The following is a 57065-nucleotide window of genomic DNA, read 5'->3' on the forward strand; positions in this document are numbered from 1 at the left end:
GACCCGTTTATTTTATAACCTGCATTGTAATAGTGCTGCACTGGCGGGTAAATCACTGTAAATTCAGTACTGATAAACAAAAAGCAGTATATTTACATATACTTACATTGGATAACTACAATTGACGCATAAGTGGGTATACTGCTGGACTATCTAGAAGAACCCGATAACTGCAGGAAATTACAATGAGCCGAATTTTGTTGATAGATGACGATTTGGCACTGGCAGAACTGCTGGGGCAACTGCTGGAGCTGGAAGGGTTTGAACTGACCATGGCCTACGATGGCCAAAGTGGGCTGAATCTGGCACTGGCAGAGGATTTCGACATCATCCTGCTGGATGTGATGCTGCCAAAACTCAGCGGATTTGCCGTACTGCAGCAACTTCGTACCCAAAAACAGACGCCGGTACTGATGCTGACCGCCAAAGGTGACGAGATTGATCGGGTCATTGGCCTGGAGCGCGGCGCCGACGACTACCTGCCAAAACCCTTTAATGACCGGGAACTGGTGGCCAGAATCCGCGCCATTATCCGCCGCGCCAACACGCCCCCGCAGGATAGGCAACACGGCGAGCTGCTGTTGGGAGACATCCGGCTCGACCCCACCCGTCAGGAAGCATACTGCAACGAGCAGCTGTTAATCCTCACCGGCACCGAATTCGGCTTACTGCTGGCGCTGGTGCAACAGGCAGGCGACTTAATCAGTAAGGATGAACTCAGCGAGAAAGTGCTGGGCAAGAAGCTCATGCCCTTTGATCGCAGCATTGACATGCACCTGTCCAATTTGCGCAAAAAACTGCCCGCGCGACCGGATGGCCGCCCCCGGGTGAAAACCATTCGTGGCAAAGGTTATATCTGGATTGCCTGATGTCAGCCTTTTTCATTCCTAACCGGCTTTTCATCAAACTGTTACTGGGCTTTTGGCTGTGCAGCAGTTTAATCATTCTGGCCGTGGGCAGCCTGCCCTTACTGCAACAAAACCGTGAAGCGGGCGCCATACCGCCCCACATCATGGGCACATTGCAGCGGACCATAAAAAGACTGCAGCGCCATCCGCAACGGCTGCAACAGCTGCTGGCCACACCGGAGGCTGAACTGAGCACCGCCCCCGCATCAGGGGCAGCGCTCCAGCCACTGCCGCCGGTTAATGCCCCCATGTCTCCCAATGGCGGTAATGGCTGGCTAAACAACAAACACCGCCGCAGCATGGACGGGCAGCCTTTCCACCTGTTTTTGTTTGATGACCACGGCAGGTTGCTTCACAGCCCGCAAATTCCGCCCATTGTGCGTAAAAACCTGTTGCTTATCTCTACGAGTGATCATGAACAGCCCCGCACGTTTATCTTTCGGGATGAGATGTTTTTCGGCCCCTTGTCTTTTAACGTGGCCGAGCAGCATTACCGGTTATATGGCGGCATTCCCGGACCGCACCGGGTGCCCTGGTTCTTCTTTTTCATTGAGCACAAGCTGCTCACGCTGTCGCTGGCCATTTTACTGTCTGGCATTTTGTGTGCCCTGCTGGCATGGCATTTGGGCAAACCGCTGCGCTCCCTTAAATACAGTGCCCACGCCCTGGCCCATGGCGACTTGAGTAACCGGGTGGATAATGCCACCGCCAAACGCCATGATGAAATCGGCGAGCTGGCCATTGCGTTCAACAGCATGGCCGACGCCATTGAAAATACCGTCAATAGCCAGCAACGGCTGATAAGCGACATCTCCCATGAATTACGCACCCCCCTGACCCGGCTGCAATTGGCACTGGCGCTGGCCCGTAAAAAAGGGCTGGCTGGGGAAGAAGCCGAACGTATTGCCTACGAAGCCGATCAGCTGGAAAAAATGATTGCGGAGTTACTGGCGCTGTCACGGGCCAAACTCAAAATCCAGGAAGACAAGGTCTGTATGGGACTGGCCGAATCCTTAAGCCAAGTACTGGATGATGCGGAATTTGAAGCGGCCCAGCGCCATAAAAACATCCTGATTGAGATCCCCGAAGAGCTGGAGCTATGCCATTACCCGCGTTCACTTTCCCGGGCCATTGAAAACCTGCTGCGCAATGCCATCCGCTACAGCCACATGGACATTACGATAAGTGCCCGTCAGGTCAAACAGCAGGTATTAATCACCATTACCGATGATGGCCCAGGCATTGAGGAGCAAGAGCTGCAGGCGATTTTCAAACCCTTTTACCGTCCACAGTCCGCCCGTGACCGGGAAAGCGGCGGCTGGGGACTGGGGCTGGCCATCACCCAGGCGGCCATCAACGCTCATCACGGCACCATTAACGCCTCCAACCGCAAGGCAGGCGGGCTGGAAATTATGATCACCTTGCCCATCGCATAAACGCCCGCTTATGGCTGGATGCGGGATTTGTTCTTATAATGGCAGGCATTTTTCTGCTGTTTTTAAGCGAACATCATGTTTCATATTGCCCTTTACGAACCGGAAATTGCCCCCAATACCGGAAACATCATCCGTCTTTGCGCCAACAACGGCAGCCAACTGCACCTGATTGAACCGCTGGGCTTTGATCTGGAAGAGAAAAAATTGCGCCGTGCCGGCCTCGATTACCGGGACTTGACCTCAGTGCAACGTTATCCCGATGTCACGGCCTTTTTGCAAGCCATGGCCGGCAAACGCATTTTTGCCTGCACCACCAAAGGCAGCCGCCCCCACTCCGATGCCCGTTACCAGCCAGGAGACGTGCTGTTATTCGGCCCGGAAACTCGGGGGCTGCCCATGTCAATCATTGAGTCATTGCCTGCTGAGCAACGCATCCGCATTCCGATGATGAGCAGTTGCCGCAGCCTGAACCTGTCCAATGCGGTGGCCATCATCAGTTATGAAGCCTGGCGCCAACAAGATTACGGCGGCATGCGTTAAGTGACTTCTTTCGCCAGACGGATTTTGATAGGGTAGAAATCACCGGGCTACCTGTTCAGGAACTGGCCGCATGAACAAACTGAAAAGCCGTATTCATACCCGACACAAACTCAATTTTTCCGGTGATTACAGCTGCGAAACCGTGGCATTTTTCAGCGAAGAGATTCTGGTGCTGCGGTTGTGGGATCAACAGACCCGCCAGCCACTGTTGCAATTTCGCCGGGTTGCCGACCTGCAACTGTTATTGTCTCTGCCACTGGCCGAATATGACGGCAGCCAGCTATTCTGCCGCTGGAGTGGCGGGCTGGCACTGCTGGGGAAATCCGGCTTGTGGTTCTGGCCGGAAATAAGCACGCAAGAAGCCGATTTTTACCCCCTGCATAACAGCGAAGTATGGCAACAACAGCTGCAGGGACAGCAGTATCAGTTCACGCCCCTGCAGATGGTGGCGCTGGATGATCAACAACTGTTGCTGCGCATGAGCGGCGCCAATAATCGTCATGGCAGGGCCATTTCCTGGTTGTTCATCAATGAAGATGGCGATTGCCATATCGTCAATCGTTTCAAGGAACTGGATGATGCCGCCATTGCCGCCTTGCCATCTTTCACCCCCCCGCCCGTGTTGACCGCGCTGGCAGTGAATGATGGCACCATCTGGGGCTTGTGCAGCCCTGCAACAGACGGGACTGCCAGCACCGATGGCCAACTGCTGGTGCCTTACCGTTATCAACTGCCCGACAATTTGCTCAGCTCCCTGTCGCAGCTTTTGGGCGCCGGCCAAAAACGGGAACTGCTACTGCAATCCAACCTACGGCAATTAGCCACCGGCAACGCCGTTTTCAGTGAAAACAACGCCTGTGTGTGGCTGCGCCCCAAAGGCAAAAAAAGCCTGGAGTGCCACCATCTCAACAGCGGTGAATGCCTGCATCGAATCAGCCTGACCCCGGCGCAGAATCTTGGCGACATCAATCTGCGCCAGGCACACCTTCACTTCTGGGATCAGCGCTGGTTTCTGGTACACAACAGCACCCAGCTTCATTTGTGTGAGGTCTTGCCAGCCACCAACTAACGGCAGGGCATGCACATGAAAAAACCGCCATGATGACATGACGGTTTTTTCAGCGAGGGCTTATCAGGTTACAGATGCATCAATGGCCAAAACCGACGGCGTTAATCTCAACCTGCTGCACCTGGCCATATTTGGCGGCAATGGGCGCAATGTTGGCCGCGTTGCCAATCAGTACCAATTGCAAGGCATCTTTCGGGAAATAGCGATTGATCAGCCGTTGGGTATCGGCCACGGTCAGGCTGTCCACCCGCTGCTGGAAGGCATTGATATAAGACGCATCAAAACCGTAAAGGTACATGTCGGCCAACAATCCCGCCAGACTGCCATTGGTTTCGTAACGGGGCGGGAACTGCCCTTTCACATAGGCTTTGGCGGATGCCAGGGTGGCTTCATCAATGCCTTTGTTCCACAGTCGCTGATAGGTGCTCAGGGCCAAATCAATCGCTTGCTCCGTAGAGGACTGCTTGGTAAAGGTGCTGATTTGGAACACGCCGCCATCGCGATAACTGACAAAGGATGAGCGGGCGCCATAGGTCAACCCGGAGTTTACCCGCAGTTCATCATTGAGCCATGAGGTAAAGCGGCCGCCGAGAATGGTATTGACCACTGACAGCCCCACATAATCCGGATTATTGCGGGCCACACCCAAGCCACCAATCATGAACGTGGTTTCAATGGCATCCGGCTTATCCACCAGCAACACCCGGGTTTTATCCAGCACCGGCAGGGCGTGCCGCACTTGGGCGGGCACGGTGGCAGTAGCCTGCCAGGAAGCAAACAATTGCTGCAATTTGGCTTTCATCTGCGCCGGGTCAAAGTCTCCGACGACACTGATGGCCATGTTGCCTGGCTGATAATACTGCTGATGAAAGGCTTTCACGTCCGCCAGGGATAATTTTTCCAGCGAAGCCCTGTCGCCGGAAGTGGCATTGCCGTATGGGTGCTGACCAAAAATCATTTTATTGAAGTAGCGGCCAATCACGGATTTGGGGCTCTCTTTGGCCTGTTCCAGCTCCGCCATGGTGCGCTGGCGCAATTTGGCGTATTCCTGCGGGGCAAACCGGGGGTGCTGCAACACATCAGCCACCAACCCCAGCATGGTGTCGGCATCTTTTGCCATAAAATCAGCGCTGACATAACTGCCTTCCCGACCACCGGCGCTGCTCAAACTGGCGCCGAGAAAATCCACTTTTTGTTCCAGTTGCTGCTTGCTGTGAGCGCCGGCACCCAACAGCAGTGAGTCTGCGGTCATGCTGGCAATGCCGCCAATGCTGTCATTCACGCTGCCGGCTTTTATCACCGCATTCACCGTGATTAAAGGCACCTCTGTTTGGGGCATCAGCAGCAGGGTCAGGCCGTTATCCAGGGTAAGGGTTTCATAGGCGGGCAGCACAAATTGACCGGTATCCTGGCTCACGTTAACGGCAGTGACCTTATGTTGGGTATCGGGTGTGACGGTGCTCTGACATCCCATCAGCATGGCGCTGGCCAACAGGAGTGTCAGGGGCGTTTTCATAAAACATGATTTCATTGATCGGCCTCCTCTTGCGCGGCTAATACACCTACTGTGCGGTTGGCTCGCTGCAGGTAGCTGCTGGCAACCCGCTGGATATCTTCCAGGGTCACCTTGTTATATGCCGCCGGGGCATCAAACAGTTTCTGGTAACTGCCAAAAAACAACTCATAGGTGCCGATGGTGTTGGCTTTGCCATTGATGGTTTCCATGCTGCGGTAGAAATCCATCAGTTTGATGTTTTTGGCTTTGTCCAACTCTTGCTGGGTCACGCCATTACGGGCAATGCTGTTGATTTGGGCAAGCAGCGCCTGCTCCAGACGGCTGGCCGACACCTCCGGCGCCGCTATTGCCATGATGTACAACAGGTTGGGGTCAAACGCCATGGGCATGTAAGCCTCGGCGCCCAATGCCAGCTGTTTGTCCACCAGGCCACGGTACAGCCGCGAGCTGTTACCGTCGCTGAGAATGGATGTCAGCAAGTCCAGCGCGTAATAATCCTCTGCCCGGGTAGCAGGCACATGGTAAGCCAACATGATGTTGGGAGTGCTGACAGAGGCTTTTTTCACAAAAATGCGCCGCTCGCCCTGTTGCTGCGGCTCTACGGTTTTCACCGTTTCTGGCGGTTGCTGTGCCGGGATGGGAGCAAAATATTGCTGGGCCAGGCGTTTGACTTCCGCCAGTGTCACCGCACCGGTAATCACCACTACGGCATTATTGGGTGCATAGTAGGTTTTGTGGTAATCCACCAAATCCTGTTGTGTCCAGGCAGCAATATCCGACTCATGGCCAATCACCGGCCAGCTGTAAGGATGGGCCAAAAAGGCCACGCCCTTTACCGGTCCCTGCAATGCCCGCCAGTTGGAGTTTTCCAGCCCGGTGGTGCGCTCAGAAGCCACCACGCCACGCTCGCTGGCCACCATTTTGGGATTGATGTCCAGATTGGCAATCCTGTCCGCTTCCAGCTTGAAGATGGTTTCCAAGGCATTGGATGGGAACCAGTCGGTATAAACTGTTACGTTTTCAGTGGTATACGCATTATTGGCACCACCAGCGGCTTCCATGGTGCGGTCAAACATTTTCGGGCCGTACAGTTTGGCGCCATTGAACATCATGTGTTCAAAGAAATGGGAAATACCGGTGATCCCGGGGCGCTCGTTGCGCGAGCCCACTTTCCAGAACAGGTACATGTTGGCATTGGGGATGGACGGGTCCTCCAGTACCATAATTTTCATGCCGTTATCCAGCGTAAACTGCTGAATGTCCTCGGCGGTGGTTGCCTGTGTCGTGACGGCGCTGAAAAGCCCCACAAACAGCAGCAAAGCGGTCAATTGACGCTTCATGATGTACTCCTGAGGTAAAGATTGCCGTTATCTTGTGGTCTGCCAAAGCCAATGGCAAGTTTACGGCCAATAACATTGGCCGACATTTTGTAAAAAAGCGTGTAAATATGCCGGGATTTATGGCTGGTGTTGCTTGTGCTTGATGATTTTCATTTTTGGCGCATCCATCTTGCGGGTTTTGGCAGCGGCATCTTTAGCCTCCTGTAAATAAGGCGCCTCTCTTTGGTGCCGCTCGGCAAACTGTTGCCGCGCTTTTTGTGTTTCCAAATGTTCCCAGCCCGCAGCTTGTGACGTGGCCAAAATCCGCTGTTCCCGTGCCGCGTTGCCCGCTGCGGCATCCCGGGCCTTTTGCAGCTCCAGCCTTTGGGTTTGCCGGGCGATTTTATCCGCCTGCAGCGTGATGTTTTTCCCTGTCTGACTGGGCTCAGCCGCCAGCAGTTGGCTGCATGACAACCCCAATAACAGCCCCATGGTGCACCTCATCATCCTTTATGACTCCCGTAAAAACTTTGCATCTGTCAATCATAGTCACACATTTGTCCGGATAAATCGTTGATAATATTTTTTTACAACAAATCAAAATATTGGTTGAGGAATAACACCAAACTGTTTATTTTTTGCTACCCAGAAAATAGACAGCAAATATTTTGGATGTCCCGGCATGCCGGGATTGCGGCGGAGCAGTGCGGATGATTGAGTGGACAAATAAATTGGCGCAGTTGCAAGTGGAGCCTGCATTGCTGCCGCAGCTACATTGCTGGCAACAGCAGCCCCACGGTACGCCGCTGGCGCTGTTTCGCAATGGGGTGATCATCTCAGCCAACAAAGCCGCGCTGGATTATTTTGCCTGCCTGAAAACCGAAATCATCAACTCCAATTTATATGACTTCGCCCCCCGCTTGCAGCTCAACGGCCAAAGCAGCATTGAGCAGGCCAAGCGCTTATTTGAAGCCGCCGGGGAAAAACCCCAGGTGCAGGAATGGCTGCACCTGAACCGGGAAGGCAAAGAGCTGCCCACTCGCCTGTTACTGTATCCTGTCACCTTGCATAACGAATCCATGGTGTTGGTGCGCTTTCAACACCTTGACCGGCGCCAGCAGCCCCGTCTTCAGCGTAATGATGAGTTTGCCTCCATTCCCCGGGCGGTGTTGTCCGGCATTCTGGAAGAAAGCGCCGAAGCGGTGGTTATCAGCGATGCCCACCACAGCATTTTGGCGGTGAACAAGGCACTGTGCCGCTTGTCGGGTTACAGCTCGGCCCAACTGCTCCACCGCTCATTATCCGTGTTGCAGGTAAATGACGACATCCACCAACAGGAATGCGATACCGCCCTGAAAGAGCGGGATTTCTGGCAGGGGGAGATATTCAAGCGCAAGGCTGATGGCAGCCAGTTTCCCGCCTGGCAAAGCAGCCGCCGGCTGATGGCGGACGGCAAATCCTACATGGTGACCATTTTCAGCGACATCAGCGATCGCAAACAGCTGGAAAACCGCCTCACCGAGCAAGCCATGTATGACGTGCTCACCGGTTTGCCCAATCGCCGCCACATGAAAAAAATGCTTAACGATGCCATGGCATACAACCACAAGCATGCAAACGGTGAGCGGCTGGGCGCGTTGATGTTTCTCGACCTTAACGGCTTCAAGCATGTGAATGACTGCTTCGGGCACTCCATGGGTGACCGGATTTTGCAGTTGGTCTCGGCCCGGCTGGAAGCGGGCTGCATTGAAATTGCCGGCATTGCCCGCATGGGGGGCGATGAGTTCACCCTTATTCTCACCGGCTGCAAAAGCCGCGAGGAGATACGCCACTTTGCCGAGCAGATTGCCCATTTGTTTGACATGCCCTTTGAGCTGGAAGGGCAAAAGTTCTATCTCAGCACCAGTATTGGCATCAGCCTGTTCAGCGATGACAGCATCAGCTCATCCCAGCTGCTGAGCCAAGCTGATACCGCGATGTACTGCGCCAAACACAGCGCCAATCACATCATGTTTTACGACAAGGGCATGAGTGATGCGGCGGAGCACCGGTTAAAGCTGTTGAACGATTTACGCCATGCCATGAATCTGGGCCAGTTCAGCATCTATTACCAACCCATTGTGCGCCTCAAAGACAACCAGCTGCTGGGGGCAGAAGCCTTGTTGCGCTGGCAGAAGACCCCCCATGAATTATTGGAAGCCGCCGATTTTTTACCCCTGCTGGAAGAAACCGGGCTGATTGTCAGCATTGGCAACTGGGTAGTGGAACAAGCCTGCCGCCAAGCGGCCATGTGGCGTCAGTCGGATTACCCTGACTTTACCATTGCGGTCAATGTATCGCCCATGCAGCTGGAACATCTGGACTTTGTGGAGCAGGTATCCCAAGCGCTGCAGAATGCCAAGCTGCCACCCCAGGCACTGGCGCTGGAAATCACCGAATCGGCCCTGCAGCATTATCCCAAGCAAGCCTGGCAAACCCTGGAGCAACTGCATGCACTGGGCTTAAAGGTCACCATTGACGGTTTTGGTGCCGGTTTTTCATCATTGAGCCGCTTGGGGAAAATGCCCATCGATTCACTGAAAATCGACCGGGAGTTTGCCAGACACCTGGAAAGCCCTCAAGGGCGCAAACTCTATTACGCCATCGTGCAGCTCACCCAGGCACTGGAGTTGTCTTACGTGGTGGAAGGCATTGAAACCGAACAGCAAAAAAACACCCTGCAACATATGGGGGAGGGGCTGGCTCAGGGATTTTTATTCGGTTATCCGCTGCATCCCCAGCAATTTGCCCTGGCCCATTTCCACCGGCATATGGGCTCTGGAGCCATCAAGGCGTAAGATTGCAGGCTAGGATGGGCTGTCGGCCAATAACGCTTTTGCCCGTTGCAGTGAACGCCGCTCCTCTTTGTCCTGAGTCAGCGGCAACACCCGCTCAACCTGCTCAGCCAGCGACTGCCACAAAGGGGCTATCACCTGCCGCTCCTGCTCGTTTGCCCGGCGTTTGGCCAGGGTTAACCATGCGGCAGCTTCCACCACGTCAATGCGGCCAAGGCACCCATCCGTCAGCGCAATGGCCAGCTCAATCATGGCCGGCACACTGTGACCGTAGCGGATCACCTGGCGCAGATAGCTTTCGGCCTGTGACATGTCATGACCAAACTGCGATTCCTGATCCAGCATGTGCCGTGCCCGTGCCAGCATGGCATCGAGCTGTCCCTGTTCGGCGGCTTCTGCCAGCCACTGTTCACTAGCGGCCGGATCCTGCTCGCAGCCTTCCCCCCGGGCCAGCATCAGCGACAAATGATACTGGGCATGGGGATAACCGCTCTGCGCGGCCTGCTTGATGTGCATGAACGCCGAGGACAAATCGCCCTGTTGATAGTAAAGCACCCCCAGATTGGCCATGGCTTCACTATGCTCCTTGGCGGCAGCCGCGCTCAAATACTGCTGCGCCAAAGCCGCATTGCAGCTGATGTCGCCACTCCCCACCAGGTAGAAGTACCCCAGCAGCGCCATGGCATCCACCACATTGGCTTGTGCCGCTTGGGCAATCAGCTGCTGCCCTTTTGCCACATCGGCTTCACCCTGGTAGCCATGCAGCAGTGCCACGCCATGTTCAAACAGGGCTCGTGGATCCGCTGCCGCCGCTTGGGCAAACCAGTAGGCCGCCTTTTGCAGATGGTGCTGAGCCTGCTGCGGCAGGGGGTCATCGTCTGGAGTCAACGCCTGCTCCTGCTGACGCGCCATCAATGCCCGGCTCTTGAATGACATGCCCAAAAGATATTGAGCCTCGGCGTCATCCTGCATCACCGCGCGAAAACACAGCTCATGGCCGCTGAGCGCATCAAACTCCTCAAACCTGTAAGCCGGTGCCGCTTGCTGCAGCAGTTGGGGATAGAGCCGCTCCACCAGTTTCAGCACATCGCGAATGGCCTTGCGGGCCAATTGCTGCAACTGGGCGGGCTGCAGGTGGTATTTTTCCGGATGGGCGCCACGGTTGCCATCGGCACGCAAGCGGTGCAATGCCCGGGTAACGCGCACATCTGTCAGGCGCAACCGGTTAAGTTGCTCAATGCGGTTATAAAGGTTGGGGCTGTCAAACGTGACGGCGGCAGGTGCCGCCAAAAGTTCGGTCAGTTGGTGGGCAAAGCTGCGCACATGCAGCAACGATTGAGTGGGAACATCCGCCACATAGCGTTTGGCGTTACGGTATTCGGTTGCCAGCGGCGCAGAGATGCCAGCCACAAACTCAATATCGTTCACACGCTCTCCTGTTATTGGGGCGACTGGCGGGAAACCCGGTACAAGCGGAACAGGGCCACATTCACATACAGGCTGATAAAGCCGGTAAAGCTTTCCACCAGCAACCGCAATGCCATGGGGGCGTGTTCAACGGTCATGGACACCATGGCGCCCAGCAACATCAACGGGAAATACAGCAATAACACCAGCAGGGTTTTACCGGTAATGTTCTGACTGAAGACAAAACTGGCCTTGATGGCCTGTAATGGTGACAACCGCTCAACCACCACCATAAAGTTCACGTAGGACAAGCGGGCAAACAGATACAGGCTGATCCCCAATCCAATAACCCCCAGCGGCCCCAGTGCCGATAACATCACCACCGGCGCCGCAATGGCCATGCCGGAAAACACCCCGGCCACCATCAGCCACGGCAAAAAAGGCAAACTGTTTTGCAGCACGGCAAACACCCCGGGCTGGTAGCCCTCGGTACGCAGCTCCATGAACAGCGTCAGCGATGCAATCAGCAAGGAAAACACCAAAAACAGCAGCAGGGTAGCCACAATGTGCGGCACGCCTATTTGCGGTGATTCAGGGTCCATTGCCGCAAATTCACTGCCCAGCCATAGCTGGATACCCACCTGCAACAATAACAGGGGCAATGTGAGCGCCGCCAGTTGTAGCGCATGATTGCGGAAAAAATAGAAAGCTTCGGAGAGGATGGCAGACAAAGACATGCAGCGTTCCCAACAGCAGAAATGATAAGTGATTCAACCAGTGGCTAGGATACCGAAAATCCGCAGCCGATGCATAGCATAAATGCTGCCGGTTGCGCCGCCGCCCGCGGAAATACCGTGCATCCCCTAGCACAATACGCTTAAAATACAAGGTTATTGCCTATCTGACCAAGGAATGATCTATGAAAATCCCCGTTGTTGCCACCCTCGCCGCCCTGTTACTGGCCCTCCCGGCCCATGCCGGCCTGCTGGACGGTCTCAAATCCCAAGTGCAACAAGCCACAACGGCGCCCACCACAACCACCAGCAATCCCCAAAGTGCGGATTTGGTGGGCAGTGTCATGTCACAGCTGAACCTTAGCCAGACTCAGGCTGAAGGCGGTTTGGGCAGTTTACTGAATCTGGCCAAAACCAATCTGCAACCTGGCCAGTTTTCACACATTGCCGACAGCATTCCCAATGTGGGTAACCTGCTATCGGCGGCACCAAGTGCCGGAAGCGACTCTGGTCTTGGCAACCTGCTATCCAAAGCCGGCAACCTCAGCGACACGCTGCAAGGCAGCGCCATGGTATATGATGCCTTTAACAAACTGGGGATTTCCAAGGAGCTGATAGCCCCCATGGCGGAGATTTTGAAAAACTACCTGTCACAATCAGCAGATAACAACACCGCCTCATTATTAACCCAGGGACTGGGTGCACTGCTGTAATCCACCTGGCTTTATCATTGACCCGGCTCCTGGGCCATCGCTGACTCGGGAGCTCGTGCCCCAATGCATGCAAGCGCGCATTTTAGGAACTTCGCTGCCGTTGCCGATTCTAATCTTTTATCCCATGTTGTCAGGACAAAAAGCATGATAGCCAAGCTAAAGCAGTTTCTAAATACCTTGCAGGAGAGTGCCGACCCCCAGCAACAGGCGCACAACCTGAATTTGGCTGCCGCCTGTATGCTGCTGGAAGTAGTGTATGCCGACGAAAACCTGGATGAAGCCGAAGCCGGCCTCTTGCCCCAGTTGCTGGCGCAAAATCTGGATATCGGCGCCGACGATGCCGAGGCATTAATCCGTCAGGCTAAGAGGGATCATCACAACGCCACGTCGCTGTTCCAGTTCACGTCCCTCATCAACGACAATTTCTCACTGGCGCAAAAGCAGCAACTGGTGCTGTCCATGTGGCGTCTGGCTTACGCCGATGGCAAGCTGTGCCGCTATGAAGATCAGATTATCCGTCGCTGTGCCGATTTGTTGTATCTGAAGCACTCAGAACTCATTCAGCTGCGCAATCGCGCCATTGAAAGCACGGCGCATACGCCCAAATAGCCCGCTCGCTCAATGAGCGGTGGTTTCCTTGTTGCCAGCCAGCATGCTGTCGCCTTGCCGACCTGCCATGCGCCGCCGCAATTTTAATTGCAGCCACAGCAGCGGCAGCAACACCAGCATCAGCAAAATGGCATAAATCATGGCGTGTCCAAGGGCCATGCCCAACACCAGGCAAATGGCGCTGCTAAGCCAGGCCCAGAGCCGGTAACGCGGCCCCAACAGGCGCACGGCTGCCAGCATGGACAGCAGGTAAATCACCACAAACACGCCATTGGCCCAGGAGATCAGCTGATCAAGCTGGGTATTAGTGCAAAAATTCACCACCATGACCACGGCCATCAATGACAGGATCAATACCAACGCCCGCACTGGCACCTGATACTGGTTACGGGGCGCAAACCAGCGCGGGGTGATCCCCTGTTCACTGAAACTGCTCAGCAACCGGGCCACACTGGCGGTGTAGACATTGGTTGTGGATAACCCGCCGGCTATCCCCAAAATGCCAATGACTTGCACCCCATGGCCCCCCAACAAGCGGTCAAAAGCATCAATCATGGCCAATGGCGCATCGGAACAGACCAGCAACAGCAACCAGGTGCAGGCCAGGTAAATGAACCCCACCAGCACGGTGCCAATCATCATGGCCGGCATGAAATCCTTGCGGGGATCCCGAAAATCCGCCGCCAGATGGGTCATCGCCTCAACCCCGAGGAAACTCCAAAATGCCAAACCCATAGCCTGCAAGACGCTACGCATTTCAACAGGAGCCTGGGGTTGCTGATACTGGGCCATATGGCTGATGCCGCTGCCAAACATCAACACCACCACGGTGACAATGCACAAGGTCAGCGCAAATTGCGATTTGGCCGAGACCTGGATCCCATGCAGGTTAAGCCCCAACAGCAGCACCAGTACCGCTAATTCGCATCCCAGCAAGGCCCAGCCCGATACCGGCACCAGTGCCTGGAAAAACTGGAAAGTCATCATAATTGCGGCGGGTGCGCCAATGGGCACAATCAACAAAAAACTCAGCCCCACCGCTCGGCCCAACACCCGGCCAAACGCCTGGGAAACAAAAAAAGCCGGCCCGGCGGCGTGGGGGAAATGGGCGCCGAGCTGGGCAAACACCACGGTGATGGGAATGATGGCCAGCGTCAGCAGTGCCCATGCCAATAAGGCGCCATGCCCCGCCATACTGACGGTCATTTGCGGTAAAATAAAAACACCGGTACCCAGCAAAGTGGTGGCCATCAGCCCTGCGCCTTGCCAGCGTCCTATAGTTCCAGAAGTGGGATTCATTTGATAAATTAAACACCTGTTAGCATAGTAGCAGTATAGCCTGTCCATTACGGGCAATCTGCACCAATTGACATGCTTAATGGCACATTCGCCGACGAAATGACGGAATGCAACCCAGTTGAACAGGATGATACACCATGGATAAGTTTGATCAGGCAATTATCAGCGCATTGCGGCAAAATGCCCGCAAAAGTGTGTCCACCATTGCCCAGGAAGTGAGCCTATCCCGCAGCGCCGTATCGGAACGCCTGAAGAAGCTGGAGCAAAGCGGCGTTATCCGCGGCTATCAGGTACTACTGAGCGAATCGCAAAAAGATGGCGTGAGCGCCTATTTTGAAATCCAGCATCAATGCCGTAACTGCGCCGAGATTGTGCATCTGTTTCAGGCGGTACCGGAAGTGGTCACCTGCCACGGCATTTCCGGCGAGATGGATTTGCTGGTATACGTCAAAACCCCCTCCATGCGGCGTTTACACGAAATCAGGGAGATGATTGACGCCCACCCGGCCATCAGCAAAATCAAAACCCACGTGGTAATGAGCGAATGGATTAACAATCTGCAGGCGTAATCCCGTCCCGGGCAACAGGCAATAAAAAGCCACCTGCGTGCTCAAACAGGTGGCAAAACCCGTGGAGGTTCGGGTAATGTGTGGATAAAGAGCAAAGTGGCGTCCTGCCCAATGACTTCCCTGTTGTTACGGCATATCTGCCATAAAACGTGAACGAAGCTCTTTACCTTATTGGTTGTTATTAAGCTCGCACATATATCCTTTAAGCAATGGTCATCTGGCCGGCGTACAAGATGAAATGACGCAACAAGATAACCCCAATCAAGCTACAGGAGGCGGTGCCTGCCACATAGGCAAAACGGCGTTTGGCAGTGGCGGTCATGAACAGGTTCATCGCCAACGGCACAGACAAGCCAATCAGCAAAATGCCGACCCAGAACACCATGCCCCAGAAACCGAATCCCACCGCGTTGGCAGCAGCCACTTTCGCCTGACCACCGGTCAGTACCAAACCGATAAAGAAAGTGAAGATGGCGACCATTTCCACCAGGATCAACGGGATCTCGATTTTATGGATAAGCTTCACTTCCCGGCCGTCCGGATTTCCCTTGAGCAGCACGCCACCCAGCAAGGAGGCCGCCGCACCGGAAGACAGTGCCGACAACAGGAACAGAATGGGCAATACCGGGTTTTTCAGCATCGGATAACCCGGCAGGGCTGATAACAGGAAGCCGGTATAAGCCCCCAAGGCCAGCGCCAAGATCACCAGCAGTCCGGTAATGGTGGGTTCGTTTTTGCCCAACAGCTCACTGATTTTCAGTACCCATGGGAAACGTACCCGGCACCATTCGTCAATCACCGGCCGGAATACCAAGGCAATCCACATGAACATGAAGACCATGTAAATGCACAGGATGATAACCCCGACGGACATGACAGAACTCAGGTTGTAAAACACCAGGATTTTCCAGAAATGCAGCGGTTTGGTCAGGTCGATAACCAAAATCCCCAACCCGGCCATCACCGTAATCGGCGCAACCAGACAAGCGGCCTGCACAAAGCCTGACTTGTAGGCTTCTCCCCGCAAGGTGATGTTTTTCAGCAATACGGCAAAGAACATTGCCCCGCCGGAAACCCCGGCAAAAAACAGATAAAACGCAATTGGCCAATGCCAAACCAGATGTTCAAAATGGAAAGGGCTCATAAGGTTATCCCTCCCTGCTTAGCCTGAATACGGAACAACTTGGGATGAGTTCCCAAATCTTTCTTGTTGCGGTACACCGGATTCTCTTCCAGCACCTTCACGATTTCTGAATTCGGATCATTCAGATCGCCAAATACCAGTGCTTTGGTGGGACACGCTTCCACGCAGGCAGGTTGTTTCCCCTGTTTCAACTGAGTCTCACGACAAAAATCGCACTTGTCAGCCGCCTTGGTCACCGGGTTGATGAAGCGGATCTGGTACGGACAGGCGGCAATACAATACTGGCAGCCCACGCACTTCCAGGAATCCACAGTGACAATGCCGGTTTCCTTGTCTTTGTACGCCGCCCCGGTAGGGCACACATACACGCAAGGCGCATTTTCACATTGCTCGCAGGATTTGCGGGAAAAGTGGTAATACTGGTTCGGATATTCGCCAAACGGGCCGGTGCGAATAATTTCCAGTCGCGCCACGCCTTCAGGCACTTGATTCACTTTACGGCAGTTATCAGAACACGCATTACAACCAATGCACTTGGATTCATCGTGCAGCATGGCGTATTTCACCGCGCCTTTTTTCGGCTCGTCGCCCACCACGTCACCATTGGTCAGAACATACAGTGAAACACCGGCGATAACGGCACCACTGCCCTGTAAAAATTGTCTTTTTGACTTATCCATTATGCCCCCCTACTTGCCATGACACTGGCGGCATAGCTGACTATGCTCAGTGCCAACCGCTTTGGTCATCGGATCTTCAGCCGGGTGTAATTTATGACAAGCGGCACAGCTGACCTTGTTTGCATGAACAGTGTGTGTCCATTCACCTGCCGCCAGTTTTTCAGGACGGTGGCATCTGAGACAGGTCTTGTTCTGATCTTTAGGGGCGATTGCTGCATCCGGAGCAAATACCCGGATGTTGTTGGGTTTGCGGGGATGATTCCCCTTTTCACCATGACAGGTTGCACATTTGAAATGTTTGCTGTCCTGTCCGTGAACACCATGCATCGTGCCGTTACGCTTGTGGCACTTTACACAGGGGTCACTGTTGATTTTCAGAGTGGTAGAGGTTTCTGCATTGGCGGTGCCGGCAAAGCCGTAACCTAACAGGCATACCAATGAGGCCACACTGAGCACTGTGCGCCAAGTATTCCTGAACATAGTTTTGTTACCTGATTATTAGATTGTTATTTTTAAGAGGGTGGTGACAACCAAAGTCCTGAGTTGTCACCAACACCGACGGCTGATGACTTAGGCAGCTAACGCCTGCATCAGATGCTGCTTATCCATAGGGCAGTCACGCTTCATATCAATCAGCCGAATATTGAGTTTTTGAAGCAGTGGTTTAATTTCTGCGTTGGATTTGTCACTAAAGTCAGAAATAACCATTTTTATTTCTGATGAGTTCTGGTCTACAAGCACATAATCCAGATACCCGTGAAGTTCTGTATCGCCTGCTCCTGCCTCAACCACAGACTCCAGTGGAACATGACTGCAAATTTCATATTCACCTTTAGTCAGACTCTTCAGAGACTTGAGAAAGCCCAGGCTTTCGTTATCGAACAGACGTTGTTTAATTCGTGTATGCATTGGTGCTGCAGTTTCTGACTTAAAAAACTTAATACAAGTCATCACAAATGTAACTGCGATGAAAGGAACTGCAATAAACAACACAAAATAAATAAACGCATAACTGAGATAGACAGATGCGGTACCCATATTAACCTCCAACTATCATGTTTGTATTTATAGTAGCGATATCTCGCAATTAAATTATTGGAGAAAAATGCAACAACATACGTGATCATCATCACAGCGGATGTATCCGGCTTGTTAGCAAAACCCAAAATTAAGAAGCTAATTTAATTGCTGTTTTTGGGAAATGTATAATGAGAAATGCGTTTATCACAAAGCAGATATGTAAATATTAAAAAATGAAAAAAGCATTAACCGAAAAGTGAAAAATTATTAAAATAAATATAAAAGCAGAATTAAAAAAACACCTTTAATAAAGTCTAATTAAAATACATTTTTAAATGTGACATGAGACAGGTTTTAGATTTTCTATTTTTCGAAATTTTTATTAACCTTAATTGCAATAGAAATTTCCGCAAAAAGGAGTAGCGGCAATGAAGCACATTGATTTCGAAAAGCTCGACATGCTGAGCCTGATGATAATTGTTGGGCTGTGCGAAAATAAATCTGCGACGCATGTCTCAAAAATTCTCAATGTCCCCCAGTCAAAAATAAGCCGCTGCCTAAGGAATGTGAGAACCATTTTTGGTAACGAACTCTTTTACCGGAAAAAATATGGGTTGATCCCCAATGAATATGCCAAAAGGATCTATCCCATTGCCAAAGAGATTGTTGATCACGCCCATAACTTTAATAATCTGGCCAATGTACAGGAAAACAGTGAGCGCTGGTTTGAAGTAGCCGTGCCCGGGCTGGTGACCTATCTGTACCCCAAGGCGCTGATGCAGTCCATCCGCCATGAAGACAAGCAGTTCCACCTGAATATCGTGCCGTGGAACAACAGTACCTTGCAAAGCATCATCGACGGCGAAATCACCATGGGGGTTTGCTGTGGCAATCATCATGACGCCCTGAAACTGATTGGCAACGACCATGAAATCGAATCCCTGAAACATCTGAACAACATCTTCCTGCTGTGCAGCAACAAGCACCCCCTGCTTCAGCAGGAGATCACCCTGGAGTCGATAGCCAAATATCCTTTCGTCAAAACGGATCTGGGCTGCAATCCCCACGCCACCTGCCCCTTTGAAGACTGGTGCCATCGCAATGAAATTTCGCTGGATGTGGAGATCAGCATCAGCAGTGTGTCGTCCCTGTTCAACTATCTGGAAGAAAGCCAGGCAGTAAGCCTGGTGCCCTATCAGTCAGTGTACGATTTGCTGACCGACATCCCGACGCTACACGGGTGCAAACTGGCGGAATCCGAAGCCATGCGCATGTTCGGGATCAGCAAACCCAAAACCGTAGAAATTATCGCCCCTACTGACAAAGGGGATCCGGATTTGAACTGGTTAAAACAGAAAGTAAAAGACGTGACCCAGGCCCTGGTATAACAACCCGTTTTTTTGACTGACTGAACATACATCGCCGCCCCTAAACAGGTTACACTAATGCACATATCTGCTTGAGTGCCTGTTTATGCAAAAGAATCAACACGCCGAACTGAACCTACTCTGGGGCGAACTCATTTTAGAAGAACTGGCAAGGCTGGGTGTACAGCACGTGTGCATGGCTCCCGGCTCCCGTTCCACCCCCCTGACACTGGCAGCCGCCAAACAAACCAAACTCCAACAACACCTGCATTTTGACGAACGCGGACTGGGTTTTTATGCCATGGGACTGGCCAAGGCCAGTCATGCACCGGTGGCCATCATCACCACCTCGGGAACCGCGGTGGCCAACCTGTTTCCAGCCATTGTCGAAGCCTGGCTCACCCGGGTGCCGTTAATTGTATTGTCGGGCGACAGGCCACCGGAACTGATTGGCTGCGGTGCCAACCAGGCCATCAACCAACCGGGGATTTACGGCCAGTATGCCCGGCCGGTCAACCTGCCCACGCCAACCCGATCCATTGCCCCCCAGGTGCTGCTAACCACCGTGGATGAAGCGGTGGCAAACCAATGCATGCCTGTGCATATCAACTGCATGTTCCGTGAGCCGCTCTATCCCCAATCATTGCCGGATGCAGCTTCTGATGCGCTCAGCCACTATCTGCAGCCACTGCGGCACTGGCAGGGCAACACCTTGCCATACAGCCAGTACAGCCCGCCCATCCGTGGCCAGCTGCCAAGCCAGGATGCCTTGACCCGGTTTGTGCACGGACAGGGGGTCATTATTGCAGGCACCCTCACCCAGGCCGAACAACCGGAGCAACTCGTGGCACTGGCCGCCAAATTGGGTTGGCCACTGTTGACGGATGCCCAGTCCCAATTGCGCCAACACCCGGCGGCCATTGGCAATATCGATCAGTTACTGCAACAGCCCAAAGCCCGGGCATTGCTGGAGCGGGCGGACAGGGTGTTGCTATTTGGCGGCAGGTTGCTGTCAAAACGGTTGATTGCCTATCTGGAACAGCAACCGTGGCACAGTTACTGGCAGGTATTGCCCCAACAACAACGCCTGGACCCTGGCCATAACGCCAAAACCCTGTGGCTGTCGTCGCTGGCGGATATCACCGCCCTGGACTGGCCACGCTCTTCAGCCGCCAACTGGGCCCTGCCGCTGGTGGCGGCCAATGAACAACTGCAGCAACTGTTTCATCAACAGATTGATTTGGGGCCCTTTGGCGAGGCTCAGGTGGTGCGTGCCATTGCCGCAACCCGTCCTGGGCAACAGCAGCTGTTTATCGGCAACAGCCTGCCGGTACGGCTCTATGACATGTTTGCCCCCATCACCCCCAGCCCGGCCCACACCCATACCAATCGCGGCGCCTCGGGCATTGACGGGCTGATTGCCACCTGCTGCGGGGTTGCAGCCCACCAGCAACAAGCCACAACACTTATCATCGGGGATATTTCGGCCCTGCACGACCTGAACTCCCTGGCGCTGGCGCGTCAGGCGCAAGGGCCGCTGGTGCTGGTCATTCTCAATAACGACGGCGGCAGCATTTTCAACATTCTGCCAGTACCGGATGAACAGATCCGCCAGCGTTATTACCGGTTGGGACATGGTCTGGAATTCGGCTACGGCAGCGCCATGTTTGGCCTGCCCTATAACCGGGTGGAAGATTTGCAGTCCTTTAACGAGGCCTATCAGGACGCGCTGGATTATGCCGGCGCATCGGTCATTGAAGTGCGCGTCAGCCAGACCCAAGCCAGTGAGCAGATTGCCCAGCTCAATCAATGGGTGAGACAAAGCTGATGCTGGCCTGCCACTGCCATGGCGATAAACGCCTGCCAGCATTGGTGCTGCTGCATGGATTTCTGGGCAATGGCAATGACTGGACGCCCCTGTTGCCCGCCTTGAGCCAGCACTATTATTGTATCGCCATTGATTTGCCCGGCCATGGCGGCAGCGGCGCTGAACTTGTGCCCCAACCGGGGTTTGAGCATGTGACCGAACTGCTGCTGCACACACTTGAACAACTGGGTATCGGGCAATTCCATTTGTTGGGGTATTCCCTTGGTGGCCGTATTGCCTTGCATGTGGCCCAAACCGTGCCCCAACGGTTGCTCAGCCTGCATCTGGAGTCCTGTCATCCCGGGCTGCTCACATTGGCAGACAAGCAGCAACGGGCCATCAGCGATGCCCAGTGGGCCACCCGGATCGCGCAACTGCCGCTGGCACAATTTCTGACATTGTGGTACCAGCAACCGGTGTTTGCCGAGCTTTCCGACACTGCCAGAGCCGCGCTCATTCGGCAGCGAAGCCAGCAGCATCCGGCCGGATTGTTGGCCATGTACCGCGCCACATCCCTGGCATGGCAGCAGAATTTACAGCAGGTGCCGGGTCTCTGTTCCTGCCCGGTGCACTATTATTACGGGCAGCAAGATGCCAAGTTTTCGGCGCTGGCTCAACGCTGGCAGCTCAAGACCCCGATGCAATGCCACGCCATCAGTGCCACTGGCCATAACTGCCATCAGGGAAACCCGTCACAATTTCTGAAGGTATTGCTGACAGCACTGGCCACATCGGCGGAGGGAACACCATGAAGATTGACGCTTTGACCCTGGCCCGTTACCAGATCCCGCTGGAGGCCGGATTGCCCGTAGGCAAGCAGCGCATTGAGTCGCGTCAAGGTGTGGTATTGCGCGCCTGTGTGGATGGCGGTGAGCATTACGTGGAAATAGCCCCCCTTAGCGGCACGGACCGGGATGGTCAACTCATCAACGGTTTTAGCCGCGAATCCCTGGATGAGGTGATTGCAGAGGCGAAAAACCTGCTGCCGTCAGTGATGAATGGCACCCATGACCTGCAAAACGCCTGCCACGGCACGGCGTTGCCTTCTCTGGCCTGGGGGCTGTCACTCTTGTCGGCCAAAATACTCGGGCAACTGCCGCTGCACCATCACCAGTTTCTGCCCGTGCCCTTGCTGCTGCCCCGGGAAGGGGAACCCGGCGCCCTGCTCAAACAGCGCATTGCCGCCTTGCCGCCCGCAATAACGCGGCTGAAAATCAAAGTGGCCCAAACCTCCATGGCTGAAGAGTTGTCCCTGATTTATGCGGTGCTGGAGCAGCGCCCCACGCTAAAACTGCGTCTGGACGCCAATCAGGGATTTGAACTGGCCGAGGCAGAAAGCTTCTGTGCCTGCTTGCCCAAAGCCGCCATTGAATATGTGGAAGAGCCCTGTCGCCGCTGGCAAGACAACATGACCCTGTTTTCCCGCACCGGGATCCCTTTTGCCCTGGATGAAACCCTGGCAAGGAACCCCAATGAGGAGATCAGCGCAGAGCTCCACACCCAGGGATTACGGGCACTGGTGCTAAAACCCATGTTGCTGGGCAGCCTGCAGCGGCTGCAGAACCTGATCCGGCACGCGGATGCCTTGGGCATCCGCACCGTGCTCAGCTCATCACTGGAAGCGTCTCTTGGCATTCATGACATCTGCCGGGTGGCTTCCTGGCTAACCCCGGATGAAGCCCCGGGGGTGGATACCCTGTCAGCATTTGGCAAAACATTAATCACGGGGGATGACCCCCGCCACAATCTCACCTTTGATGCGCTCACCACTGTTTTCACTTTAGAGAAATAACCCATGTTGTCACCCCTACATCAAAGTGCCCAACACTACCCCGCCACCATTGCCTTGATGGTGCAGGGGCGCGGTATCAGTTACCGTCAGCTGAGTCAGCAGGTGCTGTCCATGGGGCAACAATTACGCCATGGGGGCATGAGCCCGGGTGACAAACTGGCCTGTATTGCCGGCAACTGTGCTGAACTCATCACCCTCTATTGGGCCTGTGTGGATAACGGTTGGCTGTTTTGTCCACTCTCCCCGAAATTTCCTGACAGTCAGCTGCAACAGTTAATGCAGCGGTTATCCATCACCCATTTGTGGTGCCCGGATGATCAGCGCCCGGCCTTATGGGCACAGCGCCAACGCCTTGAGCCGGACTTCACCGCCATGCTCAATGGCCCCATACCGGACATTACCCCCCATGTGCCGGTGGATGTCATCCTGACCTCCGGCTCCAGTGGCGTTCCCAAAGCCGCCCTGCACAGTCTGGCCGGGCACATTGCCAATGCCCAGGGCAGCCATACACTGGTGGCGTTGCGCCGGGATGACGGCTGGCTGGCATCTTTGCCGATTTTCCACATCGGCGGCTTGGCCATTATCAATCGCTGCGCACTGGCGGCGGCCACACTGATATTGCCCGATGCGGCCCTCACGCTGGCACAACAGCTGAAACGGGATCCCATCAGCCATCTGTCACTGGTGGCTGCCCAGCTGCAACAGCTGCTGGATGAGGCTCCCAGCAGCCTGGCACTGATTAAATACCTGTTATTGGGCGGCAGTGCCATCAGCCAGACACTGCTGACACGGCTGAGCCTGCTAGACATGCAGGTGTTCACCAGCTACGGCATGACCGAAATGGGCTCGCAAATCACCACCGGGCCTGCAACGCAAGATGGCAGCAGTGGCAAACTGCTGCCCCTGCGCGAGTTGCAGATTCGCGAGGGGGTTATCTGGGTACGCGGTGCCACGCTGTTTCTTGGTTATCTGCAAGATGACGGCAGCATTGACAGCGCCACGGATGCCGACGGCTGGTTTTGCAGCAAGGACAGGGGCTATTGGGATACGCAGGGGCGGCTGCATATCCAAGGGCGGGCTGACAACATGTTCATTTGTGGCGGGGAAAACATTCAGCCGGAAGAGGTGGAAAATGCCCTCAAACGCCATGAGGACATCACTGAAGCCATTGTGTTTGCCCAGCCAGACGCCCGTTTTGGCAATCTGCCCGCAGCCATTGTGAAAACCCGCAGTGGGCATATTCCCGATGATGCCGCACTGAAACCCTTCCTCTGTCAGCATATTGCCGGCTTTAAACGCCCGCGGCATTATTATCCTTGGCCGGAGCTGGCCACCCCGGGCCTTAAGGTACAACGCCAGCAGGTGATTGCCGCCGTAAAGGAAAAAATGTAATTGTTTCGGGTGAGGGCACAAAAAAACCGCTAATCAATAGCGGTTTTTTCATGATGTGCGGTGGTGTGCCAAAAACTTTCAGGCGGCGAAAACTCAGGCCTCCATGCAGGTCTTGAGCTTGTTCATGGCATTCTTTTCCAGCTGCCGGATACGCTCAGCGGAGATTTGGTACTGATCGGCCAACTCCTGCAACGTGGTTTTTTCATCATCCAGCCAGCGGGCCCGCAGAATGTGCTGGCTACGTTCATCCAGTGTTTTAATGGCTGCCAGCAACCGCGCCTGTGAATTGGCTTCCCAGTTATCCTGCTCTACCTGCTCGGCCACATCCGATGAGTGATCTTCCAGATAAAGCGCCGGGGCGAAATCGTGCTCGTCGTCATGATCACTGCTCATGTCAAACGCGGCATCCTGCGCCGCCATGCGGGACTCCATCTCGGTCACATCCGCTTTGGAAACGCCCAAACTGTCAGCCACCATGGACACTTCTTCATCGCTGAACCAGCCCAGCCGCTGTTTGGCCTTACGCAGGTTAAAGAACAGTTTGCGTTGTGCCTTGGTGGTGGCCACTTTCACGATGCGCCAGTTTTTCAGCACATATTCGTGAATTTCGGCTTTAATCCAATGCACCGCAAAGGATACCAAACGTACGCCTACATCCGGGTCAAAGCGTTTTACCGCTTTCATCAAACCGATATTGCCTTCCTGGATAAGGTCTGCCTGCGGCAGGCCGTACCCTGAATAACCCCGGGCAATATGCACCACAAAACGCAGGTGCGACATGATAAGCCGCTTAGCCGCCTGCAGGTCACCTGTTGCCTGCAAACGCTTAGCCAGCGCATATTCTTCTGCGGCTTCCAGCATGGGCATGCCGTTTACCGAATGAATATAAGCCTCTAGACTGCTGCTCCCCTGGGGAACCATCAGTGCCATTGATTGCGTTTGATCAGTCATGCACGCTCCCTATCTTTACTACATCCAATGAAACAATTTCGATGGAATTGATGCACTATCGGCGAATTGACATTATATGTCAAACCCCGCTAGGGCACGGAGCATTATTTTTGCTCCGTATCTATGACAATGCAAGTGCCGTTTAGTTCAGTAAATCATCAATGGGGTTCTATGGCTCGCAAGTGCTGTCGTACTGACAAATATGACCCCAACCAGCCAAGAAACGAGGCCGCTGCCACCATTTGCAGCAGTTCGGTAAAACTCAGTGATTGCAGTTGCAGGTCGCTGCCATACAGCCCCATGAAGCTGCTCAGCGTGCCGGAAAGATACCACACCAACAGGTTTATTATACACCATGCCAACAGGCCGCCGACCACCCCGTACCAAATTCCGCTATACAAAAACGGACGCTGAATGAACGCCTCGGTGGCGCCCACCAGCTTCATCACTTCAATCTCATTGCGCCGGTTCATGATGGCCAGGCGAATGGTGTTGCCAATCACCAATACCACCGCCAGTACCAGCAGCAACGCCAACCCCAGCACAATGCGCTCCAACAAGTTAACCAGTGCCTGTAACCTTTGCAGCCATTCAATATCAAGACGTCCAAAGCTCACTTCCGCTTCCTGCTCCAGTTTTGCCAATAACTCCTTGGCTCCCACAACGGTGGAGTAGCGCTCGGTGGGGGTCACGGTAATGACCGCTGGCAACGGATTGCTGCCAAGGTAAGACAGTGCCTCACCAAACCCCGAGCGCTGCTGGAATTCCGCCAGCGCCTGTTCGCGGCTGATGTACTGCAACTGGCTGATTTCGGGATATGACTTAAGGCGTGCCAACAGGCTCTGAATGCTCTGGGGCGAGCGCTCCCCTTCTATGAACAGGGAGATTTGCGCGGCGCTGTCCCAGGAGTGGGTAATGTTTTCCGCATTTTTTACCAGTACCTGCAATGCGGCAGGCAGGCTCAAGCTCACCCCCAGCACCGCCATGGTCATCAGCGATGATACCGGCGTGCGCCATAACTCGCCCATGCTGCCGGTGGCATGTTGCAGGTGGCGGATGAAAAACATCACAATCCGGCCGGAGAGGGGCAATTTGGAGCGGGTCAGAGATGAAGGTGACATAGCAACTCCTGGCTCAACGCTGAGGGGGGATGATATCGGCCTCGGCGCCCATCATGCGCCCCTGGCGCAAGGTCAGCGTCCGGTAACGCATGCGGGCAATCAGGCCAAGATCGTGCGTGGCAATCAACACGCTGGTGCCGGCATCGTTAAAGGTTTCAAACAGCCGCAGAATGTCCATGGACAATTTGGGATCCAGGTTACCCGTGGGTTCATCGGCCAGCAGCAGTGCCGGTTTGTTGACAATGGCCCTGGCAATGCCTACCCGCTGCTGCTCACCACCGGACAACATGATGGGATTGTGTTTCTCTTTGCCGTACAGCCCCACCATGTCCAGCGCACCGGCCACCCGTTTGCGGATTTCCCCCAACGGGAAACCTTCTATCACCAGCGGCAGCGCCACATTATCAAAAACACTGCGATCCATCAGCAAATGGTGGCTCTGGAAAATCATGCCGATATGCCGTCGCAGATAGGGCACGTGCTGACGCTTGATGCTGGCGATATCGTGGCCGTTGATGTACACCTTGCCGGCGCTGGCCCGCTCTATCACGGTGATCAATTTGAGCAGGGTACTTTTACCGGCCCCTGAATGGCCGGTAAGAAAAGCCATTTCTCCCCGTTGCAGGTGAAAGCTCACCTCGGTCAGCGCTTTCTGGCCACCGGGATAGATTTTGCTGACCTGCTCAAATCGAATCATACTCAGCTGTCCGTTTTTTCCTGACTGAACAGGGCATCAATAAAATCTTTGGCATGAAAGGTACGCAAATCGTCAATTTGCTCGCCCACCCCGATATAGCGAATAGGAATACCAAATTTATCGGCAATGGCAAAGATCACCCCGCCTTTGGCGGTGCCGTCCAGCTTGCTGATGGTAATGCCTGACACGCCCACGGCTTCGTGAAACAGCTGCGCCTGACTAATGGCATTCTGCCCGGTACAGGCATCCAGTGTCAGCATCACTTCATGGGGGGCGTTGGCATCGAGCTTTTTCATCACCCGCACCACTTTTTTCAGCTCATCCATCAGGTGCGCCTTGTTTTGCAGCCGTCCGGCGGTATCGGCAATCAGCACGTCCACATGGCGGGACTTGGCCGCCTGCAATGCGTCAAACAGTACCGAGGCGCTGTCAGCGCCGGTATGCTGGGCAATCACCGGAATGTCGTTACGCTGGCCCCATACCTGCAACTGCTCTACCGCAGCGGCGCGGAAGGTATCCCCGGCTGCCAGCATGACAGATTTCCCCTGTTGCTGGTACTGTTTCGCCAGTTTACCGATGGTGGTGGTTTTACCCACACCATTGACACCCACCATCAGGATGACAAATGGCCCGTCGCTGTTTTCCGGCACCAGCGGCTGGCTTACCGGCTCCAGTGTGGCCAGCATCTCCTGCTGCATCAGAGAATACAATGCCTCGGCATCTTTCAGCTGCTTGCGATTGGCGTGATCAGTCAGGCTACTGATGAGTTTGGTGGTGGTTTCCACCCCCACATCGGCAATCAGCAGCTGCTCTTCCAACTCTTCGAACAGCTCATCATCAATTTTTTTGCCGCGGAACAAGCCGATAAAACCACTGCCGATATTTTCGCTGGTGCGCATCAGCCCCCGTTTCAAGCGGGCAAAAAGCCCCTCTTTCTTGGGCTTGGCCTGGGGTTCTGGCTGGGGGGTTGGGGCCTCGGCAGCATCTGCCATCTCTGGTGACGACTCAGTGACCACCGCGGCTGGCGCTGATGAATGCACAGCGCTGTCATCGGGCACAGCTTCGGCAAGCTCAGCATTTTCGACCGGACTTTCCGTTTCAGCGGTGCTGACCACCACCTGCTCTGGTTGCCCTTGCGGGAATTCAGGGGCGTCGCTCTCAGCAGTGTCACAAGTGGTTGCGGTGGCAGCTGTTGCAACGGGATGCTCCTGCTCAGGGGCAGAAACGATCGGAGCTGGCGATTGCTCAACAACCGCTTCCGTGATGGGTTGTTCTGCAACCTCCGGCGCCACATCCGTGGGCGTGGCCGCTGCGGTTGTGTCCGTTACTGCCGCTTGCGCTTCTGCTTTTGCAGTTTTGTCTTTGCGGAACCAGGAAAATAAACCTTTCTTTGCCATCAGTATCAGTGCTCAATCTCTTGGGTGGGAAATGCCAGGAGCCTCGGGGGGCCACTGTTTAATGGTCGCGGATCTGCCCTTTGCCGGCGTTTTCGCCCTCAATGGCAACTTTGTTATAGAATAGCGACGCTTTCATCCCCCTTCACAACATTAACTGCCTGTTAATGCGCAGCATTATGAAGCGGGTTAGAATTTTCGGTAAAGTTTACCACTTTATTTCTGTTGGCAACATCACGGGGGCAACATGTCCAAAAATCGGCCCGGCAGCGGTCAGGTAAGAATTATTGCAGGGCAATGGCGCTCCCGCAGACTCCCCATTACCGATCTTGAAGGATTGCGCCCCACCACCGACCGGGTGCGTGAAACCCTGTTCAACTGGCTAAGCGGTTATCTCACCGGCGCCCAGGTGCTGGACTGCTTTGCCGGCAGTGGCGCCCTGTCGCTGGAAGCGTTATCCCGCTATGCGGCCTTTGCCAGAATTCACGAGCTACAGCGCAGCGCGGCTAACCAGCTGCAGGCCAATCTGGCCACCTTGAAATGCGATGCGGCCCAAGTGATCATGGGCGACACCCTGCAACATCTGGCACGCCCCGCCGACAGGCAATTTGATATCGTGTTCATTGACCCGCCTTTTCGCAAGGGGCTGGCGCAACAAACCATTACCCTGCTGCAACAACAGGGCTGGCTGAAAGACGGAGCGTTGATTTACGTGGAGGTGGAAGCCGAACTGGCCACGTTGCAACTGCCAGGGCAATGGCAGCAATTGAAAGAAAAACAGGCGGGGCAGGTTAGCTACCGCTTATACCGTTACCAGCAGGACATGCTATGAAAACACTGATCACCCTTGGAAAACTGGTTACCGCTCTGGCCTGGCTGCTGATGCTGTTTAATCTGCTCCATCCGTTTGACGGGCAAATTGCCGCCGTGCTCAATATCCTGTTGGGCGTCACGGTCATGATGCACCTGTTGCAGACCTTGATTTTTCACACCCTGTTCAGCCGGGTGTTACCCCTAGGGGTACGGGATTATGTCAACGGCTTTGCATTCGGGGTGTTTGCCCTGCTCAGCTACCGCCAGCAACTGCTGCAACATCACGCCAACTAACCCCTCATTCTAGATAAAGCCAATGGCCAGCGGGTATTTGTACACTTTGCCCTCACTGGCCTTGACGGCGCCTATCACGCTAAAAATCACGTTCAGCAACACCAGTAGTCCCAAGATGAAAAAGCCGATGATAAACCAGGCCAGAATAAAGCCGATGATGTAATAAATCATCATGCTGATTTGGAAATTCAGGGTGTTACGGCCACAGGCATCCACAAACAGTGAATCTTCCCGTTTCATCAACCATACAATCAACGGCCCCAGAATGTTGCCAAAAGGCACCAGGTAACCGGCAAAGCTTGCCAGATGCACCAACATGCCCATGTCCCGTTCGTTTTTTGTCAGTTCGTACATGTTTACTCAATTTCCTTGTAAAGGTTGAAATTGTGCCGGGCCGTGCAGGCGCTTATGCCAGTCTTCCAGCACACCTGTGTTCAAACGCCGCTGCAGATTTCGCTGCCAGTCAGCCGCAAGGCCTTCGGCCGCCAGCAGGATTTCATAACCTTTGGCGTTGTACTGCGGTGCAAAATACAGTGCCATTGCCTGCGCCAGGCTTACGGCAGAGCGTCGCTCCTGCAACTGGAACGTGTCCTGTGGCCGAATACACCCCTCTTGCAGCACCCGATAAAACCAGCCACATTTGCCGCTATCCTGCATGGCTTTGGAAAATCCCGCCTGACCATACTGTACATTCAACTTGAAGCAGGGAGAACGGGGTTGGGTCACCTGCAAACGGACACTTCCCAGCGCCACAATGTCGCCAATATGCAGTTGCCGTTCATCCAGCCCCAACGATGAAATGTTCTCCCCCATGGCAGGTGCGGTACCCGCTGCCGGCATCAGGCCCTGTTGCCGGTAGTCGTCGTAATGCTGCAAGGGGAAATGGTGCAGCACCCGATCCGGGCCACCATGATTTTTGCCGTCTGCTTGAGCATCATGGAGCACGCCGGCAAACCCCACCTGCAACAGAGGCTGGGGGGATTTGTTATTGATGCCGCTGCTTAAGCCTTCGACAAACTGCAAGTTGTCACCGGCATACAAACCACAAATACGATGTTCTGGCAACGTCTGAGCTGTCATGTTAACACCTTGACGAATAATGAATTAACTTGATGTTTTACCATATTGGCAATCGCTAGGCCACCCGCAGAAGTATAGCGCTTTACGACAAGAAAAAACCCCGTGGGGGACGGGGCGAAAGGAATAACCAGCAAATGAGCAAGACGTTGCCAGCGGTTGCCAACGGACGTTGCAGCGGCATCATGCCCCAGCGGTATGACAACGGCATGACAAAAAACAAAGCCCCGCCAGAAGCGGGGCAAAAAACTACCAAAAAGGAAGAATGAAGGGAGTATGCAGAAAAACTGTCTGTTTAATACTCGCGACGCATGTTAGAGCGACTCCATGACAGGGAGGTGACGTCCGTATAGTGTTTTTATGACACCCTCATTCCCGCCGGGATTGGAGATAGCGCTGCAACGATTCACCGGGCAGGGAGGTATCCGAGGCCACCGCATGAGCCCCCCAAATGGCCGCCTCCGCCATGGCGTCGGTAATGGCGCGTCCCGATAACAAACCATGGATAAGCCCGGCTGCATAGACATCGCCAGCGCCGGTGGTATCCACAACGGTTGCCGCTTTTGCCGGGATCTGCACCTCCCCTTCACCGTGGTACAAGCAGGCCCCCCGCTCACTGTCGGTGACAATGAAATAGCGCAGTGCGTCTCCGGCAATCTGCCGGGCAAATTCCCAGTAAGGCAACCGGGTGCGCTGGTGCATGTCAGAATGGGAGGACAATAAAATCTGGCAGGGCCGCGGGCTGTCATCCTTGCCCAGTTGTGCCACCACCAGCGCATGCGGCAATGCACTTTGCGCCCACTGCACCGCCCCGTCTGCCTGGCTGTTTAAATACAAGGCATCCCATGCCTGCCACGACGGCGCTGCGGCCAACTGAAATGACGGCCGTTGTGGCCGGATGATGGTGCGCTCTCCATCCGGTGTCATCACCAGCAGGATTTCACAGGTCGCGCCGTCATGGCGCTGCACCCGGCGACAATCCAGCCCGTGCAGTCCGGCCTGAGCCAGCACCCAGTCGCCCAGTTCATCGCTGCCCACCTGGCTCACCAGCGCCACATTGTGCCCGGCCCATTCCAGCCCCATCCCGGTATTGGCCCCGCCACCGCCAAGGCGGCGGCCACCATCTTCATACTGGAAACGGCCGCCGGTTCGCAGCGCGTTATCCAGCGACAAAATCCGATCGCAGTTGAGATTGGCTATCAATAAAATGTTGGCCATGTGCCCCCTGTCGCTATGGTGAAACTGCCGCGCCCGCAGGCGCTTGCTGTAAAAATGCCCGAACCCGAGCCAGATGGGCGGCACCCTCGCCCAGCCCTAACCGATACACGGCACTGACTTTCTCGACATCCCGCTCCAGCCGGGATAACCCCAGCGGCAAACGGGGCTGAATGACCAACGCCCGGCCTGCTGCCACCGCCTGCTGCAACTGTGCCAGCGCCTGGTTATAGCATTGATGGCGCATGATCAATGCCTGTGCCACCGCCGGATAACGCCGGTATATCCGCCGGGCCAGCCAAGGCAGCTTGAATGGCGATTTACGGTATGCCGCATCCTGGGTCAAGATCACCACCTGCCGCTCATAACCATCCTTTTTGGCTTGGGCAATGGGAATCGGCGCGGCAATGCCACCATCCAGATACGGCGTTTGCCCAAGCCGCATGGGCGGTGAGATGAACGGTAAACTGGATGAGGCTATCAGGATATCCAGCAGTTTATCGTGGGAGGTAAAATCCGCCATGCCGAAAAAATCGGTCGTGCCGCTGATGCAGTTAAAGGCCCCCACCTTGAATTCTGCCCCGCTGTTAAGAAAGGTCGAAAAATCAAAGGGGATTAACTCATGAGCCATGCGCCGATAGGTAAAATCCACATTGACATAGTTGCCATGCTTAAGCCAGTGACCCAATCCCATGTAGCGTTTGTCGTTCAGGAAACGCTGCTGAATTTGCAAATTGCGTCCGGGCTGCCTGGACAGATACGACATGGGATAGATGGCACCGGCAGAGACCCCCACCAAGTAGGGAAACATCAGTCCCGCGTCAAGAAAAGCATCCAGTACCCCTGCGGTATACATTGCCCGCAGCCCGCCGCCTTCCAGTACCAATGCGGTTTGTGCCATCACTACGCTCCTTCTGCCCTGAAGCAAGCAGCATACCCAAGCCAGACCGGCTGGCAAGCCTTTTATCGTCACCTGCCAGACCCGTGACCGTCCACAGTCCACATCCGCTCATGGGCCGATACCCCCAGAAATCCGCCGTTATCACAAACTCGCAATTATTAATGTAAATGATAATAAATATCATTTGATAGTTTTCACCTTTATGCTACATTCCTGCCAGTTTTACGGTATTAAGCCGTTTGTTAGCCACCCCCACCAAGGAGTCAGTATGTGGTACAGCGTACTCGTGCTGTTGATGCTGGCCGCCTGTTTGCTGCTTTATCTCAGCAGTAAACAGCAGGCCATGCTCGCAGCCCCCCTGCCAGAGGCCCCCTATCGTTATTTGGCTCATGTACTGTTACTGGCCACGCTGGTGGGCTGGAACCTATTACTCAGCGCCGTCGCCGCATTCTTTTTATGGCTGATGCTGCTGGGCTGCTTGCTGGGCACGGTGCCGTTATTGTCGTTACTGCGCAGGAGCCCCGTGAAATGAGTACCCGTCCTAAAATCCGCCCTGACTGGATAAGCAAAACCCTCTGTGGGCTAGTCCTTGGCTTCACGCTGGCGTTGGCGCTGGTGGGGCTGTTTGCCTGGTTTGGCCCCGGCAGCATGGCCGCCGGTGACAAATATCAGTTCAACATGTGGCTGCTGGCGCCGGTGTGGCTCAGCATTCTCAGCCTGGTCTATCTGTTCCGTTCCGGCCGCCGCGCATTGTTGTGGCTAGGTGGCGCCAACCTGCTGGCCTGGGGCCTGCTGTTTCTGAGGTAATCCATGCAAATTCGCAGTGACATTTTACGCATCTATCAAAAAGTGCATCTCTGGACCGGCATCAGCACCGGCATTTTGCTGTTCATCTGCTTCTTCGCCGGGGCGCTTACCATGTTCAAGCCCCAGCTATCGGCTTGGGCGGCACCACCCGCAAATGTGCTGCCCCAAATCCCGGCCGCCCAGCTCGACAACCTGTTGCAACAGGCCCTGATACAACATCCTGAAATCGCCAAGGGATTCACCCTGCATCTGGACGATGACAAATACGCGCCCCTCAGCTGGCATAGCCAGGGCGGCAAGCGCGGGCTCAATCTGGATGCCAAGCAGTGGCAGGCCACGCTTGATGCACAGGGGCAATTGCGCACCCAGGAAGTGCAGCCCAGCCAGCTTGGCAAATTGATTGACCAACTGCACCGCACCGCCGGGATCCCCGGGCATATCGGCCATGAACAGCTGGGGGTACTGGTGATGGGGGTGGCCGCCGTACTGTATTTCATGGCGCTGGTCTCTGGCGTCATCTTCTTATTGCCCACGCTGGTAAAAACCCTGTTTGCCCTGCGCCGCAAAAAAGGCCCCAGCCGTTTCTGGCTTGATGCCCATAACCTGTTAGGCATTACCGCCCTGCCGTTTCACATCATCATCGCCCTGACCGTGGTGGTATTTGCCTTTCATGACGTGTTTTACGACGCTCTGGGAGAGCTAGTTTATGATGAACGCCCGGCATTCATGCGCGGGGCACCGTTGGTACAACCACTGGATATTTCCCAAATGCCGCCGCTACGGGACATCATTGCCGCTGCCGATAGCCATGCCCCCGGCTACCGCACCCGGACAATGACCTTCATGGGGCTGGATGGCCCCCGTCCGGGAGTGAGGGCCGAGATGTATAGCGATACTGCCCTGATGCGCGGCCCGGTGGCAGATTTCCTGGCATTGCAGCCTTATTCTCTGCAAGTGCAGTTCAGCACTTTCACACCGGGAGAAGAGGGGATCTGGGCGCGTATGGTTGCCGTGTTTTTTGGCTTGCACTTTGGCAGCTACGGCGGCATTGGCGGCCGCTGGCTCTACTTCTTCATGGGGCTTGGCGGTGCCATGCTGTTTTACAGCGGCAACCTCTTGTGGCTGGAAAAACGCCGAAAACAGCAAAAAACCGATGAAGCACTGCCTCAGCAGCCGCGCAAGGTGCGCTGGATGGCGGCGGCCACCGTCGGGTGCTGTTTGGGCGCCATGGTGGCCGTTGCCTGCACCTTACTGGCAGGCAAATGGCTTTATCCTTGGGTGAGCAATATCAATTACAGCTACCTGTGGTGTTACTACCTGTGTTTTAGTGCTGCCGTGCTCTATAGCTTCTGGCGTGGTGCGGCCAGGGCGGCCATTGACCTGCTTAGCCTGGGCGCCGTGACCTGCAGCGCATTGCCGCTCACCTCCCTATTGGCCACGTTGCTGCCGTCACTGGGATTGTGGGCGCCTCACACTCTGGCCACCCTGACGGTGGACATCATGGCGCTGGTGTTTGCCGCAGGCTTCTTTTACTGCGCTCGCCTGACCCGGCGCCGGGCGCTCAATGGCCCGCCTGACAGCATCTGGGCGCTGCCAAATAACCCTGAGCGCGCCCCACAGCCATCCCGACTCTCGGCTTATTGACCCTTGGACGGGCGCTGGCTCCCATTGCCGGCGCTCCGCCACTCTTGCCTTGGTGCCTTTTTCCCCGCGGCCCCGCCCGCCTTGGCTTGCCCTGCTCGAAAACAACCAATTAATCCGCCAATGACTATCACACCGCCATGCAAGAGGATTACTATGGCACTCCACATCATCTGTCAGAAAATGGAGACAGCCCCCCATGCTTAACTTTGATTATCGAAATCCGACCCATATCGTCTTTGGAAAAGACCGTTTAGGTGAAATCGATGCATTAGTGCCGTCACAGGCACGGGTGATGGTGTTGTACGGCGGCGGCAGCGTAAAAAAATTCGGCACCCTTAAAGCCGTCACCAACGCGCTTGGAAAGCGTTATGTGGTGGAGTTTGGCGGCATTGAAGCAAACCCCCGTTACGACACCCTGATGCGGGCCGCCCACATTGCCAAAGCGGAGAACATCGATTTTCTGCTGGCCGTGGGTGGTGGTTCGGTCATGGATGGCACCAAATTCGTGGCACTGGCAACCCATTTCGACGGCGATGCCGCCACCCTGTTATGGGATGGCACCGCCGCGATTGATGACCGCAAAGTACTGCCATTGGCAACTGTTGCCACCTTGCCGGCCACCGGCTCTGAAATGAATCCTTTCGCAGTGGTCAGCCATGCCAGGGGAAAATTCGGCCTGCGTCACCCCCAGTGTTACCCGCAGTTTTCCGTGCTGGATCCCACACTCACCTTCACCCTGCCCAAAATTCAGGTGGCCAACGGCGTGGTGGATGCGTTTGTGCACATCTGCGAGCAGTATGTCACCTACCCGGTAGATGCCAAGGTGCAAGACCGCTTTGCCGAAGGGCTGTTGCGCACCCTGATTGAAATAGGGCCCAAGGCGCTGGCCAATCCTGAAGACTATGACACCCGGGCCAATCTGGTATGGTGCGCCACCAATGCCCTGAACGGATTAATCGGAACCGGGGTGCCACAGGATTGGGCCACCCATGCCATTGGGCATGAGCTTACCGACCGCTTTGGTATCGATCACGGGCAAACCCTGGCGGTTGTCATGCCCGCACTGTGGCGGGTATGTCTGGCAGACAAACAGCAAAAGCTGCTGCAATATGCCGCCCGGGTCTGGGACATTCATGAAGGCACAGACAAGGAGCGCATTGAGGCCGCCATCAGTAAAACCTGTGAGTTTTTCCAAAGCCTTGGCATTCACACCCGTTTGCGGGATTACGGTGTGGCGCAGCAGGATGTTGATGCCATTGTAACGGCGCTGCAAAACCACAACATGAACAAGCTGGGCGAACACCAGCACATTACGCCGGAAGTCAGCCAGCAAATTCTGTCCAGCGCCTGGTAAGGCTGCCATGGAGGGCAACGGCAAATACCGGCGTTGCCCTCGTCATTAGCCGTCACCCATCCTGCGTATGGGGTGATGACCAGCATCAACCCCCATGCTATTTGGGCCATCACTCGTTACAATAGCCCCACTTTCAGCCCATTTGTCCATGCCATCGGCCCCTTGGCCTGGCCGTGACCCCAGCCAAGGTAATACTTGCCATGTTCAGCACGCTTCGCAAACGTTGGTGGCTCAGTGCCCTGTTGTTAATCACCCTTGTTGCCGTCAGCAGTTATGTCTGGCGCACATCGTCCCATAACAGTGATGCCCTGTGGCAACTTATCAGCCAGCGTTGCGTGCCGGCACTGGCAAGCCATGGCGTGCCAACGCCCTGTCAGGAGGTGAACCAAGCCCGGGGTTATGTCACCCTGAAAGACCGCAACGGCATATTGCAATATTTGCTGATGCCGCTGAACAAACTTGCCGGCATGGAAAGTCCTGAGCTGCTACACGCCGCCACCCCCAATTTTTTCGCCCTTGCCTGGGAGCAGCGGCAACTGGCCGTGGACCATATGACCAGTGCACAAACACACGTGCCTGACAGTGCCTTGTCGCTGGCCATCAACTCCCAATATGGCCGCACGCAAAACCAGCTGCACATTCATATTTCCTGCTTGCGCCAGGATGTACGCCAGCAGCTTGATGCACTAACGCCAAGCCTTACCTCCCGGTGGCAAACCCACCCATTGGGCCCCAATGACTACCTGTTGCGGACGTTGCAACCCCAGGAATTACACCAAACAAGCGCCTTTATCCGGCTGGCACAGGAACTTCCAGATGCCGCCGGGCACATGGGCCACTATGGTCTGGCACTGGCCAATCTGCCCAACGGACAACTGGTGTTAATGGCCATCCGGGCCAATTGGCGCCAGGCCAATAAGGCTTCAGCCGAAGAACTGCAGGATCACAGCTGTCAAATTCTGCAATCTGCATCGTAAAAACAGGCCATGCCCCTTCGCCGGGCCCCGTTAAGCCGTTACCATTGCGCCAGCGCAACAGGAGAAAACCATGTACCGTTATTGCTGTTTATTACTGATGATCTGTGCCGGACAAGTACACGCTTGGGGCGCCACCGGTCATCAAGCGTTATGCCAGGCGGCCTATGAACTGACCGCCCCTAGCACCCAGAAAGCACTGGATGCCCTTACCGCCAAGCAGGGGCAATATGCCTCATTTGCCCAGGTTTGCACTTGGGCGGACGACATCAAGAAAGACCCCCAGTGGGCCTGGTCAAAACCCCTGCACTACATCAACGTGAACCGGGACGAAACCGATTTGCAGCAGGCAAACTGCAGTAAGGGTTGCGTACTGCATGCGGTGGCCGAGCAGCAACAGCTGTTGCAGCAAAACCCGCAAAACTGGCAAGCCCTGTTCTTTCTGGCGCACTTTGTGGGCGATTTGCACCAACCGCTGCATGTAAGTTACGCCGATGACTGGGGTGGCAACAAAACCACCGTCACTTTTTTTGGCGAGGCGGCAAATCTTCACGGCATTTTCGACTACGGCATTATTGGGCATATTGCCGGTGATGACTGGGCCGCGCTGGGCAAGCAGTTGGCCATTAACGCGCAAAAAATGCCGCTGTCTCAGGCAACCTCGGCGCCAACCCTTGCCACGTTCACCCAGTGGGGCAATGAATCATTGGCATTTACCCGTCAAATTTATGCGGACTATCAACCCCATGCGGTATTGGGGCAGGATTATGAAGACAAATACGCTCCGGTGATCACCCGGCAACTGGAAAAAGGCGCCCAGCGTCTGGCCCAAATGCTTGACCGCATTTACCAGCCTTAGACGCCTCTTGCGCCTCAAAAGCGCTTGTGTGTATCACCATGCCCCTGATTACAGGGGCATTTTATTATCCATCCATGGTTACATCGCCAACCAACCCATTAAGCAATAAGCGGCCAATGCTCGCCCTCTTGCCCAACACGCAGCTGTGGTCTTATCCATCCCAACCGGCATAAAAACGAGATCCATATCACTATATTACAAATGATAATCGTTCTTGATCTCATTTTTATATGGTTTTATATTAGCGTGCACTTAACCGGTAGCAGATGTGCTGCTGTCAATCACGCCAATCGGGAACTGTTTCATGAAAATCACACACCGCCGTCAGGGGCGCGTCCGAATCGGAGCTCAAGTACTGGGCTCATTAACCCTGGGAATGACCATTTCAACCTCACCGCTATTTGCCGCCACACCGGAAACCGTGCCGGACAAAACCCTCGAATCTCCGGCACATGCGGTCAAAAAAGACAAAAAAGACAAAAAAGTCGAGCACATGGTGGTTAACGGTGACTACCAGGGATACAACAATCATCGGGTTCAATCCGGTAAATTCACGGATGATCTGCTCAACAGTGCCAAAACCATTACCGTGATTAATCAGGAGTTGCTCAAGGATATGGGCGCTGACAGTTTCAGCGACGCCCTGCGCGCCACCCCCGGCATCACGCTGGGAACCGGTGAAGGCGGCAACCCTTACGGGGACAGGCCGTTCATTCGGGGATATGACGCCCAATCTTCCACCTTCATCAATGGGATGCGGGATGTAGGCTCCCAAAGCCGCGAAACCTTCAACATTGAACAGATTGAAGTGCTTAAAGGCCCAAGTTCGGTATACAGCGGCCGGGGCGCCGTAGGTGGCAGCATCAATATCGTGACCAAAAAAGCCCGCGCCGGAGATTTTATCAATGCCGATGTTGCCATTGGCACCGATGCCCTGAAACGCGCGGCGCTGGACGTCAATAAAGAGCTGAGCAACGATGCCGCATTCCGGCTCAATGTAATGAGCCACGATGCCAAGACTCCCGGGCGGGATCAGGTGTCAGGCAATCGCTGGGGCATTGCCCCGTCGTTAACCTTCGGACTTAACAGTGCCACCCAGGCCACGCTGGAGTACTACCACTTTGAAAGCCACGACATCCCGGATTACGGCATTCCTTATGATCAGCAATCCGGCCGCCCGGCACTGGTGGATGAAGACAACTTCTACGGCCTGCTCAACCGTGATTTTCGCGATAACAGTAACGACATCGCATCCGTCATCATCAGCCACGAACTCAATAACGGCTTGCGCATCAGCTCCACATCCCTCTATAGCCGTAATACCAACCAGTACATTGTGACCAATCCGGATGACAGCGCCGGCAACGTGGCCAACGGCTATGTGTGGCGCAACACCAAATCGCGCCATTCCGCCACCAAGACCCTGGCCACCCAGTTGCAACTTGCCGGGGAGCTGACCATCGCCGGCAAACCCAACCGCTTTGCACTGGGAACGGAACTGAGCCATGAGCGCACCAGTAATCGCAGCTATGCCGTGGCAACCGGCAACGGCCGTAATGGCTGTGATGAAGCGATGCTGAACAGCTACAACTGTACCTCGCTGGTCAATCCAAATCCGTTCGACTCCTGGCAGGGCAGCATCACCCTGAGTGACAACCCGACCATCACCGACACCAACACCCGCTCCCTGTATGCGTTCAACACCCTGGAGCTGAGCGATGCCTGGTATGTCAACGGCGGCATTCGCTGGGATGACTACCGCAGCAGCAGTGAGTCGGCCCAAGCCAACCTTGGCAACGATGCGGATTTCTTTAACTATCAACTGTCCGTACTCTACAAACCTGCCCACAATGGCAGCATTTATGCGGCCTGGGGCACCTCGTCCAATCCGCCGGGCACCTCCAACGGCGATGGCAGTGACCGCCTTGGCAGTAACAATGAAGCCCTGGCGCCGGAAGACACCAAAAGCTATGAGCTGGGCACCAAGTGGGAACTGTTCCACGGCCGTCTGGCACTGAATGCCGCCCTGTTCCAGCTGGAGAAAAACAATGCCCGCGTGGCCACCGAGGCCGGACGCGGCGCCCCGCAGGCCAATATCGGCAAACAGCAGGTGAAAGGGTTTGAAGTGGGCTTTTCCGGCAATATCACCCGCCACTGGCACGGTTTCGGCGGCTATACCTATCTGGATGCCACCCTAGAAAACAATGGCTACAGCAGTGCCTACAACGGCAACCGCTTCCCCAATACGGCCAAACACAGCATCAGCCTGTTCAGCAACTATGACATCACCCGGCAACTGAGCGCCGGCGGCGGGGCATATTACATGAGCAAGGTTTACGGCAACAGTGCCAACACCCTGTGGGTTCCGGCCTACTGGCGTTTTGATCTGGTGTCGTCTTTCCGGGTCAATGAGATGCTGACACTGAGGCTGAACGTGCAAAACCTCACCGACAAACGCTACTACGACAAAGCCTATGCCGCCCACTTTGCCAATATGGCACCGGGTCGCCAGGCCATATTAAGTGCCCAATTCAGCTTTTAACCCCACCACGGAGGCTTCCCCGAAAAGGGGAGCCTCTTTACCCATTACGGATAACCCCTTGCCATGTTAATTGAAATCCCACAGGTATTTTCCAAAACAGAAGTGCAGCAATTGCGACAACAACTGGACGCCCGCCCCTGGATTGACGGGAATCAGACATCGGGCTCGTGGGCCGCCACCCGTAAAAACAATCGGCAACTGAGCCAACAGGACCCTCTGGCCCAAGAGCTGGGGCAAATGATCATCCAGCGGCTGCTGGCCCAGCCACTGTTTGTTTCGGCCGCGCTGCCACTGCAGTTTTACCCGCCATTATTCAACCGTTATCAGGGAGGGCAATGCTTTGGTTATCACATAGACAATGCCATTCGCCATACTGACGAGGGCATGGTGCGCACAGACCTTTCCGCCACCCTGTTTTTAAGTGAACCGGAAAGTTATGAGGGCGGGGAGCTGATGATACAGGACACTTACGGCCAGCAACGGGTAAAACTCGCTGCCGGCTCACTGGTGCTCTACCCCGCCAGCAGCCTGCATCAGGTCACGCCGGTAACCGCCGGTGAGCGCACTGCCGCTTTCATGTGGCTGCAAAGCATGGTGCGGGATAACGAGCAACGGCAACTGTTGTTTCAGCTGGATCAATCCATCCAGCAGCTCAGTGCCCAGCAGGCATCATCCCAGGAGATTTTTAACCTCACCGGGGTGTATCACAACCTGCTACGCCGCTGGAGCGAACTGTAAAGCGTTTAGGCGTGGGCCACCGGATTGGGCGTTTTCCCGGGTTTGCGCAGCAGCATCAACAGGTAGATAAACGCCACGCTGGCCATGGTCAGAAACAGCAAACTGTCGGAATAACGCTGCATCAGCAGCGCGATGAGCGAGGGGCCCACCAGGCTGCCTGCGGTGTAACTCAGCAGCAATGCCTGGTTCATGGAGACCAGCTGCTGATGGGAAACCTTTTCACAGGCCCAGGCCATGGCCACCGGGTACAGGGTAAAACCGGCAGCGCCCAAGATGAACAACGCCGGGGTCAGGGCGGCATGTACCAGCATGGCCAGTGAGCCCAAAATCACCACAAACACCTGCACCCGCAGCACCAGCAAGCGGCCGTAGCGATCCGCCAGGCGCCCCGCCGGCCACTGGCCCACAATCCCGGCACTTACCAGCAGCGCCATCCAAAATCCCACACTGGCGTCATTCATCCCCTGATGATTGAGATACAAGGGCATCAAGCCGTAGAGCGAGCCCAGCACAATGCCGGAAATCAGGCAGCCATGCACGCCAAGACGGGCCTGTGGCAGCACCAGCATTGACAACACTTTGGGCGGGCGCGCCGCCACCGGGGAGGCTTGCTGAGCATTCACAATCCGGGTAAACAGCAACGGCAATACAGAGCTCAGCACCAGTGCCAACGCCCAGGGCAGCACGCTCATCAGGGCGGTGGGTAATGTGGTCAGCAATAATTGTCCGGCCACGGTGCTGAAGTAATACACCATCATATAGGCGGCCAACAGGCGGCCGCGGTTGGCTGAGCTGCCGCTGCACATCAGGGCGCTTTCCACCACCACCCAAATCATGGCGCAGCCAATGCCCGCTACAAACCGCCACACAAACCAGCTGTAAAAGCCCATCATCAACCCAAGCCCGGCACAGCCCACGGCAAACAGCAGCGTGGCGATATAGTAGCTGTGCTTGAAGCCGTAACGCTTGATGCACTTGCCAGCCAGCAAGGTGCCCAGCAAATTACCGGCAAAAAACGCGGAACTCACCATGCCCACCTGCCAGGTTGGCAATTGGGCATGCGCCAGCCATAAAGGCACCAGAGTATTGAGCACGGCAATGGCCAGTGTCAGCAACAAAAGGCCACTGAGCAGCAAAATAACCGGCCGGGTATAGATGGACATGGTGTAAAAAACCGGAGGGCGAAGAATAAAAGTGCGCGCATTATTCCACCGCCATGGGGGCTGTCAATCCGTTGTCGGAACCCGGATAATCCACCCTTAAGCAGACGAACGATAAAACTCACCGATGTTGAGCGAATTTAAACATAACATCATGATTATTATTTATTTTTGTTTTTATTTATGGCAACTCATAGCGGGATTTTGGTCAAAAAATTTCATCAATACATTATTTCATGCGTCCGCTGCATGTTACCTTGCGCCTACGATCTTGCTGCGGTCAACCAAACAGGGGGGGCCATTTGCCCCGCACCGGGCACCGCCGCTAGCACTCTGCCGGGCAGCCTGCTAGATTTTGAACCATCAAGAACGGTTGGTAACACGGCTAAAACGCCGCAGCCCCAGCCTGTTCTGCAAAAGACCCAACGCCTTCTGAACCAAGGAGCACCATGAGCGATACCATAGAAAATACCGTTATCAATGATTGGGAACAATTAATTGCCGGCACAACCGCAACGTGTATCCAGCACAATCGTGAGTTGGTCAGCAAACACAGCCAAGCGCTGGCAACCCATTTCTATGAGCACATGCTCACGACGGATGACGCTTCGGTATTCCTGTCTCACAACCAGGTGAAAACCCGCCTTCACGGTTCATTGCAACAGTGGTTAATCACCCTGTTCGACATAGGTGAGCACTATGATTTGGAGGCCACCATCGCACTGCAGGTGCAAGTGGGTGAAATTCATGCCCGGATAAAAATTCCCATGCACATCGTGCTGCGGGGCACCCGTTACCTGAAACAGTTTTTTGCCCGGTTACTGCAACAGGAAAAACTCAGTCCCCAACTGCAAAATGCCTGTTTGCAGCATTTCAGCGATACCCTGGACATTGCCATTGAGATGATGGGCTATGCCTATGCCAGCACCTACGATCGCAATACCCGCTCCGATGAAGTGTACCGGCTGTTTTCCATCACCCAGAATTTGTCTACCGAACGGGAAAAACAAAAAGGGGCGCTGCTGAGCTGGGAAAACCGTTTGATGTTTGTTTACACCGTGGGCGAACAGGAAGGCCAATTGCCGCTGCTGGCCGCCTCGGACTTTGGCCTGTGGTTTATCCACAAGGGCTCCCATGCGTTTGAGGATTACCCGGAAACCCAAATGATTGGCGAGCGCATAAAAATCATTGATGAACAGCTGTTACCCATGATGCAGCAACACCAGGATGCCACCGGGCTTCAGGGATTGCATCGCATCCGGGAAGAGACCAAACGCATTAAGTTCCTGTTAAATGACATTTTTACCAAGAGCTCTGAGCTGGAAGGCGGCCGTGATGTGCTGACCAAACTGCTTAACCGCAAATTCCTGCCCAGCGTGCTTAACCGGGAAATCGCCCATGCCCGTAACAGCCGGAGCCAGTTTGCCCTGTTATCCATGGATATTGATTATTTCAAGGAGGTGAATGACACCCATGGCCATGAAGCGGGGGACTTCATCCTGCAACAGCTGAGCAGTTTCTTGCTGAACAACTCCCGCTCCGGCGACTTTGTATTCCGCCTTGGTGGCGAGGAGTTCATGATAGTGCTGGTGGATGTCAACGATGACAATGCCCAGTTGGTAGCGGAAAACATGCGCAATAAAGTGGCCATGGAGCAGTTCAGCCTGCCGGGTGGCCAACCCATCCATATTACCGTCAGTGCCGGGCTGGCGCTGTTCAATGGCCATCCGGACTATCAGTATCTGTTACGGCGGGTAGACAAGGCGCTGTATGATGCCAAACGCCTTGGCCGTAACCGGGTGGAGGTGAGTTTGAGCCAGAATTAGGCGCCGATTCAGGCTCTGGCCTGGCTGCCAAGGGCAATCCTGCCTTGCAGCAGCAACGGCTCCACGTCACGGGCAGGCAAGGGTTTGGCAAACAGATACCCCTGTCCTTCCTCGCAGCCCAGCCGTTGCAACAGGGCCAGTTGCTCATCGGTTTCCACCCCTTCGGCAATAATGGTGCGGTTAAGGGTGTGACCGATTTCAATGATGGCTTCTATCAACTGGGCATCTTTTTGATCGCCCATGGCGTTAATCACAAAGGACTTGTCGATTTTCAGTACCTTGACCGGTAAATCCCGCAACCGCGACAAACTGGAATGGCCGGTGCCAAAATCATCAATGGCCAGGGTAAAACCCTGCTGTTGTATCGCCTGTAACATGGGCATGATGCGGCTCATGTTATCCATGATGTTGCTTTCGGTGATCTCTAGCTGGATCTGCTGCGGCGCAATGTGGTGATGCCTGGCCAGCACCTGGATCCGCTCGCAAGTATTTTGGCGCATCACCTGTTTTACCGACACGTTAATGGCCATGTCCACGGTAATGCCCTGTTGCTGCCACAGGGACAACTGCTCCAGGGCCCGTAACATCACCCAGTCACCCAGTTCGGTGATGAGCCCGGAATCCTCGGCAATGGGAATGAACTCTTCGGGGGAAATCATCCCCCGCTGCGGATGCTGCCAGCGCAACAGCGCTTCCACACCGGTAATGCGGCCACGTTGCAAATCCACTTTGGGCTGATAAAACAGCATCAGCTGGGTGTCATCATTCATGGCTTGGCGCAACTCCTGATCCAACTGGATGCGCCGGGTCATTTTGGAGGTCATCAGCTGCTGGAAAAAGCGGAAACAGCGGCCGCCGTCATCCTTGGCGATGCGCATGGCCTGGTTGGCATGCATCAACAGACTGCGGGCACTGGTACCGTCATCGGCATAAAACGCTAACCCCAGAGATGCGGTGATCTGCACGGCAAAGCCTTTGCCCTCAAACGGCGCTTCCACCACCTGCAACAAACGGTGCATCAACTGCACCAGTGCAATGTTTTCCTTGTGCTGATCCAGCACCATGGCAAATTCATCACCGGTAATGCGCCCCAAAAAGCCCTGATACTGGTTGGTCAGCCGGTTAAGACGCTCAGCCACTCCCAGCAGTATTTCATCGCCCTTGTCATGGCCAAGACTGTTATTGATATCCTTAAAGCGGTCCAGCCCGATGGAGATCACCACCAGCGCACTGTTGTTTTGTTGGGCCAGCTCTACGTACGTCTGTATCTTTTCCAGTGTTGACAACCGGTTAGGCAATCCGGTTAACGGGTCGTTGAACGTCTGGAAGCGCACCCTGTGGGTGATTTCGCTGTCCATTTTGCGCAATAAACGCACGTACTGTTTTTCCCGGCGATAAAGCGACACCAGCAGCGGCCGGAAAATAAACACCGCCTCCAGCAGCAAGGTAAGAAACATGCCCAGCAACGACAAACGGTTATAGCGCTGCAACTTGGCAATGGCTGCCTCACTGTCTTGCTGGTATTGCAGTACTAACGCATCCAGGGCATTCAAGATATCGTAGCGAGCCAGTTGTCGCAGCTGCAGATAGGCCTGCTCCTGCTCTACCGGCGTGAGCGTTGGATCTATGACCATTTCCGCCAGCTGGAAAAAGCTTTCCAGTCGTTTATCCAGGTTCACCGGCGCTTCGTGGAAAATTTTCTGGATGGCGGCAGATGCGGGTGCCGGAATGGCCATGGTCGCCGAGCCGTGCATCAGCGCCTGATGCACTTGCTGCATTTTTTTCAGGGCATCGGCATATTCGCCGGGAAACAATGTGGGGGATTGCTGTGTCTTTTCCGTCAATAACTGGCTGGCAAACAAGGTGATCCTCTGTGACAGCATGCGCTGGCGCCCCGCCAGGTTCACCACCCGGGCCGAGGCCTCCTGCTGCGTCACTATTACCTGTACCAGATAATGAGAAAAAAGGGCCAAAAGGCCGATGATAACCAATGCGAAAATATAGGTAAGGGTTCCCCGGCGCCAGTGCATACGCAGAAAATTCAAATCCCCATACACGGGCTTTTGCATGCTGTAGACACTCCCTGTAAACAGTTTGGCTAAATCACGGATAACACACATGGATGACGGTAGGCATACCATCTTTCAGTTTAGATGGCCGCTTCATCTTCGCTTAATATTTTTCCGGCCAAGAGTCCATCAGCTCACGGCCCCATGTTTGACTGGCAACAAAAAACACCTGGGGGGAACAAAACGATGCATGGCGTAAATAAATTTACCACCTTGTTAAAACCTGTGATATCTAAATATCATATCCTTTTGATTAATATCATGAATAAATTTAACTGGCACGCCAAGGCCCGCGATAACATTCGCCCATGAAAAAAGGGAACGGCCAGTGGCCCGTTCCCTTTTTCTTCACCCCGAAAACACTTACATATCGCAGGGTTTCAGCGGTTTACGCAGTTGTGCCCGCACGTTGTCCATGCCGGAGTAGAACTCTTTCATCATCAGCAGGCCCATCATTTTGCCGTTGTCGGTAACAATCAGCTCTTCCGGATTTTTCGGATCGTTTTTCAGCGCCCCAATCATTTTCATGGAAGTCATCTCTTTGAACAGCGCTGTATCCAGATTCACCCCGAAGGTGTCCCGGAAATATTTACGCGACAGGCGACCGGAGAACATGCCCAGCAAGAAGCGATACTGCATCACGTCTTTTTTACTGTAGTTTTTCTGTTGTTCCACACCCATTTTGCCGTTTTTAATCCGATCTTCGTAACGGCGCAACGAGAAGGTGTTCACGTACAGGGTGTCGCTGAGGAAGCTGAACGAACCAGAACCCACACCTAAATATTCATCGTAATCAATAACGTATTCATCAAAACCTTCGTCATTGGCCTTACCGAAAGCCCAGGCGGACAACTGGTTGTACTGCCCGACCAATGAATTCAGAATCATCCGGTACTGGTTGGCCATATCCGCTTGTGGCGCGGCCAACGTGGCTTTTACGCTCTTGCGTGTCTGGTGGGTTACCATCAGCGGATACGTGGTGATCTGCCGGGGTTCCAGACGGGAGGCCATGTCCAGATCGTGCTGAATGACTTCATCGGTCTGACCGCGGAAACCGAAAATCAAATCCACATTGATAATGGGGAACAGCTCCTTGGCAGCCATGATCTTGTCGAAGGTTTCCTGGCCTGAGCCGAATTTCTCCAGACGTTCGGTCATGCGCAGAATGTCATCGTTAAAACTCTGCACCCCAATGGACATGCGGTCCACCAGCCCTTTGAGCTGTTTGAAACCCGGGTTGTCCAGATGTTGTGGATCTGATTCGCAAGACACTTCCTTAATGGACGGGAACAGGGTTTTGGCATGCTCAATGGTACGGGCCAGTTCATCTTCCAGTACTGTGGTGGTACCGCCACCGATATACATGGATTCAAAGTCGTAACCCAGTGACTTCACCATGTCCATCTCTTTGCGCAAGGCCACAAAGTAGCGACGGGCCTTGTCTTCCTTGAACAGGAAACGGTGGAAAGTACAGTACGAGCAGAGCGTATGGCAAAACGGTACGTGAGCGTACAACATGTATTTTTTGCCAGGGACGGGCGCCGGCATAATATCGGCGGAAATGGTATCCAGTCGTAGATTCTTATCCACATAGTAATGCATCACCTTTTCCATCGCCTGCAGCATCCAATTGGGTACGGTAATCTGGGATTGGTAGCTTGGTACAAGGTGACGATCGAGAGTTTGGATAACAGATGACATAACGATTCCTGTCTGGATTACATAATCCTTAAATACCACAACAAGTTAGTGATTATCCAAGGCGGTGTCTTGAGGGTGCAAGGGTACAGGTTAAGCTTTCCTTAAAACGTGAACTGGCTAAAATTTAACGCTGCCTAGCAGCTCCGGCACCCATCTTTTGTTAAGGTCGCCATATTTTAGCGAATGTGAATAAATGTCAATTGCCAAAGTGAAAACTGCTAGCCAGGTGGCATAAAAAAGCCGCGTGTGATACGCGGCTCGGATTATGGGATCTTGATCTGAGATCTGGATCAGGCTTTTCTGTATTTGAGCGTGCCGTTGGCCTTGATTTCGTCAAACCACAGATTGTGATGCTGGGTGGCCCAGTTTTCATCGCAATAGCCGGAGACCATGCATTCCATGCCGCCTTCAGACATCACGGTGGCCATGAAAATATGCACAATGGAAAATGCGCAGATAATGATGGCACTGATGGAGTGCAGAATAAGCGACACCAGGCTCAGGGTGCGGCTGGGCTCAAACAGGTTCGGGAACAATAGCAACATGCCGGAGGCTGAAATCACCAGCCCGAACAGTGCAAATGTCCAGAACCACATTTTTTCCCCGGCGTTGGCAAACCCTGCATCCGGATGTTTGCCTTTGAAGGGGCCGAAATTAATGTACCCCCCCACCACCATGAACCATTTCACGTCATACATTTTGGGCAACTGGTTTTTGGCCCATAGCAGGGTCATCAGCAACCAGCCGAACATGAAAGGAATGGCCATCACGTTGTGCACCTGCTTGGCAAAATACACCATGGTGGCCCAAAAGCCTTCACTCACCCAAGGTTGCAGGAAGAAGCGTCCGGCCAGTAACGTCAACCCGGTGAGGATTAACGTCAGGCAGGGAATCGCCCCCAACCAGTGAATGGAAACATCCAGTTTTGACCAGCGATGTACCATTTTGCCAGAAAACCCGTGGTGCAGTTTGGAAATGCCGTTCACCATGATAAACAACGCAAACACGATGATCATGCCAAACAGCGCCAACATCAGCCCCGGGGCCAGCCAGCTGCTGCGCAGCTCCAGTACCCGCGGATCATAGCTGTTGATGGGCTGGTTGTGGAACTGGCTATCGGAGGTGGTGTAACCGGTTGCCCCCTCCTTGAGTTCGCTCCACAGTTGTGAATATTCCGATTGCTGGGCCTGCATTGCAGCCACTACCGCCTCGGGCGCTGGCGCCGGGGCAGTATCGGCAAGGCTGACGGCACTGAACAGCAGTGCCATAGCCAAACCCAGTTGTTTGAACCATTTGTTCATTGAAAACCTCTCTCACCGGCCCACAACGTGAGCCGGTTATCTCCGTCTTACTTCCAAGCGCCGTTATTGGCACCGCGGTAAGCCACACGCTCACGGTAGATGCCTGAAACCACTTGTGCATCACCGGCCAGCAAGGCTTTGGTGGCGCACAGTTCGGCACACATGGGCAATTTGCCTTCGGCAATGCGGTTAGCGCCGTATTTTTTGCGTTCGGCTTCAGAGAAGTTCTCTTCCGGGCCGCCAGCGCAGAAGGTGCATTTGTCCATCTTGCCGCGGGCACCAAAGGCGCCCTTCTTGGGAAACTGCGGTGCACCAAAAGGACAGGCGTACAGGCAGTAACCACAGCCAATGCACTTGTCTTTGTTATGCAGCACCACACCGTCTTCGGTGCGATAGAAGCAGTCTGCCGGGCACACGGCCATGCAAGGCGCATCGCTGCAATGCATGCAGGCCACAGAGATTGACGCTTCGCCGGGTTCACCATCGTGCAAAGTCACGACGCGACGACGCTGAATGCCCCACTCCAGGGCGGAGTCGTTTTCGTTTTTACAAGCAGTGACACAGCCGTTACATTCGATGCAGCGTTTGGTGTCACACAAAAATTTCATGGTAGCCATAGTGGCAATTCTCCTCACTTACGCTGCTATCAGGCTTTGACAATCTGGCACAGGGACGCTTTGGTCTCCTGCATCTGGGTGACCGGATCGTAACCGTAGGTCAGTGCGGTGTTGGCGGATTCGCCAAGCACGTATGGCACTGTGCCTTCCGGATAGTTCGGTTCCAGACTTTCGCCATGCATCACACCAGCAAAGTGATAAGGCATCCAGGTGACCCCTTGTTTTACCCTGGGCGTTACCATGGCCTGCACCAGCACGCGGCCACCTTCGGCGCCTTCGAGCCAGACTTTATCACCGTTGCGGATGCCGCGATCGGCAGCGTCAGCGGGGTTGATTTCCACAAACATGTTCTGCTGCAATTCAGCCAGCCACGGGTTGGAACGGGACTCTTCGCCACCACCTTCATATTCCACCAAACGGCCGGAAGTCAGTGCCAGCGGGTATTTGCCGGTCATGTCCTGTTGCTGGATGGATTTGTACAGGGTGGGCAAACGGTGTACCTGCATATCCTCGTAAGTGGGATATTTGGCGACCAGATCCCGCCGTGGGGTATACAAGGGTTCGCGGTGCACAGGCACCTGATCCGGGAAGGTCCACACAATACAGCGGGCTTTGGCATTACCAAATGGAATGCAACCGTGTTTGATGGCCACCCGCTGAATGCCGCCAGACAGGTCGGTTTTCCAGTTTTTGCCTTCGGCTTCGGCTTTTTCAGCCTCTGTCAGGTCATCCCACCAGCCCAGCTGTTTGAGCAGCTTGTCGGAGAACTCCGGATACCCGTCCTGAATCTCACTGCCCTTGGAGTAAGACCCCTCAGCCAGGATGTTCTGCCCTTGGTATTCCACGCCATAACGGGCACGGAAGTTACCGCCACCGTCTTTGACATGCTTGCTTGTGTTATAGAGGATCTGGGTACCGGGATGTTTCTGCTCCGGCGTGCCCCAGCATGGCCATGGCAAACCGTAGGTTTCGCCTTTGCATGGGCCACCAGCGGCTTCCAGGGTTTTATTGCTGAAGCTGCCCCAATTCATGGTGTGCTGCTTGATACGCTCAGGGCTCTGGCCGCTCATGCCGATGGTCCACATGCCACGGTTGATTTCACGGGTCACGTCTTCCACTAACGGAATGCCCTTTTCATCCAGGCTGATGCGTTTGGTGTATTCCTTGTCAAAGCCCAGTTTCTTGGAAAGCCGATACATGATTTCCAGGTCGTTTTTGGACTCGAACAATGGCTCAATCACCTGCTCACGCCACTGGATGGAGCGACCGGAGTTGGACAGGGAGCCACGGGATTCAAACTGGGTACAGGCCGGCAGGATGTAAACGCCCTCTTTACGGCGGTGCATCACGCCGGCCATGGTTGGCGCCGGGTCAACCACCACCACGGTTTCCATCTTGTCCAGCGCATCACGCACATCGCGCTGACGGGTTTCGGTGTTGACGGACTGCCCCCAGAAAAACGCCATGCGCACGTTGTCACGCTGGGCCAGTTTGGCTTTGTCTTCCAGTACCCCGTCATGCCAGCGGGAACAGGGGATCCCGGGGGTGATCATGGGTTCGCGCCCCAGATAGTTACCGTTGTCAAAGCGGTCTTTCACCCAGTCAAACTCCAGATCCCAGACATGGGTCCAGTGTTTCCAGGCGCCGGTGGTCAGGCCGTAATACCCCGGCAGGGTGTCAAACAGCAGCCCCAAATCGGTGGCGCCTTGCACGTTGTCGTGACCACGGAAAATGTTGGTACCGCCGCCGGAAACGCCCATGTTGCCCAAGGCCAGCTGCAAAATGCAGTAAGCGCGAGTGTTGGCGTTACCAATGTGGTGCTGGGTGCCGCCCATACACCAGATAACCGTACCCGGACGATTATCTGCCATCATTTTGGCCGTGTTGTAGAGGGCTTCTTCAGTAATGCCACAGATGTTGGCCACTTCCGCAGGCGGGAACTTGGCCGCTTCTTTGCGGATGGCATCCATGGCAAATACGCGCTGCTCGATAAAGGTTTTATCTTCCCAGCCGTTGTCAAAAATGTGCCACAGCATGCCGTAAATAAACGGAATGTCGGTACCGGGGCGAATGTTCACGTGCAGATCGGCATGAGCCGCTGTACGGGAGAAACGTGGATCAACCACAATGATTTTGGCGTTGTTGCGCTCTTTGGCCAGCAAGATGTGCTGCATGGATACCGGGTGCGCTTCTGCCGGGTTGGAGCCGATGAAGAAAATCGCCTTGGTATTCTGGATGTCGTTGAACGAGTTGGTTTGCGCACCGTAACCCCAGGTGTTGGCCACACCGGCTACAGTGGTAGAGTGACAAATACGAGCTGAGTGGTCGACGTTATTGGTGCCCCACATGGCAGCGAATTTACGGTACATGTAGCAGCCTTCGTTGGAGAACTTGGCGCTACCCATGAAGTACAGTGAATCCGGGCCTGACTCGTTGCGGATTTTCAGCATCTGATCGCCGATTTCATCAATGGCGGTTTCCCAGCTGATGCGTTTCCACTTGCCGCCTTCCAGCTTCATGGGGTATTTAACGCGTTTTTCACCGTGACCGTGTTCACGCAGTGCGGCACCTTTGGCACAGTGGCCACCGGCATTGAACGGATGATCAAATGCCGGTTCCTGACCGGTCCACACGCCGTTTTGAACTTCGGCATAAAGACCGCAACCTACGGCGCAAGCACTACAAATGGTGCGTTTTACTTCAATGGGGGCATCATGTGGGACTTCTGTCGCTTCGGCACGACGCATCATACCAGTGCCAAGAAATGATGCTGCAGCAATGCCACCTGTGGCAATCCCTGCGCTTTTCATAAACTGGCGACGACTGATCCCCAGTGTGTTGCCGGCCTGGGGCGCGACAGTGGAAGTGCGAGTTAACTTCATCGCTTAATCTCTCCTGGGTTAACGCAGGCTGTTGTAATAATCACGGATGTGCGCGGTTTCGCGGTAACCGTCCTGATGGGAGGTGGCGTTTTCAACGCCTTCATTTGCCGGTGCCGCAGTGACCTGGGAAGCAGCAACGGCTACACCGGCAGCTGTGCTGATGGTCAGGGCTTTCAGCAAGGATCTGCGTTGCAGATCGGGCTTCTGCTCTTTCACTTTCTTACTCCTGGGTTTGCGCATCTGTTGCAGATGCGATGGAAAACACGACCGGGGAAATGTGGGACACCCCCGCAGCCGACCAAAAAATAACCAGAATTCAATTAATTGAAGCGGGTTTTTTATGAGGCTGGAGCAATATAAGAGAGGGTGAAAATACTGATCTTGATCTGGCACAGTTTTACGGCTGACGCCTGCCTGACAGAAGAGGAAAACGTTAGTTACATCATGTTTTTTATGGCTGAAATCCTTTTATAGTTTCAGAGAATAACACTCATCCCAAGCCTTGCAAGTGATGAAAAAGCAGGCAGATTTCACCTGTTTACCCGTCATTGAAAATAACGCAAGGCAAGTGATAGCCGCCCGCTTACGCCATGGCAAAAAAACACCCCGGACTTGCCGGGGTGTTTGATGCAACATGCCATAACTGGCGGTTATTCGCGGTATTTCAGCGTGCCATTGGCCTTGATTTCGTCGTACCACAGATTGTGGTGCTGCATGGCCCAGTTTTCATCGCAATACCCGGACACCATGCACTCCATTCCGCCTTCACTGAGCACGGTTGCCATCCAGATGTGCACAATGGTGAAGGCGATGATCAGTACCGCACTCACGCCATGCACCAATAGTGCAGCCAAAGAGGCTTCCCGGGGTAAATCCAGCCCGGGCAACACCATCATCACACCGGAAATGGAGATGAACAGCCCGAAGATCACCAGAGTCCAGAACCACATTTTTTCCCCGGCGTTGGCAAAGCCGGAGTCAGGATGTTGTCCCTTGAGCGGCCCGATATTGAAATAGCCCCCTACCGTCAGGAACCATTTAAAATCGTAACCTTTAAGCAGCTGATGGGGCATCCATTTCACCACCAAAATCACCCAACAGATGATGAAGAATGGCCCCACCCAATCGTGGATGGTTTTGGAGCCATAGATTAACGCCGCCCAAATGCTGCTGCCCTCTCCCACCAAAGGCTGCACTATCTGCTTGCCCAGCATGATATTCAGGCCGGTGAAAATCAGGATCATGCAGCTGATGGCCACACACCAATGGAGGATAAGGTCGGCCTTTGACCAGCGAAATACCATTTTGCCGGAAAAACCATCCCTTAACCGCGATGGGCCGTTAACAAAGTAAAACAGCAAGAAAGCACCAAATACCCCCACTACCGCAATGCTCATTGCCGGGGTTACATAGTTATTGCGGATCTCCCGCCCTTTCTCACCGCTTACGTTAATCAACACGCCCCGCTCCACCCCTTTAGCGGTGGTATAGCCGGATTCCCCGGATTTTACCGCACGCCACAGGTCGGCTTCGCTGGTTTGCGCAGTTGCCTGCTGCTGACTGGACTGTTCATCAGCGGCCAAAGCCGTCACCGACAGCCCCATGCCACAGACCAACAACATCAGAGCGAACAGGCTACGCAGTGATTTGATTACCATAGTCACTCCTCGCCAGGGCGGGCATTACCCCGCCCCGGTTCACTCTTAGTTGATCACGCCAGTCTTGGGGTTATAACCCCAAATCATGTCTGGACCGGCACCCCGCCGCGCCATACGCTCACGGTAAACGCCCGAAACCACTTGGGCATCCCCCGCCAGTAGCGCCTTGGTGGAGCACAGCTCGGCGCACATGGGCAATTTGCCTTCGGCAATACGGTTGGCACCGTACAGCTTGCGTTCGCGCTCAGAGAAGGTTTCCTCCGGCCCGCCAGCACAGAAGGTGCATTTATCCATTTTGCCGCGGCTGCCAAAAGCGGTCTTTTTCGGGAACTGAGGCGCCCCGAAAGGACAGGCGTAAAAGCAGTAACCACATCCAATACAGGTGTTTTTGTTATGCAATACAATGCCGTCTTCCGTACGGTAGAAACAATCTGCCGGGCAGACCGCCATACAGGGGGCATCGGTACAGTGCATACAAGCAACCGAGATGGAAGCTTCACCTGGCTGACCATCGTTGATGGTAACAACACGGCGACGCTGAATACCCCACTCAAGCGCGGAGTCGTTTTCGTTTTTACAAGCTGTGACGCAACCGTTACACTCGATGCAGCGCTTGGTGTCACATAAGAATTTCATGACTGCCATAGTGGCTTATCTCCTCATCAAGTACGGTCAGGCTTTGGTGATCTGACACAGGCTGGTTTTGGTTTCCTGCATCTGAGTCACCACGTCATAGCCGTAGGTCAATACGGTGTTGGCAGACTCACCCTGTACATAAGGCACTGTACCTTCAGGATATTTGTCTACCAGGCTCTTACCTTCAAAGATCCCCGCAAAGTGATAAGGCATGAAGCATTCGCCGGGTTGTACCCGTGGCGTTACCATCACCTTCACTTTGATTTTGGCGCCTTCCGGACTGTGTACCCACACATCGTCCTCGTTGCGCACGCCCCGGTCAGCCGCATCAGCAGCGTTCATTTCAATGAACATCTCCTGCTGCAATTCGGCCAGCCATGGGTTGGAGCGGGTTTCTTCACCACCGCCTTCATATTCCACCAAACGTCCTGATGTCAGGATCATGGGGAAATCTTTGGAGAAGTCCTGTTGCTGAATGGATTTGTACAGCGTTGGCAGTCGCGCCACCATGCGGTCTTCATAGGTGGGATATTTTTCCACCAGATCACGCCGCGGCGTGTAAAGAGGCTCGCGGTGTAACGGAATGTCGTCCGGGAAGTTCCACACAATACAGCGGGCCTTGGCGTTACCAAACGGAATGCAACCATGCTTGATGGCAACGCGCTGGATACCACCGGAAAGGTCGGTTTTCCAGTTGCGCCCTTCGGCCGCGGCTTTCTCGTCTGCGGTCAGGTCATCCCACCAGCCCAGCTGTTTGAGCATCTTGTCAGTAAATTCCGGATAACCATCCTGGATTTCACTGCCTTTGGAGTAAGTGCCTTCGGCCAGAATGCTCACACCGTCATGTTCCACCCCGTAGCGGGCGCGGAAGTTACCGCCGCCGAAACGCACTTCACGGTCGGTACGGTACAGGATTTGGGTACCGGGATGTTTCTGCTCCGGCGTGCCCCAACATGGCCATGGCAAACCGTAGGTTTCGCCCTTGCATGGGCCACCGGGGGCTTCCAGTGAATCAAAGTCGAAGGTGCCCCAGTTTTTCTGGTGCTCTTTCAAACGCTCAGGGCTCTGGCCGGTATAGCCGATGGTCCACATGCCGCGGTTGAATTCCCGGGTGATGTCTTCCACCAATGGCTCTTCGCCATTGACCTTGATGTGTTTGAACATCTCTTTTTCCACACCCCATTTTTTCGCCAGCTTGTACATGATGGTGTGGTCAGGCAGGGATTCAAAGTGCGGTTCAATCACTTTGTCGCGCCACTGCAAGGAGCGGTTGGAGGCGGTAACCGAGCCGTAAGTTTCAAACTGGGTACAGGCGGGCAGAATGTAAACGCCGTCCTGACGCTCGGGCATAATGGCCGCCATGGTTGGATGGGGGTCAACCACCACCACGGTATCCATCTTGTTCAGTGCTTCACGCACTTCACGGCCACGGGTTTCAGTGTTGACGGACTGTCCCCAGAAAAATGCCAGGCGGATGTTGTCCTTCTGGGCGATTTTGTTTTTGTCTTCCAGCACGCCATCGTGCCAGCGAGAGCAAGGGATGCCCGCAGAGGTTTGCGGTTTCTGGCCGAGATATTCGCCCTGGTCGAAACGGCTGGCCACCCAGTCAGATGGCAGAT

General features: G+C 54.6%; 53 protein-coding genes (1 of these 53 cut by a window edge). 25 read left to right on the forward strand and 28 right to left on the reverse strand.

The annotated features are described in order from the left end of the window. The first annotated feature begins 185 nt into the window (after positions 1–185). From ACIDEJ_RS10175 to ACIDEJ_RS10190, 4 genes are all read left to right on the forward strand, one after another. Positions 186–869: a response regulator gene (locus ACIDEJ_RS10175; RefSeq protein WP_411987963.1), complete on the forward strand. Its 684-nt coding sequence runs from the start codon at positions 186–188 to the stop codon at positions 867–869. Next, the gene (locus ACIDEJ_RS10180) at positions 869–2344 is read left to right on the forward strand and encodes an ATP-binding protein (protein WP_411987964.1); all 1476 of its coding nucleotides are present in this window, start codon (positions 869–871) and stop codon (positions 2342–2344) included. The genes ACIDEJ_RS10175 and ACIDEJ_RS10180 overlap by 1 nt, the downstream gene beginning before the upstream one ends. A gap of 75 nt (positions 2345–2419) precedes the next feature. Continuing rightward, positions 2420–2884, forward strand: coding sequence for a tRNA (uridine(34)/cytosine(34)/5-carboxymethylaminomethyluridine(34)-2'-O)-methyltransferase TrmL (trmL, locus tag ACIDEJ_RS10185; protein WP_411987965.1), 465 nt, complete (start codon positions 2420–2422; stop codon positions 2882–2884). Positions 2885–2954: 70 nt separating this feature from the next. Continuing rightward, positions 2955–3953 (forward strand): hypothetical protein, encoded by a 999-nt coding sequence (locus ACIDEJ_RS10190; protein ID WP_411987966.1) that lies wholly within the window; start codon positions 2955–2957, stop codon positions 3951–3953. A 79-nt stretch (positions 3954–4032) separates the two neighbouring features. Here ACIDEJ_RS10190 and ACIDEJ_RS10195 read toward each other — a convergent pair whose 3' ends face one another. From ACIDEJ_RS10195 to ACIDEJ_RS10205, 3 genes are all read right to left on the reverse strand, one after another. Beyond that, a complete protein-coding gene (locus ACIDEJ_RS10195) occupies positions 4033–5484 on the reverse strand; it encodes a M16 family metallopeptidase (protein WP_411987967.1) in 1452 nt (483 codons plus the stop codon). Next, on the reverse strand, positions 5481–6809 hold the full coding sequence (locus ACIDEJ_RS10200; protein WP_411987968.1) for a M16 family metallopeptidase: 1329 nt from the start codon (positions 6807–6809) through the stop codon (positions 5481–5483). Before ACIDEJ_RS10200 ends, ACIDEJ_RS10195 begins: the two co-directional genes overlap by 4 nt. A gap of 117 nt (positions 6810–6926) precedes the next feature. Further along, on the reverse strand, positions 6927–7295 hold the full coding sequence (locus ACIDEJ_RS10205) for a hypothetical protein (RefSeq protein ID WP_411987969.1): 369 nt from the start codon (positions 7293–7295) through the stop codon (positions 6927–6929). Positions 7296–7498: 203 nt separating this feature from the next. On the opposite strand from ACIDEJ_RS10205, the gene ACIDEJ_RS10210 reads away from it, so the two are divergent. Further along, complete coding sequence (locus ACIDEJ_RS10210; RefSeq protein ID WP_411987970.1) at positions 7499–9625, forward strand: EAL domain-containing protein; 2127 nt, start codon at positions 7499–7501, stop codon at positions 9623–9625. Between the two features lie 9 nt (positions 9626–9634). Here ACIDEJ_RS10210 and ACIDEJ_RS10215 read toward each other — a convergent pair whose 3' ends face one another. Both ACIDEJ_RS10215 and ACIDEJ_RS10220 read right to left on the reverse strand, forming a co-directional pair. Then, positions 9635–11050 (reverse strand): tetratricopeptide repeat protein, encoded by a 1416-nt coding sequence (locus ACIDEJ_RS10215; RefSeq protein WP_411987971.1) that lies wholly within the window; start codon positions 11048–11050, stop codon positions 9635–9637. An 11-nt stretch (positions 11051–11061) separates the two neighbouring features. After that, positions 11062–11766: a hypothetical protein gene (locus ACIDEJ_RS10220; protein WP_411987972.1), complete on the reverse strand. Its 705-nt coding sequence runs from the start codon at positions 11764–11766 to the stop codon at positions 11062–11064. 182 nt (positions 11767–11948) lie between these two features. Between ACIDEJ_RS10220 and ACIDEJ_RS10225 the strand changes: the two genes are divergently transcribed. Both ACIDEJ_RS10225 and ACIDEJ_RS10230 read left to right on the forward strand, forming a co-directional pair. Next, on the forward strand, positions 11949–12476 hold the full coding sequence (locus ACIDEJ_RS10225) for a DUF2780 domain-containing protein (protein WP_411987973.1): 528 nt from the start codon (positions 11949–11951) through the stop codon (positions 12474–12476). Positions 12477–12620: 144 nt separating this feature from the next. After that, complete coding sequence (locus ACIDEJ_RS10230; protein ID WP_411987974.1) at positions 12621–13085, forward strand: tellurite resistance TerB family protein; 465 nt, start codon at positions 12621–12623, stop codon at positions 13083–13085. Between the two features lie 9 nt (positions 13086–13094). Here the strand turns inward: ACIDEJ_RS10230 and yjeH are convergent, their stop codons facing one another. Next, positions 13095–14384 carry an L-methionine/branched-chain amino acid transporter gene (gene yjeH, locus ACIDEJ_RS10235; RefSeq protein ID WP_411987975.1) on the reverse strand — a complete coding sequence of 430 codons (1290 nt, stop codon included), beginning with the start codon at positions 14382–14384 and terminating at the stop codon, positions 13095–13097. A gap of 137 nt (positions 14385–14521) precedes the next feature. On the opposite strand from yjeH, the gene ACIDEJ_RS10240 reads away from it, so the two are divergent. Further along, positions 14522–14953 (forward strand): Lrp/AsnC family transcriptional regulator, encoded by a 432-nt coding sequence (locus ACIDEJ_RS10240; RefSeq protein ID WP_411987976.1) that lies wholly within the window; start codon positions 14522–14524, stop codon positions 14951–14953. Between the two features lie 202 nt (positions 14954–15155). Here the strand turns inward: ACIDEJ_RS10240 and nrfD are convergent, their stop codons facing one another. From nrfD to ACIDEJ_RS10260, 4 genes are all read right to left on the reverse strand, one after another. Beyond that, a complete protein-coding gene (nrfD, locus tag ACIDEJ_RS10245) occupies positions 15156–16097 on the reverse strand; it encodes an NrfD/PsrC family molybdoenzyme membrane anchor subunit (RefSeq protein WP_411987977.1) in 942 nt (313 codons plus the stop codon). After that, positions 16094–16777, reverse strand: coding sequence for a 4Fe-4S dicluster domain-containing protein (locus ACIDEJ_RS10250; RefSeq protein ID WP_411987978.1), 684 nt, complete (start codon positions 16775–16777; stop codon positions 16094–16096). The genes nrfD and ACIDEJ_RS10250 overlap by 4 nt, the downstream gene beginning before the upstream one ends. Before the next feature lie 9 nt (positions 16778–16786). Further along, positions 16787–17257: a nitrite reductase gene (locus ACIDEJ_RS10255; RefSeq protein WP_411987979.1), complete on the reverse strand. Its 471-nt coding sequence runs from the start codon at positions 17255–17257 to the stop codon at positions 16787–16789. A gap of 90 nt (positions 17258–17347) precedes the next feature. Further along, positions 17348–17815 carry a hypothetical protein gene (locus ACIDEJ_RS10260; protein ID WP_411987980.1) on the reverse strand — a complete coding sequence of 156 codons (468 nt, stop codon included), beginning with the start codon at positions 17813–17815 and terminating at the stop codon, positions 17348–17350. 452 nt (positions 17816–18267) lie between these two features. On the opposite strand from ACIDEJ_RS10260, the gene ACIDEJ_RS10265 reads away from it, so the two are divergent. The 5 genes from ACIDEJ_RS10265 (at position 18268) to menE (ending at position 24215) form a co-directional block, all read left to right on the forward strand. After that, complete coding sequence (locus ACIDEJ_RS10265) at positions 18268–19185, forward strand: LysR substrate-binding domain-containing protein (RefSeq protein ID WP_411988048.1); 918 nt, start codon at positions 18268–18270, stop codon at positions 19183–19185. Between the two features lie 85 nt (positions 19186–19270). After that, a complete protein-coding gene (gene menD / locus ACIDEJ_RS10270) occupies positions 19271–20992 on the forward strand; it encodes a 2-succinyl-5-enolpyruvyl-6-hydroxy-3-cyclohexene-1-carboxylic-acid synthase (RefSeq protein ID WP_411987981.1) in 1722 nt (573 codons plus the stop codon). Further along, a complete protein-coding gene (gene menH, locus ACIDEJ_RS10275; protein ID WP_411987982.1) occupies positions 20974–21783 on the forward strand; it encodes a 2-succinyl-6-hydroxy-2,4-cyclohexadiene-1-carboxylate synthase in 810 nt (269 codons plus the stop codon). Before menD ends, menH begins: the two co-directional genes overlap by 19 nt. Further along, a complete protein-coding gene (gene menC, locus ACIDEJ_RS10280; RefSeq protein WP_411987983.1) occupies positions 21780–22823 on the forward strand; it encodes an o-succinylbenzoate synthase in 1044 nt (347 codons plus the stop codon). Before menH ends, menC begins: the two co-directional genes overlap by 4 nt. A gap of 3 nt (positions 22824–22826) precedes the next feature. Beyond that, positions 22827–24215: an o-succinylbenzoate--CoA ligase gene (gene menE, locus ACIDEJ_RS10285; RefSeq protein ID WP_411987984.1), complete on the forward strand. Its 1389-nt coding sequence runs from the start codon at positions 22827–22829 to the stop codon at positions 24213–24215. A 93-nt stretch (positions 24216–24308) separates the two neighbouring features. Here menE and rpoH read toward each other — a convergent pair whose 3' ends face one another. From rpoH to ftsY, 4 genes are all read right to left on the reverse strand, one after another. Then, positions 24309–25166: an RNA polymerase sigma factor RpoH gene (gene rpoH, locus ACIDEJ_RS10290; protein ID WP_411987985.1), complete on the reverse strand. Its 858-nt coding sequence runs from the start codon at positions 25164–25166 to the stop codon at positions 24309–24311. A gap of 158 nt (positions 25167–25324) precedes the next feature. Next, the gene (gene ftsX, locus ACIDEJ_RS10295; RefSeq protein ID WP_411987986.1) at positions 25325–26287 is read right to left on the reverse strand and encodes a permease-like cell division protein FtsX; all 963 of its coding nucleotides are present in this window, start codon (positions 26285–26287) and stop codon (positions 25325–25327) included. 13 nt (positions 26288–26300) lie between these two features. Further along, positions 26301–26984 (reverse strand): cell division ATP-binding protein FtsE, encoded by a 684-nt coding sequence (ftsE, locus tag ACIDEJ_RS10300; protein ID WP_411987987.1) that lies wholly within the window; start codon positions 26982–26984, stop codon positions 26301–26303. A gap of 2 nt (positions 26985–26986) precedes the next feature. Then, a complete protein-coding gene (gene ftsY, locus ACIDEJ_RS10305; RefSeq protein WP_411987988.1) occupies positions 26987–28381 on the reverse strand; it encodes a signal recognition particle-docking protein FtsY in 1395 nt (464 codons plus the stop codon). A 244-nt stretch (positions 28382–28625) separates the two neighbouring features. Between ftsY and rsmD the strand changes: the two genes are divergently transcribed. Both rsmD and ACIDEJ_RS10315 read left to right on the forward strand, forming a co-directional pair. Next, the gene (rsmD, locus tag ACIDEJ_RS10310) at positions 28626–29210 is read left to right on the forward strand and encodes a 16S rRNA (guanine(966)-N(2))-methyltransferase RsmD (RefSeq protein WP_411987989.1); all 585 of its coding nucleotides are present in this window, start codon (positions 28626–28628) and stop codon (positions 29208–29210) included. Further along, positions 29207–29485, forward strand: coding sequence for a DUF1145 domain-containing protein (locus tag ACIDEJ_RS10315; protein ID WP_411987990.1), 279 nt, complete (start codon positions 29207–29209; stop codon positions 29483–29485). Before rsmD ends, ACIDEJ_RS10315 begins: the two co-directional genes overlap by 4 nt. Before the next feature lie 9 nt (positions 29486–29494). On the opposite strand, the gene ACIDEJ_RS10320 is transcribed toward ACIDEJ_RS10315, so the two are convergent. Continuing rightward, complete coding sequence (locus ACIDEJ_RS10320) at positions 29495–29839, reverse strand: DUF4870 domain-containing protein (protein WP_411987991.1); 345 nt, start codon at positions 29837–29839, stop codon at positions 29495–29497. Between the two features lie 6 nt (positions 29840–29845). Further along, on the reverse strand, positions 29846–30565 hold the full coding sequence (locus ACIDEJ_RS10325) for an MOSC domain-containing protein (RefSeq protein ID WP_411987992.1): 720 nt from the start codon (positions 30563–30565) through the stop codon (positions 29846–29848). Between the two features lie 134 nt (positions 30566–30699). On the opposite strand from ACIDEJ_RS10325, the gene ACIDEJ_RS10330 reads away from it, so the two are divergent. After that, positions 30700–30831 carry a hypothetical protein gene (locus tag ACIDEJ_RS10330; protein ID WP_411987993.1) on the forward strand — a complete coding sequence of 44 codons (132 nt, stop codon included), beginning with the start codon at positions 30700–30702 and terminating at the stop codon, positions 30829–30831. A gap of 100 nt (positions 30832–30931) precedes the next feature. Here ACIDEJ_RS10330 and ACIDEJ_RS10335 read toward each other — a convergent pair whose 3' ends face one another. Further along, entirely contained in the window at positions 30932–31780 is an 849-nt protein-coding gene (locus ACIDEJ_RS10335) for a PfkB family carbohydrate kinase (protein WP_411987994.1), read from the reverse strand. Between the two features lie 13 nt (positions 31781–31793). Continuing rightward, positions 31794–32678 carry a patatin-like phospholipase family protein gene (locus ACIDEJ_RS10340; protein ID WP_411987995.1) on the reverse strand — a complete coding sequence of 295 codons (885 nt, stop codon included), beginning with the start codon at positions 32676–32678 and terminating at the stop codon, positions 31794–31796. Positions 32679–32946: 268 nt separating this feature from the next. On the opposite strand from ACIDEJ_RS10340, the gene ACIDEJ_RS10345 reads away from it, so the two are divergent. The 8 genes from ACIDEJ_RS10345 to ACIDEJ_RS10380 all read left to right on the forward strand — a co-directional run bounded on the left by ACIDEJ_RS10345 (position 32947) and on the right by ACIDEJ_RS10380 (position 41596). After that, positions 32947–33210, forward strand: coding sequence for a hypothetical protein (locus ACIDEJ_RS10345; RefSeq protein WP_411987996.1), 264 nt, complete (start codon positions 32947–32949; stop codon positions 33208–33210). Further along, on the forward strand, positions 33207–33485 hold the full coding sequence (locus tag ACIDEJ_RS10350) for a hypothetical protein (RefSeq protein ID WP_411987997.1): 279 nt from the start codon (positions 33207–33209) through the stop codon (positions 33483–33485). The genes ACIDEJ_RS10345 and ACIDEJ_RS10350 overlap by 4 nt, the downstream gene beginning before the upstream one ends. 3 nt (positions 33486–33488) lie before the next feature. Further along, positions 33489–35129 carry a PepSY-associated TM helix domain-containing protein gene (locus ACIDEJ_RS10355; RefSeq protein WP_411987998.1) on the forward strand — a complete coding sequence of 547 codons (1641 nt, stop codon included), beginning with the start codon at positions 33489–33491 and terminating at the stop codon, positions 35127–35129. A 196-nt stretch (positions 35130–35325) separates the two neighbouring features. After that, positions 35326–36483 (forward strand): iron-containing alcohol dehydrogenase, encoded by a 1158-nt coding sequence (locus ACIDEJ_RS10360; RefSeq protein WP_411987999.1) that lies wholly within the window; start codon positions 35326–35328, stop codon positions 36481–36483. A 200-nt stretch (positions 36484–36683) separates the two neighbouring features. Further along, positions 36684–37460 (forward strand): CDP-diacylglycerol diphosphatase, encoded by a 777-nt coding sequence (locus ACIDEJ_RS10365; protein WP_411988000.1) that lies wholly within the window; start codon positions 36684–36686, stop codon positions 37458–37460. 70 nt (positions 37461–37530) lie between these two features. Beyond that, entirely contained in the window at positions 37531–38316 is a 786-nt protein-coding gene (locus tag ACIDEJ_RS10370; RefSeq protein ID WP_411988001.1) for a S1/P1 nuclease, read from the forward strand. 304 nt (positions 38317–38620) lie between these two features. Next, the gene (locus tag ACIDEJ_RS10375) at positions 38621–40858 is read left to right on the forward strand and encodes a TonB-dependent receptor (RefSeq protein ID WP_411988002.1); all 2238 of its coding nucleotides are present in this window, start codon (positions 38621–38623) and stop codon (positions 40856–40858) included. Between the two features lie 63 nt (positions 40859–40921). Next, positions 40922–41596, forward strand: a complete 675-nt coding sequence (locus ACIDEJ_RS10380) for a Fe2+-dependent dioxygenase (RefSeq protein WP_411988003.1) — start codon at positions 40922–40924, stop codon at positions 41594–41596. A gap of 5 nt (positions 41597–41601) precedes the next feature. Here ACIDEJ_RS10380 and ACIDEJ_RS10385 read toward each other — a convergent pair whose 3' ends face one another. Then, the gene (locus tag ACIDEJ_RS10385; RefSeq protein ID WP_411988004.1) at positions 41602–42759 is read right to left on the reverse strand and encodes an MFS transporter; all 1158 of its coding nucleotides are present in this window, start codon (positions 42757–42759) and stop codon (positions 41602–41604) included. A gap of 446 nt (positions 42760–43205) precedes the next feature. Here ACIDEJ_RS10385 and ACIDEJ_RS10390 point away from each other — a divergent pair, with 446 nt between their 5' ends. After that, a complete protein-coding gene (locus ACIDEJ_RS10390; protein ID WP_411988005.1) occupies positions 43206–44582 on the forward strand; it encodes a diguanylate cyclase in 1377 nt (458 codons plus the stop codon). Between the two features lie 8 nt (positions 44583–44590). On the opposite strand, the gene ACIDEJ_RS10395 is transcribed toward ACIDEJ_RS10390, so the two are convergent. The 9 genes from ACIDEJ_RS10395 to ACIDEJ_RS10435 all read right to left on the reverse strand — a co-directional run. Then, positions 44591–46651, reverse strand: coding sequence for a putative bifunctional diguanylate cyclase/phosphodiesterase (locus tag ACIDEJ_RS10395; RefSeq protein ID WP_411988006.1), 2061 nt, complete (start codon positions 46649–46651; stop codon positions 44591–44593). Between the two features lie 363 nt (positions 46652–47014). Next, complete coding sequence (locus ACIDEJ_RS10400; RefSeq protein ID WP_411988007.1) at positions 47015–48352, reverse strand: coproporphyrinogen III oxidase family protein; 1338 nt, start codon at positions 48350–48352, stop codon at positions 47015–47017. Positions 48353–48642: 290 nt separating this feature from the next. After that, positions 48643–49653 (reverse strand): formate dehydrogenase subunit gamma, encoded by a 1011-nt coding sequence (locus ACIDEJ_RS10405; RefSeq protein ID WP_411988008.1) that lies wholly within the window; start codon positions 49651–49653, stop codon positions 48643–48645. A 47-nt stretch (positions 49654–49700) separates the two neighbouring features. Continuing rightward, positions 49701–50270: a formate dehydrogenase FDH3 subunit beta gene (fdh3B, locus tag ACIDEJ_RS10410; protein ID WP_411988009.1), complete on the reverse strand. Its 570-nt coding sequence runs from the start codon at positions 50268–50270 to the stop codon at positions 49701–49703. A 29-nt stretch (positions 50271–50299) separates the two neighbouring features. Next, complete coding sequence (locus ACIDEJ_RS10415; protein WP_411988010.1) at positions 50300–53152, reverse strand: formate dehydrogenase subunit alpha; 2853 nt, start codon at positions 53150–53152, stop codon at positions 50300–50302. 18 nt (positions 53153–53170) lie between these two features. Beyond that, entirely contained in the window at positions 53171–53368 is a 198-nt protein-coding gene (locus tag ACIDEJ_RS10420) for a formate dehydrogenase (protein WP_411988011.1), read from the reverse strand. A 434-nt stretch (positions 53369–53802) separates the two neighbouring features. Then, the gene (locus ACIDEJ_RS10425) at positions 53803–54810 is read right to left on the reverse strand and encodes a formate dehydrogenase subunit gamma (protein ID WP_411988012.1); all 1008 of its coding nucleotides are present in this window, start codon (positions 54808–54810) and stop codon (positions 53803–53805) included. A gap of 45 nt (positions 54811–54855) precedes the next feature. Further along, positions 54856–55455 carry a formate dehydrogenase FDH3 subunit beta gene (fdh3B, locus tag ACIDEJ_RS10430; protein ID WP_411988013.1) on the reverse strand — a complete coding sequence of 200 codons (600 nt, stop codon included), beginning with the start codon at positions 55453–55455 and terminating at the stop codon, positions 54856–54858. A gap of 27 nt (positions 55456–55482) precedes the next feature. Further along, positions 55483–57065 carry the 3' portion of a molybdopterin-dependent oxidoreductase gene (locus ACIDEJ_RS10435; protein ID WP_411988014.1) on the reverse strand. It continues 1267 nt past the right edge of the window, so the window shows 1583 of its 2850 coding nt (coding positions 1268–2850); its start codon lies off the right edge, out of view; it ends in the stop codon at positions 55483–55485.

This window comes from Shewanella mytili (assembly GCF_046765975.1).
Taxonomy (GTDB): domain Bacteria; phylum Pseudomonadota; class Gammaproteobacteria; order Enterobacterales; family Shewanellaceae; genus Shewanella; species Shewanella mytili.

Excerpts from the sequence above, each read along its gene's own strand:
- ACIDEJ_RS10175 (WP_411987963.1), top strand. The coding sequence starts at position 186 with ATGAGCCGAATTTTGTTGATAGATGACGATTTGGCACTGGCAGAACTG.
- ACIDEJ_RS10180 (WP_411987964.1), top strand. The coding sequence starts at position 869 with ATGTCAGCCTTTTTCATTCCTAACCGGCTTTTCATCAAACTGTTACTG.
- trmL (WP_411987965.1), top strand. The coding sequence starts at position 2,420 with ATGTTTCATATTGCCCTTTACGAACCGGAAATTGCCCCCAATACCGGA.
- ACIDEJ_RS10190 (WP_411987966.1), top strand. The coding sequence starts at position 2,955 with ATGAACAAACTGAAAAGCCGTATTCATACCCGACACAAACTCAATTTT.
- ACIDEJ_RS10195 (WP_411987967.1), bottom strand. The coding sequence starts at position 5,484 with ATGAAATCATGTTTTATGAAAACGCCCCTGACACTCCTGTTGGCCAGC.
- ACIDEJ_RS10200 (WP_411987968.1), bottom strand. The coding sequence starts at position 6,809 with ATGAAGCGTCAATTGACCGCTTTGCTGCTGTTTGTGGGGCTTTTCAGC.
- ACIDEJ_RS10205 (WP_411987969.1), bottom strand. The coding sequence starts at position 7,295 with ATGATGAGGTGCACCATGGGGCTGTTATTGGGGTTGTCATGCAGCCAA.
- ACIDEJ_RS10210 (WP_411987970.1), top strand. The coding sequence starts at position 7,499 with ATGATTGAGTGGACAAATAAATTGGCGCAGTTGCAAGTGGAGCCTGCA.
- ACIDEJ_RS10220 (WP_411987972.1), bottom strand. The coding sequence starts at position 11,766 with ATGTCTTTGTCTGCCATCCTCTCCGAAGCTTTCTATTTTTTCCGCAAT.
- ACIDEJ_RS10225 (WP_411987973.1), top strand. The coding sequence starts at position 11,949 with ATGAAAATCCCCGTTGTTGCCACCCTCGCCGCCCTGTTACTGGCCCTC.
- ACIDEJ_RS10230 (WP_411987974.1), top strand. The coding sequence starts at position 12,621 with ATGATAGCCAAGCTAAAGCAGTTTCTAAATACCTTGCAGGAGAGTGCC.
- yjeH (WP_411987975.1), bottom strand. The coding sequence starts at position 14,384 with ATGAATCCCACTTCTGGAACTATAGGACGCTGGCAAGGCGCAGGGCTG.
- ACIDEJ_RS10240 (WP_411987976.1), top strand. The coding sequence starts at position 14,522 with ATGGATAAGTTTGATCAGGCAATTATCAGCGCATTGCGGCAAAATGCC.
- nrfD (WP_411987977.1), bottom strand. The coding sequence starts at position 16,097 with ATGAGCCCTTTCCATTTTGAACATCTGGTTTGGCATTGGCCAATTGCG.
- ACIDEJ_RS10250 (WP_411987978.1), bottom strand. The coding sequence starts at position 16,777 with ATGGATAAGTCAAAAAGACAATTTTTACAGGGCAGTGGTGCCGTTATC.
- ACIDEJ_RS10255 (WP_411987979.1), bottom strand. The coding sequence starts at position 17,257 with ATGTTCAGGAATACTTGGCGCACAGTGCTCAGTGTGGCCTCATTGGTA.
- ACIDEJ_RS10260 (WP_411987980.1), bottom strand. The coding sequence starts at position 17,815 with ATGGGTACCGCATCTGTCTATCTCAGTTATGCGTTTATTTATTTTGTG.
- ACIDEJ_RS10265 (WP_411988048.1), top strand. The coding sequence starts at position 18,268 with ATGATAATTGTTGGGCTGTGCGAAAATAAATCTGCGACGCATGTCTCA.
- menD (WP_411987981.1), top strand. The coding sequence starts at position 19,271 with ATGCAAAAGAATCAACACGCCGAACTGAACCTACTCTGGGGCGAACTC.
- menH (WP_411987982.1), top strand. The coding sequence starts at position 20,974 with ATGGGTGAGACAAAGCTGATGCTGGCCTGCCACTGCCATGGCGATAAA.
- menC (WP_411987983.1), top strand. The coding sequence starts at position 21,780 with ATGAAGATTGACGCTTTGACCCTGGCCCGTTACCAGATCCCGCTGGAG.
- menE (WP_411987984.1), top strand. The coding sequence starts at position 22,827 with ATGTTGTCACCCCTACATCAAAGTGCCCAACACTACCCCGCCACCATT.
- rpoH (WP_411987985.1), bottom strand. The coding sequence starts at position 25,166 with ATGACTGATCAAACGCAATCAATGGCACTGATGGTTCCCCAGGGGAGC.
- ftsX (WP_411987986.1), bottom strand. The coding sequence starts at position 26,287 with ATGTCACCTTCATCTCTGACCCGCTCCAAATTGCCCCTCTCCGGCCGG.
- ftsE (WP_411987987.1), bottom strand. The coding sequence starts at position 26,984 with ATGATTCGATTTGAGCAGGTCAGCAAAATCTATCCCGGTGGCCAGAAA.
- ftsY (WP_411987988.1), bottom strand. The coding sequence starts at position 28,381 with ATGGCAAAGAAAGGTTTATTTTCCTGGTTCCGCAAAGACAAAACTGCA.
- rsmD (WP_411987989.1), top strand. The coding sequence starts at position 28,626 with ATGTCCAAAAATCGGCCCGGCAGCGGTCAGGTAAGAATTATTGCAGGG.
- ACIDEJ_RS10315 (WP_411987990.1), top strand. The coding sequence starts at position 29,207 with ATGAAAACACTGATCACCCTTGGAAAACTGGTTACCGCTCTGGCCTGG.
- ACIDEJ_RS10320 (WP_411987991.1), bottom strand. The coding sequence starts at position 29,839 with ATGTACGAACTGACAAAAAACGAACGGGACATGGGCATGTTGGTGCAT.
- ACIDEJ_RS10325 (WP_411987992.1), bottom strand. The coding sequence starts at position 30,565 with ATGACAGCTCAGACGTTGCCAGAACATCGTATTTGTGGTTTGTATGCC.
- ACIDEJ_RS10330 (WP_411987993.1), top strand. The coding sequence starts at position 30,700 with ATGAGCAAGACGTTGCCAGCGGTTGCCAACGGACGTTGCAGCGGCATC.
- ACIDEJ_RS10335 (WP_411987994.1), bottom strand. The coding sequence starts at position 31,780 with ATGGCCAACATTTTATTGATAGCCAATCTCAACTGCGATCGGATTTTG.
- ACIDEJ_RS10340 (WP_411987995.1), bottom strand. The coding sequence starts at position 32,678 with ATGGCACAAACCGCATTGGTACTGGAAGGCGGCGGGCTGCGGGCAATG.
- ACIDEJ_RS10345 (WP_411987996.1), top strand. The coding sequence starts at position 32,947 with ATGTGGTACAGCGTACTCGTGCTGTTGATGCTGGCCGCCTGTTTGCTG.
- ACIDEJ_RS10350 (WP_411987997.1), top strand. The coding sequence starts at position 33,207 with ATGAGTACCCGTCCTAAAATCCGCCCTGACTGGATAAGCAAAACCCTC.
- ACIDEJ_RS10355 (WP_411987998.1), top strand. The coding sequence starts at position 33,489 with ATGCAAATTCGCAGTGACATTTTACGCATCTATCAAAAAGTGCATCTC.
- ACIDEJ_RS10360 (WP_411987999.1), top strand. The coding sequence starts at position 35,326 with ATGCTTAACTTTGATTATCGAAATCCGACCCATATCGTCTTTGGAAAA.
- ACIDEJ_RS10365 (WP_411988000.1), top strand. The coding sequence starts at position 36,684 with ATGTTCAGCACGCTTCGCAAACGTTGGTGGCTCAGTGCCCTGTTGTTA.
- ACIDEJ_RS10370 (WP_411988001.1), top strand. The coding sequence starts at position 37,531 with ATGTACCGTTATTGCTGTTTATTACTGATGATCTGTGCCGGACAAGTA.
- ACIDEJ_RS10375 (WP_411988002.1), top strand. The coding sequence starts at position 38,621 with ATGAAAATCACACACCGCCGTCAGGGGCGCGTCCGAATCGGAGCTCAA.
- ACIDEJ_RS10380 (WP_411988003.1), top strand. The coding sequence starts at position 40,922 with ATGTTAATTGAAATCCCACAGGTATTTTCCAAAACAGAAGTGCAGCAA.
- ACIDEJ_RS10385 (WP_411988004.1), bottom strand. The coding sequence starts at position 42,759 with ATGTCCATCTATACCCGGCCGGTTATTTTGCTGCTCAGTGGCCTTTTG.
- ACIDEJ_RS10390 (WP_411988005.1), top strand. The coding sequence starts at position 43,206 with ATGAGCGATACCATAGAAAATACCGTTATCAATGATTGGGAACAATTA.
- ACIDEJ_RS10395 (WP_411988006.1), bottom strand. The coding sequence starts at position 46,651 with ATGCAAAAGCCCGTGTATGGGGATTTGAATTTTCTGCGTATGCACTGG.
- ACIDEJ_RS10400 (WP_411988007.1), bottom strand. The coding sequence starts at position 48,352 with ATGTCATCTGTTATCCAAACTCTCGATCGTCACCTTGTACCAAGCTAC.
- ACIDEJ_RS10405 (WP_411988008.1), bottom strand. The coding sequence starts at position 49,653 with ATGAACAAATGGTTCAAACAACTGGGTTTGGCTATGGCACTGCTGTTC.
- fdh3B (WP_411988009.1), bottom strand. The coding sequence starts at position 50,270 with ATGGCTACCATGAAATTTTTGTGTGACACCAAACGCTGCATCGAATGT.
- ACIDEJ_RS10415 (WP_411988010.1), bottom strand. The coding sequence starts at position 53,152 with ATGAAGTTAACTCGCACTTCCACTGTCGCGCCCCAGGCCGGCAACACA.
- ACIDEJ_RS10425 (WP_411988012.1), bottom strand. The coding sequence starts at position 54,810 with ATGGTAATCAAATCACTGCGTAGCCTGTTCGCTCTGATGTTGTTGGTC.
- fdh3B (WP_411988013.1), bottom strand. The coding sequence starts at position 55,455 with ATGGCAGTCATGAAATTCTTATGTGACACCAAGCGCTGCATCGAGTGT.